Source organism: Streptosporangium sp. NPDC048886 (assembly GCF_055586905.1).
In genome coordinates, this window is the sequence record NZ_JBVJHH010000026.1 from 57,672 (window position 1) to 112,277 (window position 54,606).

53 protein-coding genes, 2 tRNA genes and 1 pseudogene (2 of these 56 running past the window's edge) are annotated in these 54,606 nt (G+C 71.8%); 21 read left to right on the forward strand and 35 right to left on the reverse strand.

Translation table 11 applies throughout. The features are described 5' to 3' along the window. The 5 genes from ACZ6R6_RS29485 to ACZ6R6_RS29505 form a co-directional block, all read left to right on the forward strand. Window positions 1-2,608, forward strand: the 3' portion of a protein-coding gene (locus ACZ6R6_RS29485; protein ID WP_470098719.1) for a pPIWI_RE module domain-containing protein. Its footprint begins 449 nt before the window's first position; only the last 2,608 of its 3,057 coding nucleotides appear in the window; its start codon lies off the left edge, out of view; its stop codon occupies window positions 2,606-2,608. 52 nt (window positions 2,609-2,660) lie between these two features. Continuing rightward, complete coding sequence (locus ACZ6R6_RS29490; protein ID WP_470098721.1) at window positions 2,661-3,287, forward strand: hypothetical protein; 627 nt, start codon at window positions 2,661-2,663, stop codon at window positions 3,285-3,287. A gap of 97 nt (window positions 3,288-3,384) precedes the next feature. Beyond that, window positions 3,385-3,513 (forward strand): Lsr2 family DNA-binding protein, encoded by a 129-nt coding sequence (locus tag ACZ6R6_RS29495; protein ID WP_470098723.1) that lies wholly within the window; start codon window positions 3,385-3,387, stop codon window positions 3,511-3,513. 225 nt (window positions 3,514-3,738) lie between these two features. Continuing rightward, the gene (locus tag ACZ6R6_RS29500; RefSeq protein WP_470098725.1) at window positions 3,739-4,704 is read left to right on the forward strand and encodes a D-isomer specific 2-hydroxyacid dehydrogenase family protein; all 966 of its coding nucleotides are present in this window, start codon (window positions 3,739-3,741) and stop codon (window positions 4,702-4,704) included. A 261-nt stretch (window positions 4,705-4,965) separates the two neighbouring features. Next, entirely contained in the window at window positions 4,966-5,385 is a 420-nt protein-coding gene (locus tag ACZ6R6_RS29505; protein WP_470098727.1) for a PPOX class F420-dependent oxidoreductase, read from the forward strand. 48 nt (window positions 5,386-5,433) lie between these two features. Here ACZ6R6_RS29505 and ACZ6R6_RS29510 read toward each other — a convergent pair whose 3' ends face one another. Continuing rightward, window positions 5,434-6,285, reverse strand: coding sequence for a PHP domain-containing protein (locus ACZ6R6_RS29510; protein ID WP_470098729.1), 852 nt, complete (start codon window positions 6,283-6,285; stop codon window positions 5,434-5,436). Between the two features lie 344 nt (window positions 6,286-6,629). On the opposite strand from ACZ6R6_RS29510, the gene ACZ6R6_RS29515 reads away from it, so the two are divergent. Next, entirely contained in the window at window positions 6,630-7,205 is a 576-nt protein-coding gene (locus ACZ6R6_RS29515; protein ID WP_470098731.1) for an ATP-binding protein, read from the forward strand. An 80-nt stretch (window positions 7,206-7,285) separates the two neighbouring features. On the opposite strand, the gene ACZ6R6_RS29520 is transcribed toward ACZ6R6_RS29515, so the two are convergent. From ACZ6R6_RS29520 to ACZ6R6_RS29540, 5 genes are all read right to left on the reverse strand, one after another. Then, entirely contained in the window at window positions 7,286-8,461 is a 1,176-nt protein-coding gene (locus ACZ6R6_RS29520) for a M20 metallopeptidase family protein (protein ID WP_470098733.1), read from the reverse strand. Continuing rightward, the gene (locus ACZ6R6_RS29525) at window positions 8,458-9,756 is read right to left on the reverse strand and encodes an amidohydrolase family protein (RefSeq protein ID WP_470098735.1); all 1,299 of its coding nucleotides are present in this window, start codon (window positions 9,754-9,756) and stop codon (window positions 8,458-8,460) included. Before ACZ6R6_RS29525 ends, ACZ6R6_RS29520 begins: the two co-directional genes overlap by 4 nt. Then, window positions 9,746-11,029, reverse strand: coding sequence for a glutamine synthetase family protein (locus ACZ6R6_RS29530; RefSeq protein ID WP_470098737.1), 1,284 nt, complete (start codon window positions 11,027-11,029; stop codon window positions 9,746-9,748). Before ACZ6R6_RS29530 ends, ACZ6R6_RS29525 begins: the two co-directional genes overlap by 11 nt. A 206-nt stretch (window positions 11,030-11,235) precedes the next feature. Next, a complete protein-coding gene (locus tag ACZ6R6_RS29535; protein WP_470098739.1) occupies window positions 11,236-12,714 on the reverse strand; it encodes an APC family permease in 1,479 nt (492 codons plus the stop codon). A 237-nt stretch (window positions 12,715-12,951) separates the two neighbouring features. Continuing rightward, window positions 12,952-13,848, reverse strand: a complete 897-nt coding sequence (locus ACZ6R6_RS29540) for a MurR/RpiR family transcriptional regulator (protein WP_470098741.1) — start codon at window positions 13,846-13,848, stop codon at window positions 12,952-12,954. Between the two features lie 610 nt (window positions 13,849-14,458). Here ACZ6R6_RS29540 and ACZ6R6_RS29545 point away from each other — a divergent pair. Continuing rightward, window positions 14,459-15,295, forward strand: a complete 837-nt coding sequence (locus tag ACZ6R6_RS29545; protein WP_470098743.1) for a dioxygenase family protein — start codon at window positions 14,459-14,461, stop codon at window positions 15,293-15,295. Between the two features lie 297 nt (window positions 15,296-15,592). On the opposite strand, the gene ACZ6R6_RS29550 is transcribed toward ACZ6R6_RS29545, so the two are convergent. Beyond that, window positions 15,593-16,867: an MFS transporter gene (locus tag ACZ6R6_RS29550; RefSeq protein WP_470098745.1), complete on the reverse strand. Its 1,275-nt coding sequence runs from the start codon at window positions 16,865-16,867 to the stop codon at window positions 15,593-15,595. A 194-nt stretch (window positions 16,868-17,061) separates the two neighbouring features. Then, the gene (locus ACZ6R6_RS29555; RefSeq protein WP_470098747.1) at window positions 17,062-17,910 is read right to left on the reverse strand and encodes an alpha/beta fold hydrolase; all 849 of its coding nucleotides are present in this window, start codon (window positions 17,908-17,910) and stop codon (window positions 17,062-17,064) included. A 121-nt stretch (window positions 17,911-18,031) separates the two neighbouring features. Here ACZ6R6_RS29555 and ACZ6R6_RS29560 point away from each other — a divergent pair, with 121 nt between their 5' ends. After that, window positions 18,032-18,505 carry a MarR family transcriptional regulator gene (locus ACZ6R6_RS29560; RefSeq protein WP_470098749.1) on the forward strand — a complete coding sequence of 158 codons (474 nt, stop codon included), beginning with the start codon at window positions 18,032-18,034 and terminating at the stop codon, window positions 18,503-18,505. A gap of 171 nt (window positions 18,506-18,676) precedes the next feature. Here ACZ6R6_RS29560 and ACZ6R6_RS29565 read toward each other — a convergent pair. Then, window positions 18,677-19,300 (reverse strand): annotated as a pseudogene (locus ACZ6R6_RS29565) (MBL fold metallo-hydrolase); the annotation flags it as partial. 97 nt (window positions 19,301-19,397) lie between these two features. Here ACZ6R6_RS29565 and ACZ6R6_RS29570 point away from each other — a divergent pair. Further along, window positions 19,398-20,030: a TetR/AcrR family transcriptional regulator gene (locus tag ACZ6R6_RS29570; protein WP_470098751.1), complete on the forward strand. Its 633-nt coding sequence runs from the start codon at window positions 19,398-19,400 to the stop codon at window positions 20,028-20,030. 259 nt (window positions 20,031-20,289) lie between these two features. Here the strand turns inward: ACZ6R6_RS29570 and ACZ6R6_RS29575 are convergent, their stop codons facing one another. Beyond that, window positions 20,290-21,246: a TIGR03885 family FMN-dependent LLM class oxidoreductase gene (locus ACZ6R6_RS29575; RefSeq protein WP_470098753.1), complete on the reverse strand. Its 957-nt coding sequence runs from the start codon at window positions 21,244-21,246 to the stop codon at window positions 20,290-20,292. A gap of 249 nt (window positions 21,247-21,495) precedes the next feature. Next, the gene (locus tag ACZ6R6_RS29580) at window positions 21,496-22,569 is read right to left on the reverse strand and encodes a hypothetical protein (protein ID WP_470098755.1); all 1,074 of its coding nucleotides are present in this window, start codon (window positions 22,567-22,569) and stop codon (window positions 21,496-21,498) included. A gap of 248 nt (window positions 22,570-22,817) precedes the next feature. On the opposite strand from ACZ6R6_RS29580, the gene ACZ6R6_RS29585 reads away from it, so the two are divergent. After that, window positions 22,818-23,123: a helix-turn-helix domain-containing protein gene (locus ACZ6R6_RS29585; RefSeq protein ID WP_470098757.1), complete on the forward strand. Its 306-nt coding sequence runs from the start codon at window positions 22,818-22,820 to the stop codon at window positions 23,121-23,123. Beyond that, window positions 23,084-23,368, forward strand: coding sequence for a helix-turn-helix domain-containing protein (locus ACZ6R6_RS29590; RefSeq protein WP_470098867.1), 285 nt, complete (start codon window positions 23,084-23,086; stop codon window positions 23,366-23,368). Before ACZ6R6_RS29585 ends, ACZ6R6_RS29590 begins: the two co-directional genes overlap by 40 nt. Here ACZ6R6_RS29590 and ACZ6R6_RS29595 read toward each other — a convergent pair. From ACZ6R6_RS29595 to ACZ6R6_RS29605, 3 genes are all read right to left on the reverse strand, one after another. Next, complete coding sequence (locus ACZ6R6_RS29595; RefSeq protein WP_470098758.1) at window positions 23,353-23,730, reverse strand: STAS domain-containing protein; 378 nt, start codon at window positions 23,728-23,730, stop codon at window positions 23,353-23,355. The two genes, ACZ6R6_RS29590 and ACZ6R6_RS29595, sit on opposite strands and share 16 nt — an antisense overlap. A gap of 136 nt (window positions 23,731-23,866) precedes the next feature. Continuing rightward, on the reverse strand, window positions 23,867-25,648 hold the full coding sequence (locus ACZ6R6_RS29600; RefSeq protein ID WP_470098760.1) for an APC family permease: 1,782 nt from the start codon (window positions 25,646-25,648) through the stop codon (window positions 23,867-23,869). A 464-nt stretch (window positions 25,649-26,112) separates the two neighbouring features. After that, window positions 26,113-29,028 (reverse strand): glycosyl hydrolase, encoded by a 2,916-nt coding sequence (locus ACZ6R6_RS29605; RefSeq protein ID WP_470098762.1) that lies wholly within the window; start codon window positions 29,026-29,028, stop codon window positions 26,113-26,115. A 449-nt stretch (window positions 29,029-29,477) separates the two neighbouring features. Here ACZ6R6_RS29605 and ACZ6R6_RS29610 point away from each other — a divergent pair, with 449 nt between their 5' ends. Further along, on the forward strand, window positions 29,478-29,843 hold the full coding sequence (locus ACZ6R6_RS29610; protein ID WP_470098764.1) for a hypothetical protein: 366 nt from the start codon (window positions 29,478-29,480) through the stop codon (window positions 29,841-29,843). Window positions 29,844-30,266: 423 nt separating this feature from the next. On the opposite strand, the gene ACZ6R6_RS29615 is transcribed toward ACZ6R6_RS29610, so the two are convergent. From ACZ6R6_RS29615 to ACZ6R6_RS29630, 4 genes are all read right to left on the reverse strand, one after another. Continuing rightward, complete coding sequence (locus ACZ6R6_RS29615; RefSeq protein ID WP_470098766.1) at window positions 30,267-30,524, reverse strand: hypothetical protein; 258 nt, start codon at window positions 30,522-30,524, stop codon at window positions 30,267-30,269. 278 nt (window positions 30,525-30,802) lie between these two features. After that, a tRNA-Lys gene (locus ACZ6R6_RS29620) sits at window positions 30,803-30,876 on the reverse strand. A gap of 102 nt (window positions 30,877-30,978) precedes the next feature. Further along, entirely contained in the window at window positions 30,979-31,632 is a 654-nt protein-coding gene (locus ACZ6R6_RS29625) for a response regulator (protein WP_306865367.1), read from the reverse strand. Further along, window positions 31,629-32,864: a sensor histidine kinase gene (locus ACZ6R6_RS29630; RefSeq protein WP_470098768.1), complete on the reverse strand. Its 1,236-nt coding sequence runs from the start codon at window positions 32,862-32,864 to the stop codon at window positions 31,629-31,631. The genes ACZ6R6_RS29625 and ACZ6R6_RS29630 overlap by 4 nt, the downstream gene beginning before the upstream one ends. 132 nt (window positions 32,865-32,996) lie before the next feature. Between ACZ6R6_RS29630 and ACZ6R6_RS29635 the strand changes: the two genes are divergently transcribed. Together ACZ6R6_RS29635 and ACZ6R6_RS29640 are read left to right on the forward strand one after the other, a co-directional pair. Next, window positions 32,997-34,196: an alpha/beta hydrolase family protein gene (locus ACZ6R6_RS29635; RefSeq protein WP_470098770.1), complete on the forward strand. Its 1,200-nt coding sequence runs from the start codon at window positions 32,997-32,999 to the stop codon at window positions 34,194-34,196. 158 nt (window positions 34,197-34,354) lie between these two features. Beyond that, window positions 34,355-34,729 carry a PRC-barrel domain-containing protein gene (locus ACZ6R6_RS29640; protein WP_470098772.1) on the forward strand — a complete coding sequence of 125 codons (375 nt, stop codon included), beginning with the start codon at window positions 34,355-34,357 and terminating at the stop codon, window positions 34,727-34,729. Window positions 34,730-34,800: 71 nt separating this feature from the next. Here the strand turns inward: ACZ6R6_RS29640 and ACZ6R6_RS29645 are convergent, their stop codons facing one another. After that, a complete protein-coding gene (locus ACZ6R6_RS29645) occupies window positions 34,801-35,397 on the reverse strand; it encodes a nucleotidyltransferase family protein (RefSeq protein WP_470098774.1) in 597 nt (198 codons plus the stop codon). 66 nt (window positions 35,398-35,463) lie between these two features. Between ACZ6R6_RS29645 and ACZ6R6_RS29650 the strand changes: the two genes are divergently transcribed. Beyond that, window positions 35,464-36,000, forward strand: a complete 537-nt coding sequence (locus ACZ6R6_RS29650) for a DUF6328 family protein (RefSeq protein WP_470098776.1) — start codon at window positions 35,464-35,466, stop codon at window positions 35,998-36,000. 22 nt (window positions 36,001-36,022) lie between these two features. Further along, the gene (locus ACZ6R6_RS29655; protein WP_012894286.1) at window positions 36,023-36,172 is read left to right on the forward strand and encodes a GPGG-motif small membrane protein; all 150 of its coding nucleotides are present in this window, start codon (window positions 36,023-36,025) and stop codon (window positions 36,170-36,172) included. Between the two features lie 303 nt (window positions 36,173-36,475). Here ACZ6R6_RS29655 and ACZ6R6_RS29660 read toward each other — a convergent pair whose 3' ends face one another. Further along, entirely contained in the window at window positions 36,476-37,189 is a 714-nt protein-coding gene (locus ACZ6R6_RS29660) for a metallophosphoesterase family protein (RefSeq protein WP_470098778.1), read from the reverse strand. After that, the gene (locus ACZ6R6_RS29665) at window positions 37,186-37,431 is read right to left on the reverse strand and encodes a BON domain-containing protein (protein ID WP_470098780.1); all 246 of its coding nucleotides are present in this window, start codon (window positions 37,429-37,431) and stop codon (window positions 37,186-37,188) included. Before ACZ6R6_RS29665 ends, ACZ6R6_RS29660 begins: the two co-directional genes overlap by 4 nt. Before the next feature lie 148 nt (window positions 37,432-37,579). On the opposite strand from ACZ6R6_RS29665, the gene ACZ6R6_RS29670 reads away from it, so the two are divergent. Beyond that, window positions 37,580-38,800, forward strand: a complete 1,221-nt coding sequence (locus tag ACZ6R6_RS29670; protein ID WP_470098782.1) for a glycosyltransferase — start codon at window positions 37,580-37,582, stop codon at window positions 38,798-38,800. A gap of 19 nt (window positions 38,801-38,819) precedes the next feature. Then, window positions 38,820-39,815 carry an SDR family oxidoreductase gene (locus ACZ6R6_RS29675; RefSeq protein ID WP_470098784.1) on the forward strand — a complete coding sequence of 332 codons (996 nt, stop codon included), beginning with the start codon at window positions 38,820-38,822 and terminating at the stop codon, window positions 39,813-39,815. A 232-nt stretch (window positions 39,816-40,047) separates the two neighbouring features. On the opposite strand, the gene ACZ6R6_RS29680 is transcribed toward ACZ6R6_RS29675, so the two are convergent. From ACZ6R6_RS29680 to ACZ6R6_RS29740, 13 genes are all read right to left on the reverse strand, one after another. Continuing rightward, window positions 40,048-40,266 carry a DUF4235 domain-containing protein gene (locus ACZ6R6_RS29680; protein ID WP_470098786.1) on the reverse strand — a complete coding sequence of 73 codons (219 nt, stop codon included), beginning with the start codon at window positions 40,264-40,266 and terminating at the stop codon, window positions 40,048-40,050. 166 nt (window positions 40,267-40,432) lie between these two features. Further along, the gene (locus tag ACZ6R6_RS29685) at window positions 40,433-40,696 is read right to left on the reverse strand and encodes a DUF6458 family protein (RefSeq protein ID WP_470098788.1); all 264 of its coding nucleotides are present in this window, start codon (window positions 40,694-40,696) and stop codon (window positions 40,433-40,435) included. Window positions 40,697-40,990: 294 nt separating this feature from the next. Then, window positions 40,991-41,827 (reverse strand): MetQ/NlpA family ABC transporter substrate-binding protein, encoded by an 837-nt coding sequence (locus ACZ6R6_RS29690; protein ID WP_470098790.1) that lies wholly within the window; start codon window positions 41,825-41,827, stop codon window positions 40,991-40,993. An 88-nt stretch (window positions 41,828-41,915) separates the two neighbouring features. Continuing rightward, window positions 41,916-42,536, reverse strand: coding sequence for a DUF305 domain-containing protein (locus tag ACZ6R6_RS29695; RefSeq protein ID WP_470098792.1), 621 nt, complete (start codon window positions 42,534-42,536; stop codon window positions 41,916-41,918). Window positions 42,537-42,594: 58 nt separating this feature from the next. After that, a complete protein-coding gene (locus ACZ6R6_RS29700) occupies window positions 42,595-43,461 on the reverse strand; it encodes a lytic polysaccharide monooxygenase auxiliary activity family 9 protein (protein WP_470098793.1) in 867 nt (288 codons plus the stop codon). A gap of 188 nt (window positions 43,462-43,649) precedes the next feature. Then, window positions 43,650-44,012, reverse strand: a complete 363-nt coding sequence (locus tag ACZ6R6_RS29705) for a hypothetical protein (protein ID WP_470098794.1) — start codon at window positions 44,010-44,012, stop codon at window positions 43,650-43,652. A 115-nt stretch (window positions 44,013-44,127) separates the two neighbouring features. Beyond that, entirely contained in the window at window positions 44,128-45,036 is a 909-nt protein-coding gene (locus ACZ6R6_RS29710) for an NADP-dependent oxidoreductase (RefSeq protein WP_470098796.1), read from the reverse strand. 125 nt (window positions 45,037-45,161) lie between these two features. Then, on the reverse strand, window positions 45,162-46,175 hold the full coding sequence (locus ACZ6R6_RS29715; RefSeq protein WP_470098798.1) for a cytochrome d ubiquinol oxidase subunit II: 1,014 nt from the start codon (window positions 46,173-46,175) through the stop codon (window positions 45,162-45,164). 4 nt (window positions 46,176-46,179) lie between these two features. Beyond that, complete coding sequence (locus ACZ6R6_RS29720; RefSeq protein ID WP_470098800.1) at window positions 46,180-47,559, reverse strand: cytochrome ubiquinol oxidase subunit I; 1,380 nt, start codon at window positions 47,557-47,559, stop codon at window positions 46,180-46,182. A gap of 284 nt (window positions 47,560-47,843) precedes the next feature. Then, window positions 47,844-47,920: transfer RNA gene (locus tag ACZ6R6_RS29725), tRNA-Lys, on the reverse strand. 546 nt (window positions 47,921-48,466) lie between these two features. Continuing rightward, window positions 48,467-48,865, reverse strand: coding sequence for an OsmC family protein (locus ACZ6R6_RS29730; protein ID WP_470098802.1), 399 nt, complete (start codon window positions 48,863-48,865; stop codon window positions 48,467-48,469). A gap of 75 nt (window positions 48,866-48,940) precedes the next feature. Next, window positions 48,941-49,216 (reverse strand): hypothetical protein, encoded by a 276-nt coding sequence (locus tag ACZ6R6_RS29735; protein WP_451930907.1) that lies wholly within the window; start codon window positions 49,214-49,216, stop codon window positions 48,941-48,943. A gap of 54 nt (window positions 49,217-49,270) precedes the next feature. Next, window positions 49,271-50,320, reverse strand: coding sequence for an NADP-dependent oxidoreductase (locus ACZ6R6_RS29740; protein WP_470098804.1), 1,050 nt, complete (start codon window positions 50,318-50,320; stop codon window positions 49,271-49,273). A gap of 286 nt (window positions 50,321-50,606) precedes the next feature. Between ACZ6R6_RS29740 and ACZ6R6_RS29745 the strand changes: the two genes are divergently transcribed. Both ACZ6R6_RS29745 and ACZ6R6_RS29750 read left to right on the forward strand, forming a co-directional pair. Next, a complete protein-coding gene (locus tag ACZ6R6_RS29745; protein WP_306865301.1) occupies window positions 50,607-50,975 on the forward strand; it encodes a phage holin family protein in 369 nt (122 codons plus the stop codon). Window positions 50,976-50,979: 4 nt separating this feature from the next. After that, the gene (locus ACZ6R6_RS29750) at window positions 50,980-52,467 is read left to right on the forward strand and encodes an aromatic amino acid lyase (protein ID WP_470098807.1); all 1,488 of its coding nucleotides are present in this window, start codon (window positions 50,980-50,982) and stop codon (window positions 52,465-52,467) included. Window positions 52,468-52,538: 71 nt separating this feature from the next. On the opposite strand, the gene ACZ6R6_RS29755 is transcribed toward ACZ6R6_RS29750, so the two are convergent. Next, window positions 52,539-53,492 carry a LacI family DNA-binding transcriptional regulator gene (locus ACZ6R6_RS29755; protein WP_470098809.1) on the reverse strand — a complete coding sequence of 318 codons (954 nt, stop codon included), beginning with the start codon at window positions 53,490-53,492 and terminating at the stop codon, window positions 52,539-52,541. Between the two features lie 227 nt (window positions 53,493-53,719). On the opposite strand from ACZ6R6_RS29755, the gene ACZ6R6_RS29760 reads away from it, so the two are divergent. Then, window positions 53,720-54,606: the 5' portion of an amidohydrolase family protein gene (locus ACZ6R6_RS29760; RefSeq protein WP_470098811.1), read on the forward strand. It continues 4 nt past the right edge of the window; only the first 887 of its 891 coding nucleotides appear in the window; it begins with the start codon at window positions 53,720-53,722; its stop codon lies off the right edge, out of view.

Sequence of the window (54,606 nt, forward strand, 5' to 3'; positions counted from 1 at the left end):
CTGCGACAGCACCGACGGAGGCACTGCGGCCCCCCTCGACAGGCAGTTCCAGCTCGCCACCGACCACCTGGCCCGGCGCATCCTCGCCCTGGACCCCTACGACACCGGCGCCGGCTTCCTGTGGTTCCGGGCCGTTCCGCGCGGTCCGCGCCAGCAGGGTGCAGAGCTGATGTCCCAGCCTCTGTCCCATGAGGTCCAGGACCGCACCTGGTGGTTCTCCGTCGTCATCAACATCTCCATGCACACCGTGCCGTTCTCCGCACAACCCCGGTTGCACATCCACACCGGCATACGGCGCTGGGCCACCCACCCCGGCTCCGTCGGCCGTCTCCGCCTGGCCTTGCGCCGCGACACCTCGGTCTACCTGCGTCCGAACGTGCCGTGGCTTCCCGGAGCCCCCGCCAGCGCACGCTACGCGGTCGCCCGGCTCACCTGGGATCGCACCGAGAAGGCATACGGCTGGCGTGAAGCCGGTCCCGCCGGAATCCTCCGGGACATCTCCCTCGACCGGTCCTTCCCCGACCCCACGGAACTGCTCACCACACCCGAGCAGTGGATCGGTGACGGTCCCGGCGTACGTGCCGCCGTGGTTCACAGCACCCACATGGGCCAGCACGGCGTCAAACCCGGTCTGATGTCCCACCAGCGCTCGCAGATCGTCGAATGGGCCGAGCAGGCGCTTCCCGAAGGGCTGGTCCGCGCCCCCGACCTGAGACGCAGCAGGGTCTCCTCCAACACCCCCGCCAATTCCCGCCTCAAACTGCAAGGTGACGCCAAGAAAGCCGAGGAGGTCCGGGCAGCGCATACCCGCCGCGCCGCGCTGGCGGTGGCCGTACAGTCACTCACGAATGAGGCTCCCATCCCTGGCGGTGTGCCCATCATGGAGTGCCGCCTGCTCTGGCAGACCACCGCCATGCGCGACACCGCCATCACGGCCCTCACCGAGGTTCTCGCCCTGGAAGGCGACGGCGGCGCCCCCGGGCAGGAGGCGTACGACGCGGCCAAGCCCGGCGCCCCCGTGATCCTCCGCTGGAACACCCCGGAGCTCACCGTCGTGTTGCGATGCCTGCCCCTCTCCGGCGGACTCGCCGACGGGCTCGGCATTCCCGTCGGCCGCCGTCCCAGGGGGGAGGCTCTCGCCGAGGCCCTCAAGGCCCGTCGTGCCGCCGTCGCGGACTTTCTGACCGCCGACGGCGGCGATCCGGACGTCCCCACCCTCGCCCTGGTGGAGATAGACCGTGCTGCGGACTTCCCCTCCCCGCTCGACGATCCCAAGTTCGCCCTGCGACTGGGATGCGCCGACGCCGGGGTGGTCACCCAGTTCACCGCCGTCCCCAGAAAGGCCAAGGGCTACAACTCCGAGAAGAACGCGGCGCACCGGGCCCGGTCCGGCTGGCTCGACGGCCTTCGCCAGCTCGGCGTCCGGGTCGTCCCCGAACACACATTGGGAGACCGGCTGCCCGCCGACCTCCACTACGCGGCCGTGCGGATGGTGAAGCGCCGCGCCGACGGTCCCACCCGGCTGGCTCAGCACACCCCGGTCGCCGTCCTGGTCAGTCCCGTGGAACCGGGATCGGGCCAGGGCGTGGTCCGCGGCTGGGACGACGAACAGCACGCCTGGATCCCCTATCCGAAGTTCCTGCTCTGGCTGACCAAGAGCGCCGAGATCTCCGGAACATCAGATGAAACCGACGTAGGAGTGCCCCCGTCGTCTCCGGCCGCCGACGGGCAGCCACGTCCTCGCGTCACCTCCCAGGCTCGGCGGCGGAACATGGAGGAACAGCGCTCGGCGACCGCCTGCTACCTCCAAAGGATGATCCGTTCTCTGTACGGCCGTCCCATCCTGCTTCTCACCCACTCCCAGAACAGCCGGATGCACTGGCCCTGGCTTCAGGATGGTCAGGTCGTACCGGACCTGATCAGGACCGGTCAGGCTGCTGCCGCCCGGCTCAGTCCTGACCTGCGACTGGTCAGGGTCCGTGGCGCGGACGGCCGCGAGACGCCCCAGTGGTGGGGCATCGGCAATCCCTCCGGCGTCAATGGCCTTGCCGCAGGACTGTGGACTGAACCCGCCACCTCCGCCACAGCCTCGGGGCGGGTCTTCTACAGCACCACCGACAAGGCTGCGACCTTCCGTTCCTCCGCGGTGGAGGCCGACAAACTCGCCCCCCGTCCACTCCGGATGGGGAAACGCAAAGGCGAGCTGACCATCGACACCGAGATACCCGCCTGGAACCCCGCCCTCCTGGAGATCGCCATCCTGGGCTGCCGCCCGGCCTCCCCCGGCGAGGAAGGAGACAGCCCCGAAGCCCTGGCTCTGGCCGTACACCAGCTACGCCAGGCACCTGACTATCTCGACTCACTGTCCCTGCCGCTGCCCCTGCACTTGGCGGCGCTCGCCCAAGAGTACGTACTGCCCACCGTCGCCGACGGAGGCGGCAACGGCCCGGCCGACGATTCGACTGCCACCGACGATCTCGCAGGATTGCTGGGTGTGGAGACAATCCTGACCGCGGATGAATCCTCCGATCCAGATCCCGAGCTGGCCGCCGCCTCCGGCCTCGTACGGGCCTCAGATCTTGAGGAGCAGCTCTCGCTTTTCACCTGATTTCGGGATTCAGTTCCGAGGCGCCCCATGTCATCCAGGCAGGCAAGTCCTGATGGAAGCCCACATCAAGCTCCGGCCCATCGAATATCCCGCACCACGGATGTATTTCCACGACCACTCCGGCGGCGTCACAGGAAAGATACGGGTCGACCACCTCGGCGACCGCCTCCCCCAACACTCGCACGAACTGACCAGCCAAGGAGCAGCCCCGATGTACTTGGTCTTCCCCGACAACTCCTGGACAGTCGGTCCCGACGAGGCGGACGTCCGCGAGGCGGTCACAAGCCTCACCCATGAGCATTGGAACCTCTGCCTCGCCAAGAGGATCTCCTTCGACAGGGACGACGAGGACTGGAATCATCCGGACCTGGAATGGTACGTCCAGGTTGCCTGCGGCGGCGTGTACGGCGTCCCCGAAGGCACCTATCAGATCGAACATCGCGCAGGCTCACACCGACGCCACCACTGCGCCTTCATCCAGGACACCGAGCTGATCATCCGAGCTCTGACCGGCTTCGCCCGGATGGACGAGACCTGGGCCACCGGAATCGAGTGGGAGCCGTTGAAGTTCGACGACTATACCCGCGAACTTCTCCGGTTCCCCGACAACCACCCGACCGCTCCGGCCATGCCGAACCCCGCTCCCGACAGGGACATGGGTCCCTTCGACCATGAGTGATCACACGCGTGGAATCACTGACACCTCCGTACCTACCACCGCTGACCGCCTGTATCCCAGTTACCCGATCAGCGAGTCTTTCTCAACCGGAGCGACCATGGCGCAGATCCGTTCCTGGGCCCGCGATCAGGGCTACACCGTCGGCGGCCGCGGCCGTCTTTCCGAGGACGCGGTCGAGGCGTATCAGCATGCAAACAACAAACCTGAAAGAGCAAAAGATGAGTGAGGAGCTGTGGGGCGTCGGCGAGTTCAGGTTCTGCTGCGATTAATTCGCGAACGAACGTCAAAACCAGCGACGCAGTGGCCTGGAGCTGGCAGAAGGGCACGGCTCCTGAAGGCCAGCGGTATCTGAGGCCGCCTGACCAACAGGAAGAGGATCCCTTCCTCACCGGCCGGCAGTGGCGCACCCTGGTCAAGGACAGGTCAACCGGGCGCGGCAGAATGTGGGCCCATGGAAGCCCGCATCGCGATCGCCCCGTCCGTGGAGATGGGGGCGGCCTATGGCCGTGCCAACTCTCCTGACCTCGACCTGTTGCGCTCCAACATCGAGAAGGCCGTGTTGGCCGGTGGGGGCGTCATCGCGCCGCCGGATGAGGCCGACGGCCTGGTGTGGCTCGTCCCCGGGGAGCCGGAGGATCTCCGGGCGACTCTGGACGGGCATCCCGGGATCAGGTGGGTGCAGTTCCCCTGGGCGGGGGTGGAGAAGTTCGCGGTGTCCGGGATCTTCGCCCGGCCGGTGGTCTTCACCTGTGCCAAGGGGTCGTTCGCCGGGCAGGTCAGCGAGCACGCGCTCATGTTGACGCTGGCCTGCCTGCGCAGTGTCGTACGGCAGGCGCGGACGCCGCACTGGTCGGCGGTCGATCCCCGGTCCCTGCACGGCCGGCGGGTGACGATCCTCGGCGGCGGCGGCATAGCCACCGAACTGGTCCGTCTCCTGCAGCCGTTCGACTGCCGGATCCGGGTGCTCCGCCGCCGGCCCGAGAAGGTCGAGGGCGCCGGGGAGACGCTGCCGCCCACGGCGCTGCACGCCGTACTCCCCGAGACCGACGTCCTGGTGCTGGCCCTCGCCCTGACCCCGGAGACGCGGCATGTCATCGGCGCCGCCGAGTTGGCGCTGCTGCCGGCGGACGCCGTCGTGGTCAACGTCGCGCGCGGCGCGCACGTCGACACGGACGCGCTGGTCGGAGCCCTCCGGGACGGGATGATCTCGGCCGCCGGCCTGGACGTGACGGACCCCGAGCCGCTCCCCGAGGGGCACCCCCTGTGGAGCGACCCCAGGGCCCTGATCACCTCGCACTGCGCGGACTCCGCCGAGTACGTCATGCGGATGCTCTGCGAGCGGGTCGAACGGAACGTGCGCCGCCTGCGGGAGGGCCTCCCGCTGGAAGGAGTGATCGACCCCGCCACGGGTTACTGACCGCCTCGCCGGACGACCGCCCTGCCAGATGACCTCCCCGCCAGACGATCGTCCTGCCGAACCACCGCCCCGCCGAACGGCCGTCCCGCCGGACGGCCGCGCTGTCGGGCCGGGATTCGGCCATGGGGCGGACGGCGTGCGGAGGGGCGCGGAGGGGCGCGGGGGCCGGCGCCGTCCGGGGTGTGACACCGTGGACGTATATCTCATGAACCGCATGCGCCACCTCCACCGCAGGGGACGCCGATACGGAGTGGAGAGACCATGTCGAACCCGCCGCTTCCCGAGGAAGCCGTAGCCATGCTGAAGAGGCCGAATCCCGCCGTCATCGCGACGCTCCGGTCCGACGGCCAGCCGGTGTCCACGGCCACCTGGTATCTCTGGGACGACGGCCGGATTCTGGTCAACATGGACAAGGGCCGCAAGCGGTTGGACCACATGCGCAACGACCCCCGGGTCACCCTCACCGTGCTCGACGAGGACAACTGGTACACCCACCTCAGCATCATCGGGCACGTCGCCGAAATATGTGACGACACGGGTCTGACCGACATCGACCGGCTGGCCCAGCAGTACCTGGGGAAGGAGTATCCGCGGCGGGACCGCGACCGGGTCAGCGCCTGGATCGAGATCGACCGCTGGCACGGCTGGGGCACGCTCAAGGACAACAGCCAGCCCGGCTGAGGCCCGTCCCCGCCGAGACATCGGTGGTCGAGGTGGCCGACGGCCCCCTCACGCTCCGACGAGGGGTGCGGTGCCCGTCGCGGTGGCGACCATCTCCTGGTAGACGGACGGGTCGGTGGTGAAGGCACCGAGCGGGGTGGTCTTGTTGGTGCCGTGGTAGTCGCTGGAACCGGTGATCCGCAGGCCCAGGTCGCGGGCGAGCGAGCGAGCGTGCGCGCGCTCGGCCGCCGGGTGGTCCGGGTGGTCGGCCTCGATGCCCCACAGGCCCGCCGCCGCGAGTTCGGCGACCAGCGCGTCGGGCACGACGTGGCCCCGGACGCCCGCGCGCGGGTGCGCCAGCACCGAGACGCCGCCCGCCTCGTTCACCAGGCGGAGCGCGGTGAAGACGTCGATGTCGTCCTTGGCCAGGCGGTAGCGGCGGCCCAGCCACTGCGGGCTGAAAGCCTCGTCCACGGTCGCGACGAGGCCGCGCCGGACGAGCGCCCGGGCGAGGTGCGGGCGTCCCACCGTGCCGCCGGCCGCGTACGCGTTCACCTCGGGGACCGTGACGTCGATGCCGTCGGCGTTCAGCAGCGCCACCGTCTTCTCCGTCCGCCGCTCGCGGGACCGGCGCACCCGGGCCAGCTCCACGGCCAGCGGCCCGTTTCCGGGATCGAACAGGTAGGCCAGCAGGTGCAGTCCCACCGTCGGCCCGTCGTACCACCGGCCCGACAGCTCGGCGCCGCGCACCAGCGTCAGCCCCGGGGGCAGCGCGGCCGCGGCGGCCTCCCATCCGGCGGTCGTGTCGTGATCGGTGAGCGCCACCACGTCCAGCCCGGCCGAGGCAGCCTCCCTCATCAGGTCTTCGGGGGAGTCCGTGCCGTCGCTGGCGGTGGAGTGGGCGTGCAGGTCGATCCGCATGTCGCCAGCCTCTCAGCAATCCGGCCGACCCGGGACCGAGGCTCAGCCGGGCAGGGCATGTGGGCGGGGCACGTGGTGGGCAGGCATGTGGGCGGGACACATAGGCGGACGTCCGCGGTGTCCCCGACGGCGAGGGGGCCGAGGCCGGCACGCACGCCGGCACGTTCCGGCTCGGCTGGGCATGCCCCCGGTACCCGGCCCATGGGGCATGAACGATCCGCGTACCTGCCCCATATCGACGTCGAACATCCTGTTTAGGGCTATTTATCAGTAACCGCGATGATTTTACAAAGATTTGTACGGCCCACGGGCATGGCCAGACGGATCGCGGGGACGGTGACGCGATGACATCGGAACTGCTGGGGCACGTAGCGCTCCCCGGGGACGTCGCGTCCGTCCCGCAGGCCCGGCTGTACGTCCGCGACCTGCTCGGAGCCATCGACCACGACCGGCTGGACGACGCGCTCCTCCTCGTCACCGAACTGGTGACCAACTCGGTGCGGCACTCCGACTCCGGCCGCCACCCCAACGGACAGGTGATGGTGATCGTCACCAACCACGCCGAGACGATCCAGGTCGACGTGACCGACCAGGGATCGGCCAGCCACACACCCCATGTCCACACGGATGTGGACTGCGACAGCGGCGGGATGCGGGGGCTGTGGCTGGTGCAGCAGCTGGCCTCGGCGTGGGGGTGGCACGACGCCCCGGCCGGACGCGTGGTCTGGTTCCGGATGGCCAAGCAGCCGTCGGAGCGCCCCGGGCCGGCGGCCCATGGAAACTCCCCCGCCGGTCCCGGTGCGCCGGTCCCGGGCCTCCCCGCTCACGGCGCACCGGTCATAGGTCTCTCCGGTCACGGCGCACCGGTCCCGGATATCCCCGCTCACGGCGCACGGGTCATGGACTCCGCAGACCGTTGATCTGTCCGGCGCGGCCGTTCGGGATCTCGGCTGATCTGTCCGGCCCGGCCGTTTCGGGACCTCAGCGGCCGTTCGGGATCTCAGCGGCTGTCGGCGCCGATCAGGCGTGCGGCGGCGAGATAGGCGGCGAGCAGGCTCTCGGCGACCGCCGTCACGGTCTCGTCCCCCGGCAGGAATCCCGGACTGTGCAGGCCCGACGGGGTGTCGGTGCCGACGAACATCATCAGCGACGGCACGGCCGAGGCGAAGTAGGCGAAGTCGTCGGCTCCGCAGGAGCGCAGGACGGCGGGCGCGTGGTGAGCGCCGCCCGGGACGAGGGCGAGGAGGCGGGCGGTCTCCTCGGCGAGGCGGGCGTCGTTGACGAGCACCGGCTCCCCGCGTGCGATGAGCACCTCCGCCTCGCAGCCGTGGGCACGGGCGACCCCGTCGGCGATCACGCGGAACCGGTCGTGGAGCTGCTCACGCCAGACCTCCGACATCGTGCGGAGGGTGCCCCGGGCGACGGCGTCCGCCGGGGTGGCGTTGGGGGCGGTGCCCGCCGCGACCGTCCCGAAGGTGACCACGGTCGGCGTCATCGGATCGGAGTCGCGGCTGACGAGCTGCTGCGCGGCCACGATGATCTGGGCGAGCGCCAGGACCGGGTCGCGGGAGAGCTGCGGGTAGGCCGCGTGCCCACCCTGGCCCCGCACGATCAGCGTGAACTCGTCGGCGGAGGCGTTGACCGCGCCGGGCGTGCAGGCCGTCTCGCCGGCGGCGAGCACCGGCTGGACGTGCGCGGCGACCATCGCGCCGATCCGGTGCCGGTCGAGCGCGCCGGACTCGACGATGTCGAGGGCTCCGGAGGGATAGGTCTCCTCACGCGGCTGCAGCACCGCGACCATCGGCGCGGGCGCTCCCACGCGGTCGACCGCCCTGGCCAGCGCGGTCAGCGCGGCGAGGTGGACGTCGTGGCCACAGGCGTGCATGGCGCCGTTGCGCGCGGCCCAGGGGACGCCCGTCTCCTCCACGATCGGGAGGGCGTCCAGCTCGCCGCGGACCCCGACGGCCGGGCCGTCGCCACCGATGCGGACCAGCGCGCCTGTCTCGGCCACCCGCTCCGGCTCGGTGCCGGCGGGCAGCGCGTCCAGCACGCGTTTGAGCGTCGGCTCCTCCCGGCCCGACACGTACGGCTCCGCGTGCAGCTCCCGCCGCAGGTCGCAGGCGTCGGGCAGCTCGGCGTGGAGCGCGGCACGGAGCCGCTCGTGAATGCCGCTCACGCGTCCTCCCCCAGGCGGTAGACGCGCCGGGCGTTCTGGGAGCCGATCATCGTGGCGACCCGTACCGCCTGTTCCCGGCTCCACTCGCCGTCGGCGACGAAGTCCGACAAGACGCGGGTCATCGCGCGCCGCCAGAGCAGGGCGCCCAGGTGGTGCAGCTCCGCGGGGCCCCAGGCGTCCGAGGAGAAAAGGATCTTGGCGAACGGGGCCAGCTCCAGGCTCTCGGCCACGACGGCCACGCTGCGCGCCCCGGTGTAGTTCACTCCCAGGCCGACGTCGAAGTAGACGTACGGGTAGACCTGGGCGAGGTAGCCGGCGTTGCGGTGGAACGGGTAGCAGTGCAGCAGGAGCAGCGGGACGCCCGAGGGCTCGGCCAGCTCGATGAGCCCGCGCAGCAGCAGCGGGTCGGAGCGGTGGAGGTCGACGTCGGGGTCGCCGTACCCGATGTGGAACTGCAGCGGCAGGCCGCGCTCGATGCCCTTCCAGATGAGGTGGCGCAGCAGCACCGGGTCGTCGACGCGGATCCGCCCGGTCCGCTCGGCCGTCCGCAGCCAGCGGCCGGCCGCCGCCGTCACCTCGCCGGAGGCGGGCGGGCTGGGGTCGAAGTCGAGCCCGTGGCGGTAGGCGACGATCGTCTTCAGCCCGCGCGCCGTACGGCTGCGCTCCCAGAGGGCCGCCTCGAAGGCGGCGGCGAAGCCGGCGGCGTCGGTCCCGTCGGCGACCACCCGCTCGGCGACCGCCTCCAGCCGGACGACCTCGTCGGCGGGCCTGCCGGTGACGGCGGCCATCCGCGCCGGGTCGAGGATCTCGTCCCCGCGGTAGCCGGTCTCCACCAGGAAGTGGCCGATCCCGCTGGCGGCGAGCAGGCGCCTGTTGACCTCCTCGGTCCCGAGTTCGGTACGGCGGGCGAGGTAGGTCTCGGGGTCGGGGTGCGGGTCGAGGCCTAGCACGGGCGCGCAGTGCCGCAGGACGGCGAACCCGATCTGGGAGTCGAACTGGGTCATCCAGGCGGGCACCGGCCGGTCGGACTCGGTGATCAGCTCCTCGAACTCCCGCCGCGACACGTCGCCGGCCAGGGCGCCGTGCACGTGGTGGTCCACCAACGGGATCGCCCCGATGACCTCCTCCAGGGAACCGGCCCGCCCCGGGGACGCGGCCCGCTCCGAGGGCCCGACATGGCCCACGGCCCCGGCCCGCTCCGGGGGGCCCGGCCGCTCCGGGGACCCGCCCGGCCCCACGGCCCCGGCGCGCGCCAGCGGGTTGAAGGACTCGGGGGTGAGGGACTCAGTGGACATCGGCGATCCTCCGGCAGCGCTCGGTGTCGTCCTGCCCGGCCAGGGCGGCCAGCTCGGCCCGCTTGACCGCGAGGTAGGTGGTCAGCAGGTCGGGGGCGAAGAAACCGCTTACGACGTCGTCCTTCTCCAGCTCGTTCAGCGCCTCCTCCTGCGTCCGCGGGAGCGGCGGCACTCCGGAGAGCTCCTCCTCGGTGGCGGTCTCCGGCCAGACGACGGGCTCGGGGTATCCACGCCGGATCCCCTCCAGCCCGGCCCGGAGCAGAACGCCGAGCGCGAGCCAGGGGTTGGCGGTGGCGTCCGCGGCCCGGTATTCGAGGTTGTGCTGGGCTCCGGCGTCCGGCCCGGTCCCCGGGCAGATGCGGAGCATGGCCTCCCGGTTGCGCTCGGCGAGGAAGGCCCCGCCCGCGCTCCACCGGTGCGGGGTCAGCCGCAGGAACGACACCGGGCTCGCGGCCGTCACGGCCGTCAGCGCGGGGGCGTGACGGATGATCCCGGCGGACAGGCGCGTCCCCAGCTCCGACAGCCCGCCCGGCCGGGACGGGTCATAGAGGACGGGGGCGCCGTCGGCGTCGCGGAACGACAGGTGGATGTGCACGCCGTTCCCGCTGCCCGCCGGGTCGGGGAGCGGGGCGAAGCATGCGCGGAGCCCGCGCCGCCGGGCGAGGTCGCGGACGAGCTCGCGCAGCAGCACCGCCCGGTCGGCGGCGACGAGGGCCTCCGCCGGGCTGAGCGTGATCTCGTGCTGCGCCTCGCCGTACTCCGGCAGCCAGGTCTCGGGGGCGAGGCCGGTCTGCTCCAGGAGCGTCACCAGGTCGGAGCCGAACGGCTCGGCGGTGCGGTATCTCTCGAAGGAGAACGGTGGCGAGGGCGGCAGGCCGGCCAGCGTGAACTCGTGCTCGAACGAGGCGATCACGGTGACGCCGAGCTCGGCGCGGAACTCCTCGACGGCCGCGGCGAGGAACCCGCGGGGGCAGCACTCCCAGGGCGTGCCGTCGGGCAGCGTCTGGTCGGCGAGATACAGCCGCGTGCCGGGCAGGTCGCCGTCGGCGGGGATGTCGACGCGGGTGGCGGGGTCGGGCATGAGCCGCAGGTCGCCCGCCGAGCCGAACACGTTGTCGGCGATCGACCCGAAACCGGTGATGGCCAGGTCCGCGGGGACCCAGCCGGTCCCGCTGCGCAGCAGCGCCTCCTCGCGGGAGGCGGGTACGGCGCGCCCGCGGAGCTGCGCGGCCAGGTCGCAGGTCGCGGCGTAGACGGTGGGTGCTGCGGTCATGGCGGGTCGTCGCTCCTGGTGCTGTCGCTGTGGTTGTTCACCGGCCCGTTCACGGGCCTGTTCCCGGTCCGGTCCGCCGGCCCGTTCACGGGCCTGTTCCCGGTCCGGTCCGCCGGCCCGTTCACGGGTCTGCTCCCGGTCCGGTCCGCCGGCCCCTTCATCGGCCTGTCCGCCTATCTGCTGCCGGAACCGCTCCCGGGACGGGGTCATGGCCGGGCCGCCTTCTCAGGGGCCTCAGAGGCAGGGCTCTCGGACCCGTCGGCGGGACCGTCGGCCTGGGTCAGCTCGGCGGTCAGCCGCTCACCGATCCGGCGGGCCAGCTTCGGCGCGGCGAGCACGGCCGCCATGCCCGCCAGGCACCAGGCGGCGGCGATCCACGGGAAGTAGCTGAGCGGGCTGTCCTGTCCCACTGACTGGTTGTAGAAGACGAAGCACAGGTAGGCGATGGCGAGCACCGGGATCACGATCTCGTGCCGGGGGATCTTCCCGCGCCCGGAGAGGATAAACGCGATCACACCCGCCCCGGCGACCGCGTAGGCCACCAGCAGGCACAGCACGCCGAGCGTGGCGAACCAGTAGTAGGCGTCGAAGGCGTGGACCCCGGTGAGGTCGAGGATCACGTCACCGGCCACGGCGAGGACCAGCGCGGCGACCAGCGCGACGGTGGGGGAGCCGGTGCGCCGGTCGGTGCGGGCCAGGGCACCGGGACCGAAGCCGTCACGGGCCAGGGCGAACATGAGCCGGCTGGCCGCCGCGGTCGAGCTGATCGAGGCCGCGAACGCCGACGCCACCGCGGTGAAGGCGATGACCAGCGAGAACCACGTGCCGATGTAGGTCTGCGCCAGCGCCGACAGGGAGGACTCGGACCCGGAGAAGGCGGCGACCCCCTTGTCGTCGGTGCCGAAGCCGACGGTCTGGGCGAACATCACGAAGACGTACAGGCCACCGGTGAGCAGCACGCTCCCGGCCAGGGCGCGCGGGACGTTGCGGCGCGGGTCGGCGGTCTCCTCGCCCAGCGACGCGCACGCCTCGAAGCCCGCCCACGACAGGAACGCGAACACCGTGGCGGTCATCACCGCGCTCATCGTGGTGCCGCCCAGCCCGAACACCGACAGGTCGAGCGTCTGCCCGCCGGGCGCGTGCCCGGCCCCGGTGCGGATGACGATGATGGCGCTGAGCACCAGCATGCCGACGATGCCGACGCCCTCGACGATCAGCAGGGTCCGCGCGGTGATGCGGGACTCGCGGGAGTTGACGGCCCAGACGCCGACAGCCGCGACCGCGGCCACGACGGACCACGGGATGTGCAGGGACAGACCCAGGGCGGCGGCGAACGCCTCGGCGAACACCGCGGTCGCCGCCAGCGTGCACACGGCGAAGAAGATGTAGGTCCCCAGCAGCGCGAACCCGCCGAAGAACCCGGCCCGGGGGCCGAGGGTGACCCCGGCCAGGGCGTAGACCGATCCGGCGTGGTTGAAGTGCCGCGTCAGCCGTACGAACCCGTAGGCGACCAGCGCGACCCCGACCAGGCCCAGCACGAAGACCAGAGGTACGGCCTTGCCGACCGTGGCCGCCACGCCGGCGCCGTTCAGGGCCATGGCGAGGGTGGGGCCCATGAGCCCGACGGACAGGGCGAGCGCCTCCCAGAGGCGGAGCTTGCGAGGCGGACGCAGTTCTTCGGTCACGGCACCTCCTGATGGTGACGGCAGCACCGGCGGCGGTCGCGACCAGCACTTGTCGATGAAACATAGCTTTCACGAAGACCATCAACAAGAATCCATGAAAGATTTGTTACATCTCCGTCGCCGGAGGCGTCGCGCGGCCGGAGGCGGCCCCTGCGGGAGGCGGCCCCTGCGGGAGGCGGTTTTCACTCGACGGCGGCGTTCACTCGCCCGTGACGTCACCCGGCCGGCGGCGGCGTTTCACTCGACGGTGACGTCACCCACGATCTCCTCGCACTGCCGCAGCCGCTCCTCCCCCTCCTTCCCGAGCCGGGCCATCACTCCGGCGACCACCGTCTCCACCAGCGCGAGCGCCGGGACGAGGCTGTCGAACGGGCTCGGCGCCTCGACCCGGACCGGGATCACGAGGTCGGCGGCCTCCGCGGCGGGAGACAGCCACGGGTCGGTGAAGAGCACGACCTTGGCCCCCCGGTCGTGCACGCGGCGGGCGAACTCGACGACGTCGCGCTGGTAGCGCCGGTAGTCGAACACCACGACGACGTCACGCCGTCCGACGTCCACGGAGAACGCGGCCAGGCTCTCGGGCCGCGGGTCGAGCACGCGGGTGCCGGGCCGCAGCAGCCGCAGGTGCAGGTCGAGATACTCGGCGAGGATGTGCGAGAACCGGCCGCCGATCAGCGCGATCCGGCGGGCCGGGTCGGCCAGCAGATCGAGCACGGCCTCCAGCTCGGGGTCCGACAGCGCCGCGAACGACTCGTCCAGCCGCTGCCGGAAGATCGCTCCGGCTGACACCCGCAGGGAGTCCGGGGCCACCCCGTCGCCGAGCTGCTGGGCGAGCGTGAGCGGCGAGGCCCGCCGCGCCTCGATCTCGTCCCGGAGGGTCTGCTGGAACGCCCGGTATCCGGCGAAACCGAGCCGGGCGACGAAGCGGACCACGGTCGGCGCGCTCACCCCCGCCCGCTCGGCCAGCCGCGCCGCGGTCTCCAGCCCGGCCGTGGGGTAGCTCGCCAGCAGGGTCCGGGCGACCAGCCGCTCCCCCGCCGAGGCGCCCTCCAGGCTGCGCCGGACCCGCTCGGCGACGGACACGAAGATCTCCGACCCGTCCCCGGGCGCGCCGCCCGGCTCCGCGCCGGTCACGCCGCCCCGGTCCGTGCCGCCCGGCCCCTTCCCCGGCGTGCCGCCTCCGCCCGGCCCTCTCCCGGACGCCGCCCCTCGCGCCGTCCTCCCGCTCTCACCGGTCATCGGAACACCTCTCGGCCGTTTCGCGTCGTCCAGTCCCTCATTCTGGCCGGTCAGCGGAGGCGGGGAGGCACGCCGATCACAAGCGGGCGCGACCGGACGCGCTGCCGGTCGAGCACCCGCCCGGCATGCCGGCCGGACGGAACAGCGGGCGGCGGACGTGCCCGGCATGCCGGCCGGACGGACACTGGGCGGCGGACGTGCCCGGCGTCGCCACCGGCCATCACACCCGCTGCATGGACATCCGGTATGAAGCACCGGAGGGCCGTTCCAGGGGCCGCTATCTGCGGCGTTTCCGGTAAAAGGCCCATACGGCGAAGTTATAGAAACTTGTAGGGTGTTCCGTTCTCTCGGCTGAATGTCAGCTTTGTTTAAGTCCAGGCTGCCAGGTTCCGGCCAGTTCCCCGCGGCGGTGTCGCACGGCGCCGGTTCGACCGGCTCCGCCCGTGCCGCGCGCGCTCGACAGGTTGCATCCAGGCACATCCCCCCGGAGGCCAAGGAGGCCATTGTGGACGCCGAGAACACCCATGACGAGAGCACCGAAGGACAGCACTCCAGGGGCATCAGCCGGAAGACGCTGCTGAAGGCCGCCCTGATAGCCCCGGTCCCGCTGCTGATCGGCCAGGCCCCCGCGCTGGCCCGCAACGCGCTGGGGACGGGCGAGCTGCTTGAGCCCACGCCGTTCTGCGACGACGGCGACGCCCCGACGATCGCGCAGACCGAGGGCCCCTACTTCAAGCCCAACTCGCCCCTGCGCAGCACGCTGACCGGCGCCGGCGTCCCGCTGACCGTCAGCGGCTACGTGTTCGGCCGTTCGTGCCAGCCGATCGCCAACGCGCTCCTGGACTTCTGGCAGGCGGACAACAACGGCGCCTACGACAACGTCGGATACACCTTCCGCGGGCACCAGTTCAGCGACGCCCAGGGCGCGTTCAAGCTGACCACGATCGTGCCGGGCCTGTATCCGGGCCGCACCCGGCACATCCACGTCAAGGTCCAGGCCCCCAACCGGCCGGTCCTCACCACCCAGCTCTACTTCCCGAACGAACCGCGCAACAACACCGACACGATCTTCAACCCGTCGCTGCTCATGAACGTGCGCACCGTCGGCTCCGGGAAGGAGGCGAGCTTCGACTTCGTGCTCAACATCGTCGGCACGCCGTCACCCACCCCGACGCCGACCCCCACCACGCCGCCGCCCGGGGGCACCTGGAAGGCGGGCACGAGCTACCGGGCCGGCGACCAGGTCACCTACGACAACGCCACCTACCGGTGCCTGCAGGCGCACACGGCCTACGCCGGCTGGGAGCCGCCGAACGTCCCGGCCCTGTGGCAGCGCGTCTGACGGACCGGCCCGCGCGGAGCGGCCCGTCCTGACCTGATCTCCCGCCCCGGACCCCCGCCGGCGGGTGGAGACCCGGACGCCTTCATCCCCCCGGTGGAGGCGTGAGCCTCCGCCTTCCGCTGGAGGCCGGAGTCCGCACCCGCCTGTGTCGGGTGGGGGCTTCCCACCTGCCCGGTGGAGGCCAGGGGCGGGACGCGCCGGTCCGGCGGCCTGGGGGCCGGGCGGGTAGGTGAGCTGCCCGGCGGCCGCCGACCGGCGCACCCGCCCGGCGTCCTCGGCGCGGCCGGGCGGCGCGCCTCACCCGCCGACCGGCTCGCCGGCCTCGCGGGAGGCCGCCGCGCGCCGGGCGCCCGCGCCGTACAGGAGAGTGACGGCGACGATGACGAGCGGGAACGCGGCGGCGACGAGGATGCCGGCCCGCAGCCCGGACCCGCCGTCGTCGGGCAGTACGGCGGGCAGGCCGCCGAGCAGTCCCCCGGCCGCGGTGGAGGCGTCCGCGACGGCTCCCGCGACCCAGGGGCCGACCGCGCCGCCGGCGTCGCCGAAGACGGCCAGCACCCCGAACATGGCCGCGCCGCCGAAGGGGAACCGGGCGGCGGCGCGGCTGAAGGTGCCGGGCCACAGGAGGCTGACGGCCAGCCCGCACACCGCGCAGCCGACGAGACTGACCACCGGGTCGGCCGACAGGCAGGTGACGAGATAGCACACCGTGGCCAGCGCGCCGCAGGCCGCCATGGCGGGCACCAGCGGGACCCGCTCCCCCCACAGGCCGTAGACGATGCGGCCGACGCCCATCAGGACCGCGAACAGACACGGGCCCGCCAGGTCGCCCCAGACCTTGGAGACGCCGAGCCCCTCCTCGGCGAAGAGGGACGACCACTGCGACATGGTCAGCTCGGCCGCCCCGGCGCAGAGCATCAGCACGACGGCGGCGGCGAAGGCGGGGGCGCCGAAGAGCTTCCGCAGGGAGGTGCGGTGCTCGTCGGGCACAGTGGCGGGCAGCGGCACCTTCAGGAAGGCCACCAGGTTGACCAGGGGGACGATCGCCCAGGCCAGCGGGAGGACCTGCCAGGCGTCCTGGCCGATCCACGCCAGCAGCAACGTGGTGCCCGCCACCACGGCGACCTGGCCCCAGCAGTAGAAGGAGTGCAGCAGGCTCATCGCCGCGGCCTTGCCCTCCTGCGGGCTGGGCAGTGCGTCGACGACGGGGCTGACGAGCACCTCCAGCAGGCCCCCGCCGACGGCATAGACGATGATCGCGGCACACAGCCCCAGGTAGGGCGAGGGTGAGAGGGCCGGGGCCACCGCGAGCAGCACCAGTCCCAGCACCGACAGGACGTGGGCCAGCACCAGCGGGACGCGGTAGCCGATTCGGTCCACGAACTTCACCGCCACGATGTCGGTGATCAGCTGGGTGGCGAAGTTCAGCAGCACCAGCCGTCCGAGCATCTCCATCGGGAGCCGGTAGCGGTCCTGAAAGACGATGAACAGCAACGGGGCCAGGTTGTTCACGATGGCCTGGGTGACGTATCCGGTGTAGCAGGCGCGGCGGGTGTGGTCGAAGGTCGTCATCGGGGGAGGCGCATCTCTTCCTGGGGGGCACCGGCCGACGCGCGCCGGCGGGACAGCGGCCGTCTGTCATGGCGTACGGCAGGCAAGGAGGATACGGTTCCCGCTCCCGCGGCGCGGCTCCGGCCCCGCCCGGGCCCGCCCCTCCCCTGTCGCTCCCCGCCTTTCCCCCCGGCCGCGCGGCCGTACCGCCCGCGTCAGGCCGGCCCGTCGAGGACCTCGCACACCCGCGCCGCGAACGCCCTGGGGTGGGTCAGGTTGCCGTTGTGCCCACCGGGGAACTCCACCAGGTCGACACCGCCGAGCAGCTCCGCCAGCACCTGCGCGCACCGGTAGTCGAAGACGTCCCGCGGGGTCGTGCGGCCGGCCGCGGGCACGACCCGGGTCGGCCCGCCCTTCAGCGCGGCGACGTCGGCGCCCGTCAGCGTGTCGCGGCGGATCGCGGTGAAGTCGTGCTCGAGGAAGAACTCGAAGTTGGGGCCCCGGTCGGCGCCGATCGGGCGCGGCCGGAGACCGGGCTCCACCTCCTGGGAGGCGGGGTCGATGCCGAGGACCGCCGCGACCTTCCTGACGGCCACGGCCCAGCCTTCGCGACGGTAGGTCTCCTGGATGTCGCCCAGCTTGCGGTCCGTGGAGTCCCGCTCGGGGCCGGGCAGCAGCCGCGGCGCGACGGGCTCGTGCGCGATGAGCGTGCTCACCTGTCCGGGATGGTCGACGGCCAGGTGGAGCCCGATGAGAGCGCCGAAGCTGCAGCCGAGCATGAGCGCCGGCCCGTCGGTCAGCGCGGCCAGCAGATGGTGGACGTCGGCGGCGTGGGCGGCGATGGTCAGGGGCTGCGCCGGGTCGCCGACCGTGCTGCGCGACAGGCCCCGGCGGTCGTAGGTGACCACCGTGTAGCGGGCGGCGAGCCGATCGACCAGGTCGGCGCTGCGCCCGGCGTCGCCTTCCCCGCTCTCCGAGATGAGCAGCAGGGGGCCGGTGCCGCGGACCTCGTAGTAGATGTCGGCTCCCGGCACGGGCAGCAGGTCCGTCTTCGTCGCGCTCATGTGAGTCCTTCCAGGGGGTCGTGTCCGGCTCCGTTCACCGATGACCCTAAAGCATCAGATTCGATACATCAAGTCTGATGCATTGCTTCAGATGCATCAGACTTGATGTACCTTCGTGGACATGAACGGAGTAGAGCTGTTCCTCCTGGGGCGGACCCTGATGAAGATCGGCGAGGAGGCCCTCCCGACCGAGGGCCTCGGCCCGCACTCCACCAGCCACCGGTCGGTCCTCATCGTGGCGAGCGACGTCCGCGAGCATCCGGGCAGTTCCGTCGGCGAGATCGCCGCGCGGACGGGCTTCCCGCAGAGCCAGGTGTCGGCGTGCGTCGCCCGGCTCCGCGAGGCGGGCTCCATCGTGACGGAGGCCGACCCCAAGGACCGCCGCCGGCTCCTCGTCCGGCAGGCCCCCGAAATCTCCGACCGCGTGGCGGCCGTCCGCTCAGCCCCCATCGACACCGCGCTCGCCGCGGCGCTCGGCACCGACGACCCCCAGGAGATCGGCGAGGTCGCCGCCGCGCTGGAAGCGCTCGCGCGGCGGCTGACCCCGCAGGCGCTGACCCGCATGCACCCGGGCCGTCCCGGCCGGACGGGCTGAGAGCGACGTGTGGCGCTGGAACTCCCACGGGTCATGGGCGCTGAAGACGCTCACCTCGTCGCCGTGCAGGCGGACCAGTTCGCGCAGGCGGGCGTGGTTGCCCAGCCGTAGCGGCCGGTCCACCTCGGTGATCTGCTGCAGGATGTCCATGCCCGGGTGACCCCGCGGGCCGTCGGGGTCGATCTCACCGTGGAAGTAATAGGCGTCGCCGCAGTGCAGCAGCCAGCGGTCGCCGGCGGCCACGGCTATCGCGCTGTGGCCGAGGGTGTGGCCGCCGAGCGGGACGAGCAGGATCTCCGCGTCCAGGCCCTTGAGCGGGCGGACCGCGTCGAAGCCGAACCACGGGTCGCCCTGGTGGCCGGGGTAGGTCACCCAGTGCGGCCGGTGCGCCCAGTGGGCGGGCCGGTAGCGGACGCGGTCCTCCGGATGGTGGCCGGGAGCGGCCATCGCGGCACGGTGCTCGGCCTCGCGCAGGTGGACCTGGGCCCAGGGGAAGTCGGGCAGACCGCCGGCGTGGTCGAGATCGAGATGGCTCAGCACGATGTGCCGTACGTCCTCCGGCTGGAAGCCGAGCTCGGTCACCTGGTGCAGCGCGGTCTCCCGCGTGTCGAGGACCGGCTGGGCCCGGTCGAGGAACTCCCGGCTGAGGGTCTCCTCCGGCCGCGCGACGTCGGACGTGCCCAGCCCGGTCTCGACCAGGACGAGACCGTCATGGTCGGTCTCAACGAGCAGGCAGTGACAGAGGGCACGGGCGGGGGCCAGCGGGCCGTCTCCGACGGGGTCGATCTGGCGCATCGACCCGCAGTTGAGGTGGTGGATCCGCACGACGGCTCCTTTAGATAACGAACGTTCGGATGTTTTTAGCGAACGATCGGTAGATTAAGCTGACGTCATGAGCCCGCGCAAGTCCGCCGCCGAGGCGGCCGGCACCCGGACCAGGATCATCGAGTGCGCTCTCGCACTGGCCTCGACCGACGGCCTCGAGGGCCTCACGATCGGCCGCCTGGCGATCGATCTGGGGATGAGCAAGGCCGGAGTGATCGGCCACTTCGGCACGAAGGAGGCACTGCAGCTGGCCACGCTCGACGCCGCGGTCCAGGCGTTCCGGCTGCGCGTGCCGGCCAGGGTCGCGGGCGCCAGGCCCGGAGTCGAACGGCTGGCGCGTGTGTTCGCGGAGTGGGTCGACTACATGCAGGACGGCGAGGCTCCCGGGGGGTGTTTCCTGACCTCGGTCGCCACCGAGTTCGACGGGCGGCCGGGCCCGGTCCGCGACGCCGTGCTCGCGGCCCTGTCCGCCTGGTCGGCCTATGTCACGGGCGAGATCCGCGCCGCCGTCGAGGCCGGGGAGCTGCCCGGGGAGACCGACGTCGACCAGCTCGCCTTCGAGCTGAACGGCGTCGCCCTGGCCGCCGACCAGGCCATCCAGCTCCACCGCGATCCGGCGGCCCCCTCCCGCGCCCAGCGGGCCGTCAGCCGCCTGCTCGCCCCCGGCGGCCCCTCCGGCCCCGGTCGCTCCGGTCCCTGAGCGGGCCTGCCGGAACGGGGAACGGGGCCCACCGGTACGGCGGTGCGGAACCTACTTGCGCTCCAGGGCCGGCATGACCGCCCCGGGCCCGGAGCACCGGCGGGGGATGAGCAGGCCGAGGACGGACCAGACGATCTTGCCGTCCCCGGAGTGTCCGCGGAGGGGCAGGGTCCGGCCGAGATCGGGCCTGACCAGGCCGGAGACCCCGGGAGGCGGCCGGGAGCCGGCCGCCTCCCGGGGCGCGCCGGGCGGAGAGGCGTCAGCGGAGCTGCGGCAGGACCTTGGCGCCGAAGGCGTCGATGTAGGCGCTCTGGTCCTGGCCGACGTGGTGCAGGTAGATCTCGTCGAAGCCCAGCTCCGCGTACTCGTTGATCCAGGCGGCGTGCCGCCCCAGGTCGGCCGAGACGTTGACCGCACCGGTCACCCGCGACGGGGGCACATCCGCGGAGATCACGTCGAAGAGCTCGGCGGTGTCGAGGTCCCAGCTCACCGGCGGCCCGAAGACGTTGCTCCGCCACTGGTCATGGGCGATCGCCAGGGCCTCCTCCTCGCTCTCGGCCCAGCTCAGGTGGACCTGGAGAGCCGCCTTCCCCCGGCCGCCCGCCTCCCGGTAGGCCGCCATGACCTCGCGCAGCGTCTCGACCGGGCGGTTGACCGTGATCAGGCCGTCGGCCCACTCCGCGCACCAGCGTGCGGTCTCGGCGCTCACCGCGGCCCCGACCAGCTTGGGTGGGACCTCCGGCCGGGTCCACAGGCGGGCGCGGTCCACGGTCACCAGGCCGTCATGGCTGACCTCCTCCCCCGCCAGCAGTGCCCGGATGACGTCGACGCACTCCCGCAGGCGGGCCGTACGGACGTCCTTGCGCGGCCAGCGGTCACCGGTGATGTGCTCGTTGCTCGCCTCCCCGGTGCCCAGCGCGGCCCAGAACCGGCCGGGGAACATCGCCCCCAGGGTGCCGATCGCCTGGGCGATGATCGCGGGGTGGTAGCGCTGGCCGGGCGCGTTGACGATGCCGAACGGCAGCTCCGTGGCCTGGAGGGCGGCGCCCAGCCAGGACCAGGCGAAACCGGAGTGCCCCTGCCTCGCGCTCCACGGCGAGAAGTGGTCCGACGACATCGCCGCCGCGAAGCCCGCCTGCTCCGCCCGCGCCACCGCCTTCAGCAGCTCGGCCGGATGGATCTGCTCATGTGATGAGTGAAAGCCATAGGTCGCCATGGCCTTCCGCTACCCGGGAGAGACCCGTCCACGCGGGACGGGAGGCCGGCATGGACGCCACGCCGGACGGACGGCACGCCCGGCGGACGGCACGCCCGACGGACGGCACGCCCGGCGGACGGCACGCCCGACGGACGGCACGCCCGGCGGACGGCGCGCCGGACGGATACGCCGCCGGTCCCGCAGGGCGTGCCGTACGGGACCGGCGGGACGCCCCCGCCGGCATCGCGGGCGGGGGCGCGGACGGCCTCAGAAGGCCGAGGTGTAGGTGGTCAGGGAGGGCCGGTCCACCCGGGTGGTGGCGTTGTAGCAGACGACGTTGCGGACGATCGCGGTGCTCGACGAGGTGTTCCAGATGCTCACCAGGTTGCAGAACTCGGGACCGGGCCCGTAGGCGGTGACCTGGACGTGGTCGGGCAGGACGCCGACCCTCGGGAAGGTCACCAGGCGCTGGCCCGTCCCGGCGGTCTGCACCGTGTTGATCCCGCCCTGGGAGTTGTAGTTGACCGCCGCGGGCGCCGGCGCGTACGGCCCGGGGTTGGCCGGGGCGTTGTCGAAGGTGTAGGCGAAGTTCTTCGGCGGGATCGCCGCCCCGGTGATCGCCCGCTCACGCTGGTAGGTCAGCGTCCAGCCGGTGTTGAGCGGGACGTTCGTCGCGTTGTGGCAGCGGACCTGGACCGTCTGCGCGCCGGGGGCCGAGGCCCAGCCGCCGACCTTGCAGCGGGCGGGCTGGACCGGGTCGACGGCGGTCACCTGGACGTTCCCGGCCAGGGTCGCCGAGCCCAGGCCCGGCAGGGTGACCGTCCAGACCCCCGCGCCCCCGGCGACCGTGTTCAGGGCCGCCGCCGAGTTGAACTCGGCGACGACGGAGGCGCCGTCGTAGTGCACGTAGCCGAACGCCTGCGGCGCGGGCAGGACGCCCGTGCTCTGCTCGAAGGCGATGGTGAACGGGGTGAACACCGGCGCCCCGCCGTAGCGGTAGCACTGCACCACCGCGACCAGGTCGGGTCCGGCGGGGGTGGGGCTGGGCCCCCACTTCTGCACCTGGCACCAGTAGGCGGTCTGGGAGATCGCCGTGACGTGCACGACTCCCTTGGCGATGCCGATCTGCGGGAACTTCACGTAGGTCTGCCCCACCACTCCGGGCGAGACCGAGACGTTGAACCCGGCGCCCCAGCTCCCCGCCTGGTGAGCGAGGTCGGGGATGCCCGAGTTGATGTTGACGTGGGCGAACCCCCACCGGTTGGGGACGGCGGCCTCGGCGCTCGTGGCCACGGCGGTGAGGCCGGCCGCGAGCATGGCCGTCACACAGAGGATTCTCATGATCGCTTTTCGTAACCGGTGCATGTCGGCCTCGTTCCGGCTCAGGGGGCATGGACGGCCGGACACGCCCGCGACGCCGTACGGCATGCGGGTCGCTGTGCTGGGATGCCCGGCTGGCAACTGGCTCTGAGCTCTTGATAGCTCGGCCGACCCCCCTTGAGAAGACCCAACCTTTCTTGCCGTTCTGACCCGTCAGAACCTGATGGAGTCAATGGTCGGCCGCTACTGGTGACATGTCCCTATAAATCATGCGAAGGCCATTGGAGCCCGCCGCACGGGAGGGCAGACGGCCGGGAGCACTGCCCGCGCCGGACGAGCCGTGCCTGAAGCTGTGGCAGGCCGCGGCCACGCTGCGCGAGCACCGGGGCGACGGGCACGTGGCCGTCCTCGTGGCCCACGGCGTGTCCCCGGTCCAGGCCCACCTGCTCAAGGCCCGGCGGACGAGACCGGCATCGACGTCCTGCGCGCGGGGCGGCACCGGGCGGCGGACGACTGGGCGGCCGGCGCCGCCGTTCTGCGCGAGCGAGGGTGGCTGGACGGCTCGGACCGCCTGACGGCGCCGGGCGCGCGGGAGCGGGACCGGATCGAGCGGCTGACCGACGAGGCCGCGGCCGGTCCCTGGCGGGCCCTCGGCGAGGAGCGCGCCGCCGCCCTCTCCCGGCTGCTGCACCCACTGGCCACCGCCGTGGTCGGGTCGGGCACGCTCCCGGCGCCGAACCCGATGGGCCTGTCCTGGCCGCCCGTCCTCCCGGTCCTCCCGGGCGGGGAGGGCGCCCCCCGGGCTCATCCGGAAGCCTGAGGTCCTCCGTCGGAGGCGTGCTCCAGGGAGCCGACCACGTCGGCGTCGATGGAGAAGAAACTGTAGAGGTCGGTCATGCGCAGCAGCCGCTCGAAGTGGCCCCGCACGCCCGCCAGCCGCAGCCACCCGCCCGCGTCGAAGGTCAGGGTCATCCCACTGAGAAACGTCCGCAGGCCATTGGAGTCGCAGAAGGTGATCTCCGCCACGTCGAGAACGATCCTGACGTGTCCGCCGGACACCAGGCCGCGGACGGCCTCCCGCAGCAACGGGCTGGTGTTGCGGTCGATGTCACCTTCGACGGTGAGCACGGCGCAGCCCGTCTCCTCGTGATGGGTGACGTGGATGACCAGGTCTCTACTCATCGCGCTGTCTCTCCCATGCACCGACGATGCGGCCCGCGCCGGCTGCTGTCCAGACTGATCAAGGTATACCCGTCCCACCCGGCGGGTTGGGCGACAGTCAGGAGACATGTGCGTAACGGCGCAGGCCGCCGCCGGGTCAGCCGACGTGGACCATGGGGCGCCGCTCGGCGACGGGCTCGGCCTGGCGGATGACCTCGCGGGTGAGCGGGGGGACGTCCCCGCCGCCGAAGACGAGATACCGCAGGAGCGCGCCGACGGGGTTGCCCTCGGCCCAGTGGAAGTAGACGTTGGGCTGCTTGCCGGTCTCGTCTCGCAGGTGGAGCAGGATGGCCGCGATCGCGTTGGGGATGGTGGCGCTCTCCACCCGCAGGACGCGGAAGCCGTAGCGCTCCTCGCCGATCACCCGCAGCTCGGAGGTGAACTCCGAGGCGTCGGGGACCGTCACCTCCAGGAAGATCAGCCCTTCGGCGCGCCGGAGCCGGTGGCGCTCCCACGCCTCACGGGCCTTGTCGACGTACTCCTTGCAGTCGCGGGCGTTCGGCTCGTTGGCGATCAGATGGATCTCGGCGGCCTCGTTGATGTACCGGCGGGCCTCGTCGTTCAAGGTGATCTTCGTGACCCGCAGCTCGGTCGACCGGGTGGCCCGGGAGATCAACGAGGTGACGACGATCGCCAGGACGAAGAGCAGCGCGATCACCAGGCCGTCGGGGCGCTCGATGATGTTGGCCACCGTCGCGTAGGCGAAGATCAGCGTGACGGTCCCGAACGGGATCGCGACCTTCGGCCGGCCCTTCTTCCACGCCGACAGCGTCACCGCGACCGCGGCCGACAGGATGAGCGCCAGCACGCCGGTGGCGTAGGCGCCGCCCTGGGACTCCACGTCCGCGCCGAAGGCGAAGGTGATCGCGAAGGACACGAGCGTGAAGACCAGCACCATCGGCCTGGCCGCGCGTGACCAGTCGGGCGCCATGCCGTAGCGCGGCAGGTAGCGCGGCACGATGTTGAGCAGACCCGCCAGCGCGGAGGCCCCGGCGAACCACAGGATCGCGATCGTGCTGACGTCGTAGGCGGTGCCGAACCAGTCGCCGAGGTAGCCGTGGGCCAGGTAGGCCAGGGCGCGCCCGTTGGCCTTGCCCCCCTCGGCGAACTGCTCGGCCGGGATCAGCAGGGTGGTGGCGAAGCTGGAGGTGATCAGGAAGACGCTCATGATGAGCGCGGCCGTGGTCAGCAGCTTCCTGGCGCCCTTGATCCGCTCCGTCAGGTCGCCCTTGACCAGGGGCATCACCGCCACGCCGGTCTCGAAGCCGGACAGGCCCAGGGCGAGCTTGGGCATCACGTACAGGGAGACGGCGATCATCGCGATCGGGCTGGAGTGCTCGGCGGTCAGCGCCGTCCGCCAGTCGGTGATCAGGCTGGGATCGGCGACGACGTGCTGTACGGCCACGGCCAGCACGACCACGTTGAGGATCAGGTAGACGGCGACCAGGACGACGGCGATGGAGATCGCCTCGCTGAAGCCCATGAGGAACACCGTGCCGAGCGCCGCGATCAGCACCAGCGTGACCGGTACCTGCCAGCTCTGCCAGGTCTCGGGGACGAACGGGTTGTGCAGGATGTGCGCGGTGGCGTCGGCCGCCGACAGGGTGATCGTCACGATGAACGCGGTGGCCACGAAGCCGAGCAGGAACAGCACGAGCAGCTTGCCACGCCAGCCGGGCAGGAGGCTCTCCAGCATCGACAGCGAGCCCAGGCCGTTGGGACTCTCCTTGGCGACGGCGCGGTAGGTCGGCAGCGCGCCGAACAGCGTCAGGGCGACCAGCAGCAGGGTGGCGACGGGGCTGAGGGTCCCGGCGGCCAGGGCGGCGATGCCGGGCTGGTAGCCGAGGGTGGAGAAGTAGTCGACGCCGGTCAGGCACATGACCTGCCACCAGGCGTGCTGCTTGTGCGGGGTCTCTTCGTGGTGGGGCCCGGGGGTCTTCAGGTCAGGCCGGTGCAGACCATCAAGTAACCATTTTCGGATCCCAGAGCTGGTACCCGGCGGGGTCGACATGGTCAACCCGGTCACCCCCTGCACTCAAAGTCATACATAAGAGAGGAACACTACCCATGCTGGGTGGTCGCCCTCCGGTCAGCCGTCCCTTCTTCCGGACCCCTTCCCCCGCTCCGGGAAACGAACGTCCGCACGCCGGCGAGAGAGCGCGCCGGTGTGCGCGAGAGGCGGCCGGGATCCCCGATCCCGGCCACCCCGTGTGCCGGAGGGCCGGCCCGCCGCGGAAGGCGCGCTCCCGCGGCGGGACCGCGCCTTCCAGCAGACCGTGCCTTCCGGCGGACCGCGCCTTCCAGCGGACCGGCGCCCCGGGCGGACCGGCGTCTTCGCGGGGATCAGCCGAACGGCAGCCGCACCAGGGAACGGTCGCCGGTGCCGAGGGTGGTCGTGCCGCCGCCGATGGCGTTCCAGACCTCCACCCTCACCCGGCCGCCGGACAGGTCGCCGAGCGTTCCGGAGGAGGAGTGCAGGCCGGCGGCCTGGGTGTAGTGCTCCCAGCCGGTCACCGGGTCGGTGGCGAAGTAGCGGTAGGTCTCCACCCGGTCCCAGCTCCCGTCACCGGTCAGGTCATAGGAGACCCGGAGCTGGACGCCGTTGGCGACCGTGGTCCCCGCGTCCACGGAGAGGTCGAACGCGGTGGCCCCGCCGTTGTGGGCGGCGGTCAGGCCGGTGGCCGTGAAGACCTGCGCGTTCGCGGGCGTGCCGTCGTGGTTGCCGTTGGCCGCGGCCAGCGTGACGGTGCCCGCCGTACCCGGGGCGCCCGGCAGCCCCCCGCCCGCCTGCGGGTAGCGCGTCGCGGCGAAGGGGCCCACAGTGGGCGTGGGGGTGGGAGTGGGCGTCGGGGTGGGACCGGAGCCGCCGCCGGCGTTGCCGCCGCTCCAGGTGTGGGCGCCCGAGGTGACCGTCTTGCCGGCCGGGACGTTGAGCGCGGTGCCGTTGGAGAAGGTCACCGTGATCGCGGCGCCGGTGATGTTGGACGCCACGTAGGTGCGGGCGCCGTTCTTGCTGAACACCTTGGCCAGGGGATGGTCGGCGGTGACCGAGGTGTCCACCGTGCCCAGGGCGGCCAGGTTGCGGATCCAGTGGAAGGTGTGCGCCCTGCTCTCCCCCTCCTCGGAGGTGAGAGCGCTGTTGGCGCGGAAGTTCGCCAGGGCGGCGTCTCCGTTGCCGAGGGCGAGGAACTCCCAGAGGATGTCCCGCCACACCGTGGGCGGCCCGCCGTTGTTCCTCGTCAGCTCGTTGTAGTTGGTGGTCACGTAGCCGGGGTTGTCGCCCAGGTAGAAGTGGCCGCCCGTGACGGGCAGCATGTTGATGCCCTGGATCATCTCCGGCTCGGCGCTGAACCAGGTGGCGTAGGCGCCGCCGTCGCCCCAGACCATGCCGACCGTGCTGTGGCCGAAGGCCGCGGGGAAGTTCTGGTCGCGCACGTCGAACCAGTACTCCTGGATCGCCGCCGCCTGCGTGGTGTAGATGTAGACGCCGGCGTCGCGGACCGCCGTGTCGCCGGTGGCCTGGCCCCACTGGATCAGGGCGTTGGCGAAGTTCATGCCCTCGGACGAGGACTCCTGGTTGTTGCCCGCGCCGAAGGCCCCGTGGCCCGACGCCCAGTCGTGACCGGCGTAGATGTCGAAGTCGCGCAGGTAGGGGAAGCGCGTGTCGCCGCGGTCGTAGTTGTTGGCGTCGCGGATCAGCAGGTCGACCATGCCGCCGTAGCGGCCGGCCCGCGCCCAGTCCGGGTCGAACTTGGCCAGGGTCGCGGCGGCGGCGACGTAGTAGCCGTAGTGGAAGTGGTGGTCGTTGAGCTCCTGGTCGGAGCCGTAGGAGGCCGGGTAGCCGATCAGCGTCCCCCAGGTGGGGTTGAGGTAGAAGACCCGTGAGGTCTTGCCCGGCGAGGCGGTGAACCAGTCGTTGAGACGGGTGCGGATGGCGCCCAGGGCCGCGTCGCGGACCGAGGTCAGGTTGAGCTGGTCGGCGATCTCCGCGATGCGGGCGGCGCGGCCGAGTCCCTTGCCGGTCCAGTAGGTGTCGTCGCCCCGGTTGTCCATCGGGTTGCCCTGCTCGGCGTTGAGGAGGGCGGTGACCGTGGCGAGGTCGGCTCCGCCACTGTCGCCGACGGCGGGCACCTCGGGCAGCACGCCGGTGTACTTCATCGACGTCCTGAACTGCGTCCCGGTGACGATCTTCATCTGGCCGCGCGCGGAGATGTAGGTCTGCGGCAGCGGCGTGGAGCCGGTCAGGTGGTTCCACTGGTGCGGGTAGAGCGCGATGACGGTGCCGGTGGCGGTGCCCTGCCTGGCCGTGGTGGTGAAGGCGTACGTCGTGCTCAACGTGGCGCTGCCCGGGGTGTAGGAGTAGGAGACGCGGGTGCCGGTGACGTGCGCGTGCGCGTACTGACCGTAGGTGCTCGCCAGGGCGGCGCGGTCACCGCCGGCCGGGAGCACCGCCACCGAGAAGAAGCCCTTGCCCGCCAGGGAGGAGCTGATCGTCGTCCCGGCGACCGTCCAGGTGGCGCCGGTGGGGGCGTAGGCGACGTAGTCGTGGCCGTTGGCGGTGAAACCGACGGTGGCGCCGCTGTTGGACCACACCGCCGGGGCGCCCGAGGTGGTGATCCGCGCGTCGCCGCCGGTGACCTGGAAGTAGGCGAACGGCAGGCCGTGGCCGATGGTGGCCTTCATGGTCCGGCCGCCGCCGCTCCAGTACGGCGTGACGGTCCAGTCGCTCCAGCCGTCGACCTTGACGTCGGGCGAGTTCAGCCCGGCGACGCCGACCCGGATGTCCTGGACGTAGGGGTAGTGGAACTCTCCCACCCCGGTCGCCGTCCCGCTGATCGCCGGGGTGGTGGTGTAGGAGAAGCCGAGGCCGTCGCCGAAGGTGTCGTAGGAGATCGGGTGGGCGTGGAGCGGCTCGCCGTAGGCGCAGTCGGTCCGCTTGTAGAGGATCGACGACCACCAGTCGTTGGTCGGGACGGCCCCCGCGGGCGCGTTGGCGGTCACCCACTGGCGCGGGTTGGTGGAGACCGAGCCGCAGCCGGTCGGCAGCGAGCGGCCGGCGGGCAGGGTGTCGGCGTAGCCGCCGGCGCCGACCGGCGCCGCCTCCGCGGAACGGGTGAGGCCGAGGCCGAACATGCCGGCCACCATCACGGCGGCGACGCCGGCGACGAGGGCGCGCCCGCGGGTCCAGGGACGGCGGGCGGGCCGCCTTTCGCGGGGCTGCGGACTGTCCGGACCCGTGGTCCGGTTCGATGGACGCATGGGGGGTGCCTCCGGGAGAAGTGGGGGGTCCGAGGCGGGCTGATCGAGAGAGCGCTCTCTTGACCGCGAAAGTAACGGCCCGTTCCACCGGCGTCAATGTTTCGTCTTGGTAACGGAGAAGTAAAGGGAAGAAGTGCAGGCGGGAGAGGTCTCCTGCGAAACATGGGCTTATCGCGCCGGAGAAAAACGACGGAGGCCGCCGGAAGGCCGATCGACGGGCGAGCGCCAACCATGCCCCACATGTGAGAGCGCTCTCATCGCCAGGAGCCGCCCGCGGCCGGCCGCCGGGTGCGGCGACACCCTGGGCCGGGGGCGTCGCCCGGGGATGACCACAGCCACTCGGGTCGGCGCAACTCACCGCGCGGTGACAAAACCAAGGCTGGACACTCCGCGTAGCAGGTTATTTACTTTGCGTGACCACTCCAGCACCCCCTGTCCCGGGAGACACCATGCGAAGCAAGAGGCTCACGACCATCGCCCTGGCCGCCCTCGTCGGCTGCGCGGGCCTGACGGCGCTGTCCGTCACGCCCGCCGGAGCCTCCGCGCCGGCGGCGGCCCCGGCGGCGGCCGACTTCACGGGTTACCAGATCGTCAAGCTGCCCAACGCCAACGTCCCCAACTTCCAGCGCCGCACGGTCCGCTGCCCCAGCGGCAAGAAGGCCGTCGGCGGCGGCGCCGAGGCGCAGGGCAACGACGCGATCCTGGTCGGTTCCTTCCCCACCGATGACGGCACCGGCTGGATCGGCCTCGGCCGCCAGAACAACTACAGCGACGTCGGCATCAGCGTCTACGTGATCTGCGCCAACGTCAGCTAGCCCCGCCCGCCCCCCCAGCTCTGGCCAGACCCCCGCGGGGTCTGGCCAGAGCCTTTCTGCGGCGGGACTCCCCGCCTCTTCCCGCGCAGGGCCGCGATCATCCCGGCCATCGAAAGATCACCCGAGCGAGAACGAGCGAGAACAGGGAGGCTTCACGGGTGAGGCGCCTGCGATACCGCTTCGACAATCTCATCTCCCGGGGGCCTGGACGATGACCGGTCAACTACGCCACCGTGGTGGCGGCCGCGCGGGCGTACGGCGAGACGGCGATCGGCTACCGCGTCAACGGCACGGCCGGCGGCTCCGGCGGCGGCATCGTCCTGAACCCGTCCAAGAGCGGGGATCTCGTGTTCCGGCCCGGCGACATGGTGACCGTGCTCGCCGGCGGCGACCTCCGTCCGGGAGCGGGCCCCCGCCCGGCGGTCAGGGCACGGCGAGGGTGGCGGGGTCGACCTGGACGGCCGCGCTGAGGGCCCAGCGCATCCGGGCCTCGTACGTCTCGGGATGGTCTCCGGCCTCCTGCGCGACGCAGGCGGCGCAGGAGGCGATGTCCTCGTGACAGGCGCGCAGACCGTCTTCGATGACCGTACGCACCTGCTCCGGCGAGGGATGCTCGGATGCCTGCAACGTGGAAGCGAAAAGGATCTTTGCCAGGTCGGACACGCTCATCGTGGTCGGCATCGTCTGCCCCTCTCTCCGGGACCTGCCGGTTATACGGAACCTCGGCGGCGCCCGTTGATCGTCAGCCTCGTGTTCTCATCTCCATCGTCTCGCCTGATACCGACATTTTTCGCGAATCAGACAAGGAGCTTGAAGGGTACGAACATTGCTCTATTTGGCTATACCCATCGACCCATGCGGTGATGCCGCCCAACGGCCACGCCGATCACCCGGCAAGGGCGCGGCCACCCGGAAAACGCGAGAAGCCCGGCCGTGACACGGCCGGGCTTTTCGTCAGGTGCGCCGCCAGGGACTCGAACCCCGGACCCGCTGATTAAGAGTCAGCTGCTCTAACCAACTGAGCTAGCGGCGCTTGACCTCGACAAGAATACCGGATTCGCAGCCATGGTCCGTACATGAGATGACATGTGCCGGTCGCGGCCCCGCCAGGGGGCAGCCCCCGGTCCGTCCCGGCCTAGCCCGGGAACGGGCCCGCGTCGTGGACGAGGATCGCCGCCTGGACCCGGTTGGCCAGACCGAGCTTGGCCAGGGAGTTGCTGACGTGCGCTTTGACGGTCGCCTCGCTCATCGTCAGCTCGCGGCCGATCTCGGCGTTGGACAGGCCCCGGGCGACCTCCCGCAGGACCTGGCGCTCACGGTAGGTGAGCACGGCGAGCCGCTTGCGCGCCGCCTCGGCCGGCGACGGCCCCTTCTCCGCGAAGGAGCTGATCAACCGCCTGGTGACGGTGGGGGCGAGCATGGCGTTGCCGGCCGCGACCGTGCGGACGGCGGCGGCGAAGTCTCTCGGCGGCGTGTCCTTGAGCAGGAAGCCGACCGCGCCGGCGCGGAGGGCCAGGTGGACGTATTCGTCGATGTCGAACGTCGTCAGCATGATCACCTTGGGGGGGTCGGGCAGCCTGCCGATCTCCGCCGCGGCGGAGAGGCCGTCCATGCCGGGCATGCGGACGTCCATGAGGATGACGTCCGGGCTGAGCCGGACGGCCGCGCCGACCGCCTCGGCGCCCTCGCACGCCTCACCGACGACCACGACGTCGCCGGTGGCCTCCAGGATCATGCGCAGGCCCGAGCGGACGAGCACCTCGTCGTCGACGATCAGCACGCGGATCACACGGCCTCCTCCACCCGCTCCGCCGGAAGCCGGGCGGACGTCCTGAACCCGCCGCCGGGCAGCCTGCCGACCTCGAACTCGCCGCCCGCCAGCTCGACGCGCTCGCGCAGCCCGGTCAGGCCCAGCCCGGCGCCGGGCAGCGGCTCGGCCGCCGCCGTCGACAGGCCGTTGTCCACCACCACCTCGAACGTCCCGGGAAGATATCGCAGGAAGACGGCCGCGGACGCGTCAGCGGCGTGCTTGTGGACATTGGTCAGCGCCTCCTGGACCAGCCGGTAGGCGGTCCGTTCCACCATGGCCGGCAGTGGGCGGGCCGTGCCCTCGTCGTGCCGGCTGACGGGGATGCCCAGCGACCTCGACTGGTCGAGGAGCCGGTCGAGGTCGGCGAGCGTCGGCTGCGGGGCGAGGGGGACGCCCTCGCCGTCGCCGGGGCCGGCCGCCACGGCGCCGGGGTAGGGCGAGCGCAGCACGCCGAGCACCTCCCGCAGGTTGACCAGCGCCTCCCGGCCGATGGCCTGGATGAGGGCGGCCTCCTGCGCGCTGCGCTCCTCTGAGGTCCGCACCTCCAGCGCGCCGGCGTGCAGGACCATCAGCGACACCCGGTGCGCGACGACGTCGTGCATCTCGCGGGCGATCCGCGTGCGCTCCTGCGCCCGGGCGCGGTCGGTGCGGTCCCGCTGGTCGCGTTCGAGCCGTTCGGCGCGCTCGCGCAGCGCGACGACCACCTGCCGGCGGGCGTTCACCCACAGGCCCGCGACCAGCGGCAGGGCCACCAGCGCCGCCAGGGGCATGGCGCCGTCCACCACGGTCTCCGTCACGGTGCGGCGGGCGCCGCCGGCCACGGCGCCGGCCACCACGGACCCGCCCATGACCGCGGTGGCGGCCAGGGCGTAGGCCACGACGTCGATCCGCCGCCGCAGGCCCGTGCCCGCGTGGTAGGACGCGATGACCACCGCGGGCCACAGCCCGAACGACACCCAGCCCACGGCGGCCATGACGGACAGCGGCCACCGGGTCCGCCGTACGGCCCCCGCCGCCAGCGCCGACGCGGCCAGCACCAGGAGGAAGCCGGGATGCCGCCAGAGCGAGGGCGCCTGCGTCAGGCCGTCTCCGGACACCCATGACAGCAGCAGGACGGCCAGGCCCAGCGCCCAGGGGCCGCTCCGGTCGATCAGCTGGCTGACCCGCCTCAGCACCTGGCCGCCGACCGGTGCCGCCTCGCCGTACTCCACGGGTCCGAGCCTAGGGCGCTCCGGTGGAATGCGCCCGCGACGATCGTCGGGCCGACCCCCTACGAAAGTCGCAGCTCTCCGACCGTCCCTCGGCCGAGGCGCTCCCGGCCCCGCGCCGGGAGGGTGTGCCCCATGCCAACCTCGATTCTTCGCGGCGCCCTGGCCGCCGCCGTCGCACTGCTCGCGTTCGCGACACCCGCCGCCGCGGCGGCCGGCGCCCCCGCCGCATCGGCCTCCCCCTCCTCTCCCCCGCCGAGCGGCGCCCCCACCGCGCCGAGGTCGGCCCTCGCCCTGCCCAGGCCGACCGGCCCGCACCAGGTGGGCCTGACGACACTGCACCTGGTCGACGGCTCCCGCCCGGACCCGTGGGTCCCCGAGGAGAAGTCACGGCAGCTCATGGTCTCGCTGTGGTATCCCGCGCGGACATCCCATGGACGGCGAGCCCCCTACATGACCGCCGAGGAGTCGGCGCTGACGCTGAAGGGGCAGAAGATCACCGGCGTGCCCGGAGACGTCCTGAGCAAGACCCGGACCAACGCGCTCGTCGACGTCCCGCCGATCGGCCGCAGGCACGCCCTGCCCCTCGTCGTGCTCTCGCCGGGGTTCACCATGTCGCGCAGCTCGCTGACGGCCCTGGCCGAAGACCTGGCGAGCAGGGGTTACATCGTGGCGGGGATCGACCACACGCACGAGGCCTACGGCGCCACTTTCCCCGACGGCCACACCGCGACCTGCGTCGCCTGCGACGAGCAGTCCGAAGACATCTGGAAGTTCGGCGACAAGGCGACCAGGAGCCGGACAGCCGACGTCTCCTTCGTGCTCGACCGGTTGACCGGGCCGAGTCCCGCCTGGAAGGGCGGCGAGCTGATCGACCGCTCCCGGATCGCGATGGCGGGCCACTCCATCGGGGGCAACAGCTCCGCCTGGACCATGCTCAACGACTCCCGGGTGCGCGCCGGGATCAACATGGACGGCACCTTCTTCGTCCCGATCCCCGGCGAGGGGCTCTCCCGGCCGTTCCTCATGCTCGGCGCCGGAGAGGTCCACGAGCCGGGCGGGAAGGACTTCACGTGGGGCCGCGACTGGAAGAGCATGACCGGCTGGAAGCGCTGGCTCACCCTCGACGGCGGGGACCACGGGTCCTTCACCGACTATCCGCTGCTCCTGGAGCAGTCCGGCGTCGACCTCGGCCTCCCGGTCTCCGGGGCCCGCTCGGTGAAGGTCACCCGCGAATACGTCGGCGCCTTCTTCGACCTGCATCTGCGCAAGCGGTCCCAGCCGCTGCTCGAACGGCCCTCCCGCCGTTATCCCGAGATCAGGTTCTGGAGCTGACCTCGACAGGTAAGCGCTCTGATCACATCCAATGATTCTCCATGCGAGTGGGCAAGTCGTGGATTTAATTCCATTCGATGGCGCGTGTTCCGTTTAGCCTTCATGTCTCGGGTACGAGAGTTGAGCCCGGAGAATCAACCGAAAGGGAGATACGAACTATGTCGTCCGAGCTCTGGACCTACCGGACCGATGTCTACGACGTCAACAAGAGCCTCGACATTGCGGGCTATCACGTAGAGGCCACCGACGGAAAGATCGGTTCCGTCGACGAGGCCACCTACGACGTCGGCGAGAGCTACATCGTCGTCGACACCGGACCGTGGATCTTCGGTAAGAAGGTCATGCTCCCGGCGAGCACGGTCACCCGGATCGACCCGCAGGAGCGCAAGATCTACGTCTCGCGCACCAAGGACGAGATCAAGCACGCTCCGGAATTCGACGAGGCCACCTTCAAGGAGCCCGTCTACCGCGACACCGTCGGCGACTACTACAGCCGCTTCCCCCTCGGGGGCGGCCCTGGCGCCACGTACTGACCCGCACGGTGAACGGAGAGGGCCCCGCCGCCAGGCGGGGCCCTCTCGCCGTGTCCCGAGCCTTCTCCCGCTCAGGGCCAGGACGGGTCGTCGGCGGGTTCGGGGAGGCGGGGGATCACCTCAAGTCGCTCCAGCAGGGTCAGGAAGGTGAACGCGTACGGCGATGCCTGGACGACCGCCGCGACCCGCTCCCAGTCGACCTGCTCGCGCAGCGCCCGCACCTGGGGCAGCAGCGAGCTGTAGTCGCAGCTGTGCTCCGAGAGCGGCAGCAGCCAGGAGATGACCAGGTCGGTGGCCTCCAGGACGGGCAGGATCACCGCCGACGCCTTCATCGGCTCGGCGCGCTCCAGCAGCGCCGGAGTGACGGGGTGGTCGCAGATGGAGAAGATCAGATCCACCAGCCTTCCCTCGTCGTACGCCTTGACCAGCCAGTCCTCCGGGGGCTTGGCCGTCTCGAAACCCAGTCCGCGCAGCGCCTCCAGGGCGGTCGGCACATCCTCCTGCGGCAGGACGAAGTCCACGTCGTGCAGCGAGGGCGCGGCTCCGCGCGCATACGCCGCGCACCCCCCGGCGAGTGCGAACCTGACGTCCGCGTCCTTCAGCCCGCTGCTCGCCCGCTTCAGTGTTTCCAGGATCGCGTCGGTTACCTCGTGACTGTGGCTTCCCATTTCCCTCGCCTACCCCGTAGATCTCCAGGTAGGCATGGCAAACCTTGACTCGGGTAGGTGCCCCGCATGAATCAGCCGGAACAGGTGCAGAACGAAGAGGCGGAGCCCGATGAGAGCAGCAGAGCGGAGAATCCGGAGCCGGGAGAGAGCCACAAGGAGCGGGTAGACCGGGAGCTCGCCGAGCTGCTCCAGGGACTGCGCGTCGCCGTCACCGGTGTCCAGGTCCTGTTCGCCTTCCTGCTGACGTTGCCCTTCGCCGCCGGCTTCCACAAGGTGGACCTCCTGGGCCGCTGGCTGTTCTTCATCGCGCTGCTGAGCGCCGCGCTGGCCTCCATCTGCTTCATCACCCCCGCCGCCCAGCACCGCCTGCTGTTCCGGACGGGCCTGAAGGAGAAGATGCTGCACCGCGCCAACGAGCTCGGCGTCGCCGGAGCGCTGGGACTGGCGATCGCGATGACCAGCTCGGTGGCCCTCGTCGCGGAGACGGTCATCAACAGCTGGCCGGCCGCGCTGTTCGGCGGCACGATCGCGCTGGCCAGCGGCTGGCTCTGGTTTCTGCAGCCAATTGTCGATCTGTATCGGAGCAAGGATGTTAAGTCGTGAATTGTGAGGGCAGTCCCTAGTTATGGCTACTTTGCTCTGGATCATCGCAGTCGTTCTCGTCGTCGCCGGGATCTATGTAATCCTGGCCCGCCGCGACCTCCTCTGGGGGATCGTCCTTATCGTCCTCGGCTTCCTCGTCGGCCCCGGAGGTGTGAGCATCTTCAATGTGTGATGCGGGCCGATGGCTCGCAGAACGTCCGCACCAAACACCAAGTCGCCCCGAATTACCATCAGAAGCCTCAGCGGGCCGGGTTCTCACCCGGCCCGCTTCTTCACGCCCTCACGGCCTCATTTCTCCGTGGTTTCATCTCTTCGTGATTTCACCGCCGCGTGGCTTCATGCCCGGCGGCCGGCTCCCCACCCGGGGAGCGGCGCCGACGGTCCGGGCCCGGAGCCCGGAACCGCAGGGCCCAAAATCACAGGACCGGCACCGCAGAGCCCGGATCACAGGGTCCAGGGCCACAGGCCCCCGGGACTACAGGCAGTACACCCCGTACGCCCGGCCCAGCACCGGCAGCGCCACGTTGCGCACCCGGACGCCCCCCGGGGTGACGCCCTTCTCCGTCCCCGCGTGAGCGTGACCGTGGACGATCAGGTCGGCGCCCTCCGCGTCCACCGCCTCGGCCAGCAGGTAGCTGCCGAGGAAGGGATAGATCTCCAGCGGCTCCCCGTGCAGGGTGTCCTTGACCGGCGAGTAGTGCGACAGCACGACCCTCCGGTCGGCCTGGAGCTCCTTGAGCGCCACCCGCCAGCGCTCCGCGATCCGCTTGGTGTGCCCGACGAACGCCTTGATCTCGGGCTCGCCGAAATCACTGGCGCACTTGCCGGCGTATCCCCCGCCGAAGCCCTTGCCGCCGACCACGCCGAGCCGTACTCCGTCGATGTCGAGCACGGTCGAGTCGTCGTGCAGGACCGTGATCCCGGCGCCGGACAGCAGGGCCGCGATCTCGGCGGGCAGGTCGGAATGGTGGTCGTGATTGCCGAGCACGGCGACCACGGGGATCGGCAGGCCGCGGAACTCCTCCGCCACCACCCGCGCCTCCTCCAGGGTGCCGTGCCGGGTCAGGTCCCCGGCCAGCAGCAGCACGTCGGCGTGTTCCTCGATGCCCTCCAGCCGCGTGCGGTAGCTCCCCCTCAGACTCTCGTCCAGGTGCACGTCTCCGACCGCCGCGATCCGCAGCTCTCTCACAGCCTCTCCTCCTCCCCCGGGCCCCGGACGTCCATGACGGTGATCTCGTTGTGGACCGTCAGGCCGGGAGCCGCCTCGCCCGCCACGGCGGCGATCAGCGTGCGGCGCCCGGCGCCGGTCACCTGGCCGCGCAGGAAGAGCTGCTCACCCCGGACGTCCACCCGGATGCCGAGCTCGTGGGTTCTCTCGTCCTCGGCCAGCGCGCGTTGCACACGCGCGGCGACGTACTGCGGCGCCTCCATCGTTGAACTCCTCTCTTCAAAGCGATCGCGTTCCCGAGAAACCCGAGGTCAAACGCGTTTAAAACGCTCATGAGGGGAATGAGAGCTCCTCGGATGCCTAAGACGCAGGCACGTCGCCGCCGCATGCCGCGCCACGGGAGCCGTGCCCATGAAGATCGCGATGGTGTCCGAACACGCCAGCCCTCTGGCCACCGTCGGCGGTGCCGACGCCGGGGGACAGAACGTCCACGTCGCCGCCCTCTCCCGCGCCCTCGGCGCGCGGGGACACGAGGTGACCGTCTACACCCGCAGGGAGACCTCCGCCCAGCCGGAGGAGGTCCGCTTCGCCCCCGGGGTCACCGTGGTCCACGTCCCGGCCGGCCCCGCCGAGACCATGGCGAAGGACGACCTGCTCCCCTGGATGCCGGACTTCGGCCGGTGGCTCGCCCGGCGCTGGCACACCGCCCCGCCGGACCTGGCCCACAGCCATTTCTGGATGAGCGGCCTGGCCACGCTGGCCGCCGCCCGGGACATCGCGGTGCCCACCGTGCACACCTTCCACGCCCTCGGCACGGTCAAGCGGCGTCATCAGGGGCCGGCCGACACCAGTCCGCGCGAGCGCGTCGGGACCGAGAAGCTCATCGCCCGCCAGGTGGACGCGGTCATCGCGACCTGCGCCGACGAGGTGGCGGAGCTGGGCCGGATGCGGGCGCCCGGCGCCCGCACCATGATCGTCCCCTGCGGCGTCGACCTGGACGCCTTCACCCCGACCGGCCCGAGGATGGACCTCGGCCCCGGGCCGGTCCTGCTCGCCGTCGGCCGGGCGGTCCCGCGCAAGGGTGTGGAGACCACGATCCGGGCGCTGCGCCACGTCCCGGACGCCATGCTCGTGGTCGCGGGCGGCTCCCCCGGCGAGCCGGAGCCGGCCCGCCTGGCGCGGATCGCCGGCATGTACGGCGTGGCGGACCGCGTCCGGTTCCTCGGCAGGGTGGCCCGGCAGGACGTCCCGGCGCTGATGCGCGCGGTGGACGTCGTGGTCAGCGTGCCCTGGTACGAACCGTTCGGCATCGTGCCGCTGGAGGCCATGGCCTGCGGCGTGCCGGTGGTCGCCTCCGCCGTGGGCGGCCACCTCGACACGGTCGTCCCCGGCGTCACCGGCCTGCTGGTGCCGCCCCGCAGGTCGACCGCTCTCGGCCGCGCCCTGCGCGAGCTGCTCGCCGACCCGTTCCGGCGCACCGCCTACGGCGTCGCCGCCGCCGGCCGGGCGAGATCCCGCTACGGCTGGGGCCGGGTCGCCGACCAGACCGTCGCCGTCTACACGGACGTGCTCGCCTCTCGCGGCCGGTCACTCGGCATGACCGGCGCCTGCCCGGGTACGGGTGCCGCCTGAACCGGAGGAGGAACCGATCATGAAGAACAAGGTCGTGGTGGTGACCGGGGCCAGCGGCGGGGTGGGCCGGGCGGTGGTCCGGCGGCTGGCCGCCCGCGGCGCCACCGTGGCGCTGATCGCCCGGGGCACGGCCGGTCTCGGCTCCGCCGCGGTGGAGGCCGGCGCGGCGGGCGGCGCCGGGCTGGTCTACGAGGCCGACGTGTCCGACTACCAGCAGGTCAGGGATGCCGCGGAACAGATCGAGCGGGAGGTCGGGCCGATCGACGTCTGGATCAACGTGGCCTTCTCGTCGGTCTTCGCCCCCTTCACCGAGATCACACCGGAGGAGTTCGAGCGGGCCACCCAGGTCACCTACCTCGGCTATGTCTGGGGGACGCGGGTGGCGCTGGACCTGATGCGCCCCCGCGACCGGGGGGTGATCGTGCAGACCGGCTCGGCTCTGGCCTACCGGGGCATCCCGCTGCAGGCGGCCTACTGCGGGGCCAAGCACGCGATCAAGGGGTTCACCGAGTCGGTCAGGACCGAACTGCTGGGGGAGCGGAGCGGGATCCAGATCACCATGGTGCAGCTGCCCGCGCTGAACACTCCGCAGTTCTCCTGGGTGCTGTCCAAGCTGGGCCGCCACCCGCAGCCGGTGCCGCCGATCTACGAGCCCGAGGTGGCCGCCCGGGCGCTGGTCCACGCGGCCGAACACCCCGGACGGCGCGAATACTGGGTGGGCGGCTCGACGGCCGCCACCCTGCTCGCGCAGCGGATCGCCCCTGGGCTGCTCGACCGCTATCTGGCCCGGACCGGCCGGGACAGCCAGCAGACGGCGGCCCAGCCTCCCACGGGCGTGGCCAACCTGTGGAGGCCCGCCGACGAGGACGACGACTACGGCGCCCACGGCACCTTCGGCCGCCGCGCCCACGCCCGCAGCCCGCAGGCCTGGCTCTCGCGCCACCGTCGCCTGGCGGCCCTCACCCTGGCCGGCGGGGCCGTCGCCGCCGCGGTCACCCGCCGGGCGAGGGCCTGACGGGCTCGGCAGCCCCGGAGTCGCGGGGCTCTCGCCCCTCGGGACCGTAGTCCGGATCTCCGCGCGGACGCGTCGGGACCCCGGTCCGGATCCCCATGTCGGGACCCCTGTCCGGGCCCGCGGCCCGGATCTCCACGTCGGGACCCCGGCCCGCCGGGCCCGCGGCCCGGATCCCCGCGCGGACGCGCCGAGCCCCCGGTCCGTCAGACGGACCGGGGGCTCCCGGGTGAGATCACTTGCCGGTGGCTCGGTGAATGCTCCGCGCCGCGGACCTGTCGATCGCGGCCTTGACCACGCCGAAGATCGCGCCCTGGATGGCCGCCGCGACCAGGATCTCCCTCCAGCCGTACTCCTCGGACGTCGCCTGGGGCGCGTCGTCCTTGCCCGAGGCGAACTTCCAGACCTGCTTGAAGATGGCTCCTGCGATGGCGCCGCCGAGCATTCCGCTCACGGCGCTCGTCCCTCGGGATACGACCCTGCTCAACGTCCCGTCCTCCGTTTCACACTTGATGAGAGGCCCCACCTACCCGGCACGCGCGGACGCTAACGGGCGCACCGGCACGGGGTGGGCGGTCAGGCCCTGGAAACCTCGGCTCTCGTACCGCGGAGTGGGCGGGTCACACGACCGGGGGGTCGTTGTAGTGACGCTCCTCGTAGACGCGACGGTGGGTCACCGGGTCCTCGACCACCGTGGTGGTGGGCGTCTCCACGGCCCGGCGGGCGACGCTGAGGCGGTAGAGCGCGAACAGCAGCCACGCGAGACCGCCGAGCATCAGGATGACGCCGACGATGTTGATGTCGAACCCGGCGATGTCGAACTCGACCGCCCAGGTGAGAATGGCGCCGAGCATGATGAGGATGATGCCGCCTGCGATGGTCATGGGATTCCCTCCTTCGAGCCAACGCCTCATCCCCTATCCCCCACACGGATCTCAAACGTCGCGCCGCGTGGCCCGCCACGGGACACGGCCGCCCGGCCGCGGTCACGGCCCCGCCGATCCCGGGAGAAGCACGGGCGTCCGGCCGCCGTCACGGCCCCGCCGATCCCGGGGAGAAACGCGGGCGCGCGGCCCCGCCGACCCCGCAGGGGCCCAGGTCACCCCGGGAAACAGATCCGCCGCGCGGCCCCCGGCCGAGGTTTCCGGCAGGGGCCGCGCGGCGGCGGGACGGCGAGGTCACTGACCGGCGGGCAGGACCGCTCCCTTGTACCTGTCCTCGATGAACTTCTTGACCTCCGGCCCCTGGAGGATCTCCGCGAGCTTCTTGACGCGGGGGTCGTCCACCTTGGCCGGCACGGTCACCAGGCCGTTGGCGTAGGGGTTGCCCTCACCCTTCTCCAGGATCAGGGAGTCGGTCGCCGGCTGCAGGCCGCCCTCCAGGGCGTAGTTGCCGTTGATGATCGCGGCGTCCACGTCCTCCAGGGAGCGGGGCAGCTGGGCCGCCTCCAGGGGCTTGAACTGCAGGCCCTTGGGGTTGTCGGCCACGTCGCGCTCGGTGGCCTTGACGCCGACGCCCTCCTTGAGAGTGATCACCCCGTTGTCGGCCAGGAGCTTGAGCGAGCGGCCCAGGTTGCTGGTGTCGTTCGGCAGGGCCACCGAGGCGCCCTGGGCGAGCTCGGCGACGTTCTTGATCTTCTTGGAGTAGAGGCCGAGCGGCTCGATGTGGACCGGGGCGACCCAGCTCAGCTTGATGTCCTTGCCCTTGGAGAACTCCTCCAGGTACGGGATGTGCTGGAAGTAGTTGGCGTCCAGGTTGCCCTCGTCGAGCTGGGTGTTGGGCTGGACGTAGTCGGTGAACTCGACGATCTCCAGGTTCAGCCCGGCCTTGGCCGCGAGGTTGTCCTTGACGTATTTGAGCACCTCGCCATGGGGCACGGGGTTCACCCCGACCTTGAGCGGGGCGTCGGCCTTGGGTGCGGCGGCGGGCTCGGCCGTGTCGGTCGAGGATCCACCGCAGGCGGCGAGGCTACCGGCCAGGATCAGGCCTGCCACGACCCCGAACAACTTACGCATGACTCTCCCCTATTTCCCTTACATTAGGTAGGAAATATTCCATATCGGAGAGCGTGCGGACAAATCGATCATCAGACCCGCGGCCCGATCACTGGCCCAGCAGCGCCAGGATCTGCTTGATCTGCGCCGTACGCGAGGCGTCGATCCGCGCCGCCAGCGCCTTGACCTCGGCGTTCAGGCCGGTGCTCACCTCCATCCTGGCCATCTGGACGGCGTCGTCCTGCTGGGCGATCAGCATGTTGAGGAACTTCCTCTCGAAGTCGGCCGGGGCCGCTCCGGCGACCGCGGCGATCTCCGCCTTGCTCACCCCCGGCATGCCTCCGTGGGCGGCGTGCTCGCCGGGCTCCGCGCCGATGGGCCGGCCCCAGTCGATCAGCTGTTCGGCCATCGACGCGGCCTCCACCTCCTGGGTCGTGGCGATCGCCGCCGCCAGCGTCCTGACCTCCTGACGGGTGGCCCGCTCCGGCGCCAGCCGGACCAGCTCCACGCCCTGGCCGTTGTGGGCCGTCATCATCTGCAGGAACATCACGTCGGCGGGGTTGAAGTCCCTGCCCGCGACGGCGGTCCCGCCCGGGGTGCGGGCGGCGCCGTGTCCCGCGTGGGCGCCACCGTGCCCGGCGGGGGCGTCACCGCGGAGCTCCTGGATGCTGTGGGCACCGCAGCCGGCGAGAAGGAGGACCGCCAGGACGGCGAGGGCGGTGCGCTTCATCGTGGACTCCTCTCCGGGGTGGGGCCGGGGCGGTCGTGGCCGCCCCGGCCGGTCTGGATCAGACGCGCTGCCACAGCGAGGGGACGTTCGGCGGCTCCCAGCCCGGCAGCGCGGTGTGCGGCTGCAGGCACTGGTAGGTCAGGCCGCCGTAGGTCACCCGCGTGCCCGCCGTGTAGGCGGTGCCCGCGCTCCAGGTGCCGCCCGGCTGGGTCGAGGTCGGCGTGGGCGTGGGGGTGGGGGTCGGGGTGGGCGTCGGGGTCACGGTCGGCGTGGGGGTCGGCGTGGGGGTGGTGCCGCCGCCGAAGTCCACGTCGGAGCAGGTGTAGAAGGCTTCGGTGCTGCCCACCACGCGCTGCCAGATCGAGTAGACGAGCTGGCGGCCGGTGCGCTGCGGGAGGTTGATCGTCCAGTTCGTGAACGTGCTGGGGTTCTGGTTGTTGAACGTCTTGATGGGCTCCAGATCCGCCCAGCGCAGCGGCTGGGTCGGGTTCCAGCTCTGCTTGGTGATGTAGAACTCGAAGTTGCTGTTGGCGTGGGGCGCGGTCGCGTGGTAGGTGATCGTCAGCGGCCCCGGGGAGACCCGGGTGGCGGGCCAGTCGGCCCTGGCGAGGTCGAGCCCGCGATATTTGTCACGCCCGGCGCTGCACAGCTTGCCGTCCGGGATGATCGCACGGTGGTTGCCGCCGGCCTCGAGCCGGGAGACCTCGTGCCAGTCGTAGAACGCCTGGGTGCCGCCGGCCGCGACGGCCGCCTTGCACGCCTCCGACTTGGGGGTCTCCGGCCCCTCCGTCTTGCAGACGTAGGCGCGGCTGGGCGGGTTCGACATCGATCCGTGCGCGACCGCCGGGGCGGACGGCAGCAGGGCGAGCAGAGATCCAACGGTGAGGGCGGCGGCCGCGGTGGCCGCCTTGTGTCGCAGATGCACGTGGACTCCTCCTACAGGGGGATGGAGGTGGGACATGTCCAACGGCCGACGGATAGCACGTTATTAACAAGAAACCTTACTAAAAATTCGGTCGCCGATGCCATAGGTTGCGGCACATCCGAAGGATGATTCCCGCGCCGCGGCCCCGCCCTCCCTACTCGGGACGGGGCGGGGCCGTCGGGACGGGGTCAGTAGAACGCGTAGCACTCGACTTCGGATCGACGCTCGGTCAGCCCCGCCTCCACCGAGTGCTCGACGCACGCGGCCTCTCGCTTGCTGAGCGACAGGTCCCCGCAGACCGTGACCCCCGAGTAGGTCCGGCAGTCGAGGCCGGAGTTCTCCTGCCCGATCCGGTAGTTGCGCTCGACCGCCGAGCGACACTCGCTCTGCAGCCGCGCCGAGTCGGCGTACCGGCACTGGTCCATCAGCGCCTGGTACTGGTCCGGGCCAACCGGCGTGCCATCATCCCGCGCCTGCGCAGACGTCCCCGTCGCGACGATCCCAGAGGTGGCGACGATGAACAGTGCCGCCGCATGCATGAGTTTTCTCACGATGGCTCCCCCCGCCATACGGTCCTCAAAACGGACTTTACATGGGAAACGTCACTTGTTGTGTGCGTGTCACCACACTTCTCTCGGTTAAACGCGGAGATGATCTGAAGTTCGCTCAGCCGACGGCGAGGACGACCTTGCCCCGGCCGTGGCCGGTCTCGACCTCGCGGTGGGCGTCGGCGGCCCGGTCCAGCGGATAGGTCCGGCGGACGTGGAAGGTGAGCCTGCCGTCGGCGTAGAGGTCGGCGAGCTCGGCCAGCCGGGAGGCCAGCCGCACCCCCCGGGTCAGCTGGACCCCCAGCGCCTCCGCCCTCTCGTGCTCGACCAGCGTGACGACGCGCTCGCCCTTCACCAACTGCAGCGACACCTCCAGCGCCGCACCGCCCGCGCCGTCCAGGACCATGTCCACCCCGCCGGGGGCGAGGGCGCGCACCCGCTCCAGCAGGCCGTCGCCGTACGCGACGGGGGTCGCGCCGAGCGAGCGCAGGTAGTCGTGGTTCTCCTCACGCGCGGTGCCGATGACCCGCGCCCCCCACAGCCGGGCGAGCTGCACCGCGGCGGTGCCGACCGAGCCGGCGGCGGCGTGGACCAGGACCGTGTCCCCCTCCCCCACCCCCAGCTGCCTCAGGGCGATGTGGGCGGTCTGGGTGCCGGCGGTGAAGCCGCCCGCCACCTCCCAGGGCATGTTCGCCGGCTTGGCCGTGACGTTCTCGGCCGGGACCACGACGTACTCGGCGTAGGAGTTCAGCAGGTTGAAGCCCAGCACCTCGTCGCCGGCGGAGACCCCGCTCACCCCCTCGCCCACCTGGTCGACGATCCCGGCGAACTCGTTGCCGGGGATCCGGGGCAGGCCCCCGGTCACCCCCGCCGGGCTCCACCCCTGGCGTACCGCGACGTCGAACGGTTGCACGCCCGCCGCCTTGACCCGCACCCGGACCTGCCCCGCACCCGCCTCGGGGGTCTCAAGCTCCATGACCCGCAGCACCTCGGGCCCGCCGAACTCGGAAAAAGCAGCAGCCTTCATCAGAAACTCCTCCGCTCGTCGTTGCCGGACCCCACTCTGCAACCTCAACTTTGATTGAGGTCAACCGGTCCGCCCCGGCCGCCGCCTCTGGCCGGCGGCCGCGGGCCCAGGCCGCCGGGCGGGCGTCAGCCGTGCGCGCCCGGGTCGTACGGCGAGCGCCGCTGCAGCAGGAACAGCCACACCATGGACGGCACCACCAGCAGCGCGCCCACGGCCAGGACGGCGAGCGTGGCGCCGAGCACGGCGGGGGTCGCGGCGGCCTCGCCGACGGTGAGCGCGGGAGGGAGCATGACGGGATACTGCGCCAGGGGCCAGCCCCACATCACCGCCGCGACGGCCGCCGCGGCGGTGACCCGGACCGGCAGGTAGCGCCGCCGCCACAGCAGGGCCAGCGAGAACAGGCCGAGCACCGCGCCGACGACGACGAGGGGCAGCGCCCGGCCGGTGAGGCCGCCGAACAGCCGGGGAGCGTCCCAGCGCACCACGGCGATGCCGCCGAGCACGACGGCGCCGACGCCGAGCCCCGTGGTCACCGCCCTGCGCCGGAACCCCTCGGCCAGGTCGGGCAGTCCCGCCCGCACCGCGTCGTCACACAGATACACCGCGGCGAGATAGGCGCAGACGCCGACCGCGAGGACCCCGCCGAGCAGCGAGGTCGGGTTCAGCCAGCTCCTCACGAGATCTCCGGCCGCCAGCCCCGGGGGGACGCGCCCCGAGGCGACCGCCCCGGCGACCGTGCCCAGGAAGAAGGGCGTCAGGACGGAGGAGAGCGCGAAGGCCGCGCCGAACAGGCGCTGCTGCCACAGCTCCGTGCTCGCCTTGCGGAAGACGAAGGCCGCTCCCCTGGCGATGATGCCGAGCGCCGCGAGCGTCAGCGGGATGTAGAGCGTGGACATCACCGCCGCGAAAACCGGCGGGAAACCGGTCCACAGCACGACGATCACGAAGATCAGCCAGACGTGGTTGGCCTCCCACACCGGCCCGATGGAGTGCTCGATGAGACGCCGCTGCGGCAGGCCGGCACGGCTGCGCCCCGCCACCAGGTCCCAGATGCCGCCGCCGAAGTCGGCCCCGGCCAGCAGCGCGTAGAGCGTCAGCCCCACCCACATCACGACCAGCAGGATCTGCGCCGCGTCCATCGGATCACCCCGGTTCCTGGGGGGCTGCCGACTCCTGGGGGGCGCGTGCCACCCGCCGCATGACGTAGACGGTGGCGACGGTGAGGACCACGTAGACCAGGGTGACGATGACGGCCCCGGCCCACAGGCCGGGCGCCGGGTTGACCGCGTCGAAGGTGCGTAGCTTGCCGTACACCACCCACGGCTGCCGGCCGACCTCCGTCACGACCCAGCCGGCCTCCACCGCGACGACGGCGGCCACCCCGGAGACGGCCGCGAGCCTCAGGAACAAGCGGGAGCGGGGCAGGTCGTGCCGCCGCCACCAGACCGCGGCGTACCAGACCGACAGCAGGAGCAGGAAGAATCCGATCCCCACCATCGTGTCGAAGGCCAGGTGGACGGCGGTGACCGGTGGGCGGTCGGCCACCGGCACCCGGTCCAGCCCCTCGACCACGGTGTGCGGGCTGTAGCCCACCAGCAGGGACAGGCCGTTGGGGATCTCGATCGCGTAGCGCAACTCGCCGTCGACGACGAAACCGCCCAGGCTCAGCGGCGCGCCCGAGCGGGTCAGGAAGAGCCCCTCCGCCGCGGCGAGCTTGGCCGGCTGGTAGTCGGCCAGGAACTTGGCCGCGTAGTCGCCCACCAGGATCTGGACCGGGGCGAAGACGGCCGTCATCGTGAAGGGGATCAGGAAGCCCAGGCGGTGGTAGCGGTCCCGCCGCCCGCGCAGCATCGCCACCGCGTACACCGCCGCGGTGACGGACCCGGCGACCATGAACGCCGCCACGATCATGTGCAGCGTCTGCGGCGGCGTGGCCGGGTTGAACATCGCCCGCCACGGGGAAACCTCCGTCACCCGGCCGTTCTCCATCACGAACCCGACCGGCTGGTTCATCCACGCGTTGGCGGTCACCACGAAGAACGCCGAGGCCACCCCCGCGACCAGCACGGGCACCCCGCTCAGCAGGTGCGCCACGGGCGGCAGCCGGTCCCAGCCGTAGAGGTAGACGCCGATGAAGATGGCCTCGACGAAGAAGGCGATCCCCTCCAGCGCGAAGGGCAGGCCGATCACCTCACCGTAGATCCCCATGAGCCCCGGCCACAGCAGGCCCATCTCGAAGCTGAGGATCGTCCCCGAGACCGCCCCGACCGCGAACAGCACCCCCGTCGCCCTCGCCCACTGCCGGGCCAGCCGCATGGAGTCTCCGTCACCGGTCCGGATCGCCCGCCACTCGGCCGACAGCAGCAGGACGGGCATCCCGACCCCCATGCAGGCCAGGATGATGTGCCAGCCCAGCGAGAGGGCCATCTGCAGGCGCGCCGCCGCCAGGTCCGCCGCACTCGCCGGGCCGGTGGTCCAGCCGAGTGCCGTCACCACGGCGTCGACACCGCCCCCGATCCCCATGGAAGGGCTCTGCCCCAGCGCGGTAACCGACAAACGACGCACACGCCCCATCAGGTCACTTCCGTCCCACGGCCGGACCGGTACGGCGGGCGGGCAAAGGGCCCACAAAGGGCCGGTAACCACGACGGCCACAGGCGACGGCGAGCTGAGCGACCTGAGGCGGCAGCGGTGACGGTGGCGGCCCAGCGGCGATGGCGGCCCGGTGACGGCGGCGGCGCAGGTGAGCGGGGCCCCTGGAACCGGTGAAGCCCAGGTCGATGATCATCGACCTGGGCTTCACCGTGTGGTGCGCCGCCAGGGACTCGAACCCCGGACCCGCTGATTAAGAGTCAGCTGCTCTAACCAACTGAGCTAGCGGCGCTTGCAACGGAGGTAACTCTAGCAGCAGCCCCGGCGGTGGCGCACATCGGACGGATACCCGCTCTCCCCTGGCGGAGCGGGGCCGGACGGCTCCCCTGCCGCGATCGGAAAAGGGGCCGGACGGTCTCCCGACCGTCCGGCCCCCACCCCCAAAGACTCGGGACCGGACAGTCCCCCAACTGTCCGGTCCCGGCCTCCTCGCGGGCCTCTCCTTCGTCTCCCCCAAGACTCCGGCGGCTCCGCTCAGGGACGCGATCCCCCTCGCGTCCTGTATCCGGTGAAAAGTCTCTGCAATGCTCCCCCCGGGCTTCGCAGAACCCCTTGACCTGCTTCAACAGTACAGAACCAAATGTAACGAGGACGTCATCCAAGGGTTGATTTTGGGCCTACAGCCGGGGTTGACCCGGTATTGCCAGACCAAGCGCGCGGGTCCCGGCCGGGCTCGGCGGCCGCCGCGAGACCTCCGGTCATCCGCCGGACACAGGCGGCCGTTCACGGAGCACGGCAGCCGTCCCGGAGCCCTGCCGGTCGCCCACGGGCGCGGCGGTCACTCGGGGAGTTCGAGCCGGATCTCGGTCTTCTCCCGCAGCGCCCGGCTCACCGTGCAGTATTTCTCCTCCACCCGCTGGGCCACCGCGCGGAAGACCTCGTCGGCCTTGTCGTCGCCTTCCGGCAGCTCCACGTCGTAGGTGATGGTCATGGGCCCGAGCAGCGTCGGCTCCACCTTCTCCGCCTGGACGGTCATCGCCAGGCGGACCAGCCGGTGACCGCGCTGGGCGGTGAGCGGTTCCACGGTGACGATGTTGCAGCCGCCGAGCGCCGCGAGCAGCAGCTCGACGGGGGTGAACACCCCCTGCTCGTCACCGCCGCCCATGGCGACCTCGGCACCGCGCTCGTTGCGGGCCACGAACCCGTCCTCGGTCCGCTCGACTCTCACCTGTGCCATGACCGCTCCTCCCGTAACCTTGCCGGTCACCCTATCGAAGCGGCCGGGGACCGGAGCGGCCGGAGCCACGGCCGGCTATGCCTCGGGATGTTTGGAGAGGTAGTCGATGTAGAACGGACGCAGCGCCTCGCCGAGCCGGCCCTCACCCGACGCCATGGCATCGCTGAGCAGGGCGGAGACCCGGCTGAGATCGTTGGCCGTCTCGGTCTCGTTGCCGGCGGACGCCTCGGCCGCCGGGATCACCTTCAGCAGATCCCACAGGAAGGCGAAGTCCCCGTGGTGCACGGCATATCGGACCGCACGATCATGTAGTTCCTGGGCCGACAGCGCCTCAAGCTCGTCCGTTTCCACCTAACCCACCCCCTCTCGCCCCTCCTGCCCCCAGATTGTGAGGATTATGCACGGTCACCGGGCCAACCGGACGAGCATCTTGCCGGTGTTGGCGCCGCCGAGCATGTCGATGAACGCCCTGGGGGAGTTCTCCAGGCCGTCGACGACGGTCTCCCCGAAAGTGATCTCACCGCCGCGGAGCCAGGCGCCCACCTCCCTGATCATGTCGGTCATGCGGTCGTAGTGGTCGCCCACGATGAAACCCCGGAGGGTGAGCCGCTTGCCGACGGCCAGGAAGAGGTTGCTCGGGCCGGGGACCGGCTCGGCGGCGTTGTAGACGGAGATCGCCCCGCACATCGCGACCCGGCCGTAGGTCTTCAACGCGTCGAGGGCCGCCTCCAGGTGCTCACCGCCGACGTTGTCGAAATAGACGTCGATCCCGTCGGGAGCCACCTGGGCGAGCTGCCGCCGCGCGGGGGCCGTCCTGTAGTTGAAGGCGGCGTCGAAGCCGAGCTTCCCGGTCAGGTAGGCGATCTTCTCCTGTGATCCCGCGCTTCCCACGACCCGCGAGGCGCCCTTCAGCCGGGCGATCTGCCCGACCAGGCTGCCCACCGCCCCGGCCGCCCCGGAGACGAACACCGTGTCGCCCTCCTTGAACGCGGCGATGTCGAGCAGTCCCACATAGGCGGTGAGACCGGGCATGCCGAGCACGCCGAGGTAGGCCGAGAGGGGGACCCCGGGGATCTCCTCGATCTTGCGGGCCCGGTCCGCGCGGACGAGCGCGTACTCCCGCCAGCCGTACCCGTGCAGGACGAGGTCGCCGGCGGCGAGGCCGGGGGCGCGCGACTCGACGACCTCGCCCACCGCGCCGCCGTCGAGAGGCCTGCCGAGCTCGAAGGGCGGGACGTAGGACTCGACGTCGTTCATGCGGCCCCGCATGTACGGGTCGACGCTCATGTAGCGGTTGCGGACGAGGACCTCCCCCTCACCGGGGGCGGGGATCTCCACCTCCACGAGCTCGAAGTTCTCCTCCGTCGGCCAGCCCTCGGGTCGCGAGGCGAGCCGGATCTCCCGCGACGCCGTACGGCCGGCGGCTCCGGAGCCGCTGGATGTTTCGTTGGACATGATGAGGCCTCCCTCGGCGGCACACGCTCTCGCCGGGAGCCATTCCCCTCCGCCGGGGGAGCGACGGGCCGTCTATGAAACCTTTAACCTCACAACTACGCGGAGTCACGGGAGGAGGCTCTCCGTGTCCGCTTGACCCCCCTGGCCCGTCCGGAATCCTCTCGCGCCCGGTCCGCCACGGTTCCGGCGCCCACCGCGCCTCCAAAATGCCTAGTGTCCTGATATATCCGCATCTAATGCTGCGGATCTATCGCCCATCCGACGACCCATGCGAGGATGCCGAAACGTGAAAATCATCATCAAGATCCTGGCCGTGGCGGCCGCCCTGTGGGTGGCCACCAAACTCGTGAGCGGCATCACGGTGACCACCGAGACCACCACCATGCAGATCGGGACGCTCCTGGCGGTCGCCCTCCTGTTCGGTGTGATCAACACGGTCCTCAAGCCGATCATCAAGACCCTCGGCTGCGCCTTCTACGTCCTCACCCTCGGCCTGTTCGCCCTCGTCGTGAACGCCGGCCTGCTGCTGCTCACGAGCTGGATCGCCGCCCAGGCCAACCTGCCCTTCCACGTGGAGGGGTTCTGGGCCGCGTTCTGGGGCGCGATCGTCGTCGGCGTGGTGAGCTGGCTGCTCGACCTGGTGTTCGGCGACTGACCCGATGACGGTTGTCCTCGACGGCGCCCACCTGACCTGCGAGCAGGTCCACCGGGCCGCGCACGGCTCCGGGATCCTGCTGGGCTCCACCGACCGCGCCGAGACCGCCTGGCAGACGGCCCGCTCCCTCAGCGGGCCGCTGTACGGCCAGACCACCGGGGTGGGGGCCAACAAGGGCGTCACGGTCGAGGCCGCCGGTCTCGACCTGCTCCGCAGCCACGCCGGCGGCGCCGGTCCGCTGATCGGGGAGGCGCGCGCCCGCGCCACCCTCGTGGTCCGCCTCAACCAGCTCCTCACCGGCGGCTCCGGCCTCAACCCCGGCCTGCTGCCCGTTCTCGCCGCCGCCGTCAACCGGGGTTTCACCCCCCCGATCCGCACCTACGGCGCCATCGGCACCGGCGACCTCACCGCGCTGGCCACCACCGCCCTCTGCCTCCTCGGCGAACTCCCCTGGACACCGCCCCCCGGCACCGGCGGCCTCGGCCCCCGATACGCGCTGGCCTCCAGCGACGCCCTCCCCTTCATCAGCTCCGGCGCGGCGACCCTCGCGGACGCGGCCCTGGCCTGCCACCGCCTGCGAGCCGTCCTCACCGCCACGACAGCGGTCGCGGCCCACTCCTTCCAGGCGATCGACGCCTCGCTCGAACCGCTCGCGCAGGCCGTGCAGCGCAGACCGGACCAGGCGGCGGTGGCGGCCGGGCTCCGCGAGCTGATCGGCGCCACCCTCCCGCGCCGGGTCCAGGACCCGTACGGCTACCGCGCCCTCCCCCAGGTCCACGGCGCCGCCCTCGACGCCCTCGGCCGCGCGGAGCGGGCCGTCACCGAGGAGCTCAACGCCGCCCCGGAGAATCCGCTGATCGCCGACGGCCGGGCCTGGCACAACGGCAACTTCCACTCCGTCAAGGTCGCGCTCGCCCTCGACGCGCTCCGGGCCGCCGTCGTCCAGACCGCCTCGCTGAGCGCCGCCCGGCTCGCCACCCTGACCGACCCCGCCCACACCGGCCTGCTGCCCTTCCTGGCCGAGCGTCCCGGCCTGTCCGGCGTGATGATCCTCGAATACGTCGCCCACTCGGCCCTGGCCGAGCTCCGCCAGCTCGCCTCCCCGGTGACCCTCGGCACCGCCGTGCTCTCCCTGGGGACCGAGGACCACGCGAGCTTCACCCCCCAGGCCGCGCGCTCGGCCCTGTCCGCCCTCGAACCGCTGGAAACGGTGCTGGCCTGCGAGCTGGTCGCGGCGGTCCGGGCGCTGCGCCAGCGGGGCCTGCCCTGCGACGTCGGCCTTGACGCCCGGATGGCCGACCGCCCCCTCGACGCCGACCTCGACGCGGCGCGCGGGATGCTGCCCGGCCTCATGTGCGGGCCCCACGCGCGGGCGGGGGCCCGGCCGCCGGGCGGCCCGCCTCCCGGCGGTCCGCTGCCGGACGGACCGCCGCTGGACGGCCCGCTGCCGGTCTCCCCGGCGCCGGGCGAGCTCCTGCCGGATCTCGCCTAGCGGCCGTGCGCGGGCAGGCACGGCACGCGCGGGCGGACACTGACAGGCGCGGCTCGGGCGTCGGGCCCGGGTCAGCCCACCGAACCGCGTTCGCGGAGCTCGGGGGCCTGGACGATCCGGCGGCGGCGGGTGTTGCCGTCGGCGGCCGCCACGACCAGACGGACGGCCGCGCGGACGATGCCGTCGATGTCCCAGTCGACCGTGGTCAGTCCCGGGCTGAGCAGTCCCGACATCGGGTGGTCGTCGTAGCCCATCACGGACACCTCAGCGGGGATCCGCAGGTTCCGCTCGGCCGCCGCGGCGTACACCCCGTAGGCGATCGAGTCGGCGAAGCAGAAGAACGCCCGGTGCCCGTCGGCGAGCATCCGCCGGGCGACGTCCGTGGCGGCCGTCAGCGCCTGGGGCGCGGTGACCACCTCGATGTCCAGCCCCAGCCGTCCCGCCTCGGCCAGGACGTGCACGTCGGCGGGGCGGTCGGGGGTGCTGGCCCGGGTCGGGGTGAGGACGGCGACACGCCGGTGGCCCCGGTCGCGCATGTGCTCCAGCGCCAGGGTCACACCGGCGCGGTTGTCGAACACGACCTCTCCCGCCGTGCGCGCCCCGGCCAGCGAGTCGCCGATCGACACCACCGGCAGGCTCTCGCACAGCTCGGACCAGAGCGGCGCCGCCGGGTCCACCGGCTGCACGATCAGGGCGTCCACCCGCTGGTCACGGAGCTGCCTGGCCAGCGTGCGCTCCCGCACGGGGTCGCCGGTGGCGTCCAGGATCAGCGCGTAGCGGTCGTTGTCCTTCAGGGCCCGGCCGATGCCGACCGCCAGGGCCTGCTGCCAGAGGTCCTCAAGGGAGCCGCAGAGCAGGCCGATCATCCCGGTCCGGCCGCTGGCCAGCGCGCGGGCGATGGGATCGGCCTCGTAGCCGAGTTCGGCGGCGACCCGGCGCACCCGCTCGATGGTCTCCTCCGAGACCTGCATCCCTCGCAGGGCATACGAGACCGAGGCCGGTGAGAGGCCGGTGGCCTTCGCCACCTCGCGTATCGTCGCTCGTTTCCGGGGCTGGGGCACCCGGCCAGCCTATGCCTCCAGCCTCCCGAGAGGGCCGTTCTCCGTATATCACGGCGTTTTAGGGCATTGACACACAAGAGGTGAAACGGTTCACTGAAACGGTTCACTGAAACGCGTCACCTGAATGCGTAGCAAGGTCAGGGCGGTTACCCCTATTCTAGGTAGGGAATATCTCGAAAGGAGGGGGAGAAATGACCGTCGACGTGCACCAGCACCTGTGGACGCCCGCGTTCGTGGACGCGCTCCGGCGCCGCACGGCCCCGCCGCGCCTCGACGGCTGGACCCTCCACCTCGACGGCGAACCCGCCTACGAGGTCGATCCCGCCGACCATGACCTCATCAGGCGCCTGGCGCTGAACGACGGGCTCGACCTGGCCCTGGTCTCGCTGTCCAGCCCGCTCGGCATCGAGTCGCTGCCGCCCGAGGACGCCTGGCCGATCATCGACGCCTACCACGAGGACGCCCTCGCCCTGCCGGCCCCGTTCGGAGCCTGGGCCGCGACCTGCCTCAGCGAGATCGACCCGTCCCGGCTCGCCAGGGCGCTCGACCAGGGGGCGGCCGGGCTCCAGCTGCCGGCGACGGCCGTGGCGACCGGCGCGGACCTCGCCAGGGTCGCCCCGCTGCTCGACGTGCTCGCCGCCCGCGACCTGCCGCTCTTCGTGCACCCCGGACCGGCCGCCGAGCCCCGGGGCCCCGGCTGGTGGCCCGCCGTCGTGCCGTACGTGCAGCAGATGCACGCCTCCTGGTACGCCTTCTCCGCCTTCGGCCGCCACCGCCACCCCGGGCTGCGGGTCTGCTTCGCGCTGCTGGCCGGGCTGGCCCCGCTCCACTCCGAGCGGCTGCTCAACCGGGCCGGCGAGGGCCGGGGCCAGGTGGACCCGGACATGTACGTGGAGACCTCCTCCTACGGCCCGCGCGCCATCGACGCCATCGTCCGCGAGCTCGGCATCGACGTCGTGGTCAACGGCTCGGACGAGCCCTACGCCAGGGCCCCTGACCCCGCGCTCGGCGATGCCGCCCGGCACGCCGTCGCGGTCACCAACCCCAACCGCCTGCTGAACCGGAAGGAGTCGCGCAA

What these genes read in the sequence shown, in the direction of transcription:
- ACZ6R6_RS29490 (WP_470098721.1), top strand. Translation starts at nt 2,661, where the DNA reads ATGGAAGCCCACATCAAGCTCCGGCCCATCGAATATCCCGCACCACGG.
- ACZ6R6_RS29495 (WP_470098723.1), top strand. Translation starts at nt 3,385, where the DNA reads ATGGCGCAGATCCGTTCCTGGGCCCGCGATCAGGGCTACACCGTCGGC.
- ACZ6R6_RS29500 (WP_470098725.1), top strand. Translation starts at nt 3,739, where the DNA reads ATGGAAGCCCGCATCGCGATCGCCCCGTCCGTGGAGATGGGGGCGGCC.
- ACZ6R6_RS29505 (WP_470098727.1), top strand. Translation starts at nt 4,966, where the DNA reads ATGTCGAACCCGCCGCTTCCCGAGGAAGCCGTAGCCATGCTGAAGAGG.
- ACZ6R6_RS29510 (WP_470098729.1), bottom strand. Translation starts at nt 6,285, where the DNA reads ATGCGGATCGACCTGCACGCCCACTCCACCGCCAGCGACGGCACGGAC.
- ACZ6R6_RS29515 (WP_470098731.1), top strand. Translation starts at nt 6,630, where the DNA reads ATGACATCGGAACTGCTGGGGCACGTAGCGCTCCCCGGGGACGTCGCG.
- ACZ6R6_RS29525 (WP_470098735.1), bottom strand. Translation starts at nt 9,756, where the DNA reads ATGTCCACTGAGTCCCTCACCCCCGAGTCCTTCAACCCGCTGGCGCGC.
- ACZ6R6_RS29530 (WP_470098737.1), bottom strand. Translation starts at nt 11,029, where the DNA reads ATGACCGCAGCACCCACCGTCTACGCCGCGACCTGCGACCTGGCCGCG.
- ACZ6R6_RS29550 (WP_470098745.1), bottom strand. Translation starts at nt 16,867, where the DNA reads ATGACGACCTTCGACCACACCCGCCGCGCCTGCTACACCGGATACGTC.
- ACZ6R6_RS29555 (WP_470098747.1), bottom strand. Translation starts at nt 17,910, where the DNA reads ATGAGCGCGACGAAGACGGACCTGCTGCCCGTGCCGGGAGCCGACATC.
- ACZ6R6_RS29560 (WP_470098749.1), top strand. Translation starts at nt 18,032, where the DNA reads ATGAACGGAGTAGAGCTGTTCCTCCTGGGGCGGACCCTGATGAAGATC.
- ACZ6R6_RS29570 (WP_470098751.1), top strand. Translation starts at nt 19,398, where the DNA reads ATGAGCCCGCGCAAGTCCGCCGCCGAGGCGGCCGGCACCCGGACCAGG.
- ACZ6R6_RS29575 (WP_470098753.1), bottom strand. Translation starts at nt 21,246, where the DNA reads ATGGCGACCTATGGCTTTCACTCATCACATGAGCAGATCCATCCGGCC.
- ACZ6R6_RS29580 (WP_470098755.1), bottom strand. Translation starts at nt 22,569, where the DNA reads ATGAGAATCCTCTGTGTGACGGCCATGCTCGCGGCCGGCCTCACCGCC.
- ACZ6R6_RS29585 (WP_470098757.1), top strand. Translation starts at nt 22,818, where the DNA reads ATGCGAAGGCCATTGGAGCCCGCCGCACGGGAGGGCAGACGGCCGGGA.
- ACZ6R6_RS29595 (WP_470098758.1), bottom strand. Translation starts at nt 23,730, where the DNA reads ATGAGTAGAGACCTGGTCATCCACGTCACCCATCACGAGGAGACGGGC.
- ACZ6R6_RS29600 (WP_470098760.1), bottom strand. Translation starts at nt 25,648, where the DNA reads ATGTGCCTGACCGGCGTCGACTACTTCTCCACCCTCGGCTACCAGCCC.
- ACZ6R6_RS29605 (WP_470098762.1), bottom strand. Translation starts at nt 29,028, where the DNA reads ATGCGTCCATCGAACCGGACCACGGGTCCGGACAGTCCGCAGCCCCGC.
- ACZ6R6_RS29610 (WP_470098764.1), top strand. Translation starts at nt 29,478, where the DNA reads ATGCGAAGCAAGAGGCTCACGACCATCGCCCTGGCCGCCCTCGTCGGC.
- ACZ6R6_RS29615 (WP_470098766.1), bottom strand. Translation starts at nt 30,524, where the DNA reads ATGCCGACCACGATGAGCGTGTCCGACCTGGCAAAGATCCTTTTCGCT.
- ACZ6R6_RS29635 (WP_470098770.1), top strand. Translation starts at nt 32,997, where the DNA reads ATGCCAACCTCGATTCTTCGCGGCGCCCTGGCCGCCGCCGTCGCACTG.
- ACZ6R6_RS29640 (WP_470098772.1), top strand. Translation starts at nt 34,355, where the DNA reads ATGTCGTCCGAGCTCTGGACCTACCGGACCGATGTCTACGACGTCAAC.
- ACZ6R6_RS29645 (WP_470098774.1), bottom strand. Translation starts at nt 35,397, where the DNA reads ATGGGAAGCCACAGTCACGAGGTAACCGACGCGATCCTGGAAACACTG.
- ACZ6R6_RS29650 (WP_470098776.1), top strand. Translation starts at nt 35,464, where the DNA reads ATGAATCAGCCGGAACAGGTGCAGAACGAAGAGGCGGAGCCCGATGAG.
- ACZ6R6_RS29655 (WP_012894286.1), top strand. Translation starts at nt 36,023, where the DNA reads ATGGCTACTTTGCTCTGGATCATCGCAGTCGTTCTCGTCGTCGCCGGG.
- ACZ6R6_RS29665 (WP_470098780.1), bottom strand. Translation starts at nt 37,431, where the DNA reads ATGGAGGCGCCGCAGTACGTCGCCGCGCGTGTGCAACGCGCGCTGGCC.
- ACZ6R6_RS29670 (WP_470098782.1), top strand. Translation starts at nt 37,580, where the DNA reads ATGAAGATCGCGATGGTGTCCGAACACGCCAGCCCTCTGGCCACCGTC.
- ACZ6R6_RS29675 (WP_470098784.1), top strand. Translation starts at nt 38,820, where the DNA reads ATGAAGAACAAGGTCGTGGTGGTGACCGGGGCCAGCGGCGGGGTGGGC.
- ACZ6R6_RS29685 (WP_470098788.1), bottom strand. Translation starts at nt 40,696, where the DNA reads ATGACCATCGCAGGCGGCATCATCCTCATCATGCTCGGCGCCATTCTC.
- ACZ6R6_RS29690 (WP_470098790.1), bottom strand. Translation starts at nt 41,827, where the DNA reads ATGCGTAAGTTGTTCGGGGTCGTGGCAGGCCTGATCCTGGCCGGTAGC.
- ACZ6R6_RS29695 (WP_470098792.1), bottom strand. Translation starts at nt 42,536, where the DNA reads ATGAAGCGCACCGCCCTCGCCGTCCTGGCGGTCCTCCTTCTCGCCGGC.
- ACZ6R6_RS29710 (WP_470098796.1), bottom strand. Translation starts at nt 45,036, where the DNA reads ATGAAGGCTGCTGCTTTTTCCGAGTTCGGCGGGCCCGAGGTGCTGCGG.
- ACZ6R6_RS29715 (WP_470098798.1), bottom strand. Translation starts at nt 46,175, where the DNA reads ATGGACGCGGCGCAGATCCTGCTGGTCGTGATGTGGGTGGGGCTGACG.
- ACZ6R6_RS29720 (WP_470098800.1), bottom strand. Translation starts at nt 47,559, where the DNA reads ATGGGGATCGGGGGCGGTGTCGACGCCGTGGTGACGGCACTCGGCTGG.
- ACZ6R6_RS29730 (WP_470098802.1), bottom strand. Translation starts at nt 48,865, where the DNA reads ATGGCACAGGTGAGAGTCGAGCGGACCGAGGACGGGTTCGTGGCCCGC.
- ACZ6R6_RS29740 (WP_470098804.1), bottom strand. Translation starts at nt 50,320, where the DNA reads ATGTCCAACGAAACATCCAGCGGCTCCGGAGCCGCCGGCCGTACGGCG.
- ACZ6R6_RS29750 (WP_470098807.1), top strand. Translation starts at nt 50,980, where the DNA reads ATGACGGTTGTCCTCGACGGCGCCCACCTGACCTGCGAGCAGGTCCAC.